At 39.9% G+C, this 57309-nt stretch carries 53 protein-coding genes (1 of these 53 running past the window's edge); 26 read left to right on the top strand and 27 right to left on the bottom strand.

The window, feature by feature from the left end; genetic code table 11:
- The 12 genes from BLR27_RS07085 to BLR27_RS07145 form a co-directional block, all read right to left on the bottom strand.
- Positions 1-72, bottom strand: partial view of a pseudouridylate synthase gene (locus BLR27_RS07085; RefSeq protein WP_090702697.1) — the beginning only. 714 nt of this gene lie to the left of the window's left edge; only the first 72 of its 786 coding nucleotides appear in the window; the start codon lies at positions 70-72; its stop codon lies beyond the left edge, outside the window.
- Positions 73-176: 104 nt separating this feature from the next.
- Complete coding sequence (locus BLR27_RS07090) at positions 177-710, bottom strand: peroxiredoxin family protein (protein ID WP_090702699.1); 534 nt, start codon at positions 708-710, stop codon at positions 177-179.
- A 73-nt stretch (positions 711-783) separates the two neighbouring features.
- A complete protein-coding gene (locus BLR27_RS07095; RefSeq protein WP_090702703.1) occupies positions 784-1689 on the bottom strand; it encodes a prohibitin family protein in 906 nt (301 codons plus the stop codon).
- 543 nt (positions 1690-2232) lie between these two features.
- Complete coding sequence (locus BLR27_RS07105) at positions 2233-2571, bottom strand: DoxX family protein (protein WP_090702708.1); 339 nt, start codon at positions 2569-2571, stop codon at positions 2233-2235.
- A complete protein-coding gene (locus BLR27_RS07110) occupies positions 2571-2918 on the bottom strand; it encodes a DoxX family protein (RefSeq protein WP_090702712.1) in 348 nt (115 codons plus the stop codon). Before BLR27_RS07110 ends, BLR27_RS07105 begins: the two co-directional genes overlap by 1 nt.
- Before the next feature lie 185 nt (positions 2919-3103).
- Positions 3104-3577, bottom strand: a complete 474-nt coding sequence (locus BLR27_RS07115) for a nuclear transport factor 2 family protein (RefSeq protein WP_090702715.1) — start codon at positions 3575-3577, stop codon at positions 3104-3106.
- 236 nt (positions 3578-3813) lie between these two features.
- Positions 3814-4308, bottom strand: coding sequence for a YybH family protein (locus tag BLR27_RS07120; protein WP_090702717.1), 495 nt, complete (start codon positions 4306-4308; stop codon positions 3814-3816).
- Between the two features lie 176 nt (positions 4309-4484).
- Entirely contained in the window at positions 4485-5543 is a 1059-nt protein-coding gene (locus tag BLR27_RS07125; protein ID WP_090702898.1) for a porin, read from the bottom strand.
- A gap of 90 nt (positions 5544-5633) precedes the next feature.
- The gene (locus BLR27_RS07130; RefSeq protein ID WP_090702720.1) at positions 5634-6923 is read right to left on the bottom strand and encodes an amidohydrolase family protein; all 1290 of its coding nucleotides are present in this window, start codon (positions 6921-6923) and stop codon (positions 5634-5636) included.
- Between the two features lie 368 nt (positions 6924-7291).
- The gene (locus BLR27_RS18720; RefSeq protein WP_090702722.1) at positions 7292-8263 is read right to left on the bottom strand and encodes an SRPBCC domain-containing protein; all 972 of its coding nucleotides are present in this window, start codon (positions 8261-8263) and stop codon (positions 7292-7294) included.
- Positions 8253-8579 carry an ArsR/SmtB family transcription factor gene (locus BLR27_RS07140; RefSeq protein ID WP_090702725.1) on the bottom strand — a complete coding sequence of 109 codons (327 nt, stop codon included), beginning with the start codon at positions 8577-8579 and terminating at the stop codon, positions 8253-8255. Before BLR27_RS07140 ends, BLR27_RS18720 begins: the two co-directional genes overlap by 11 nt.
- A 68-nt stretch (positions 8580-8647) precedes the next feature.
- The gene (locus BLR27_RS07145) at positions 8648-10048 is read right to left on the bottom strand and encodes an APC family permease (protein WP_090702729.1); all 1401 of its coding nucleotides are present in this window, start codon (positions 10046-10048) and stop codon (positions 8648-8650) included.
- 223 nt (positions 10049-10271) lie between these two features.
- Between BLR27_RS07145 and BLR27_RS07150 the strand changes: the two genes are divergently transcribed.
- Positions 10272-10901 carry a hypothetical protein gene (locus BLR27_RS07150; protein ID WP_143007714.1) on the top strand — a complete coding sequence of 210 codons (630 nt, stop codon included), beginning with the start codon at positions 10272-10274 and terminating at the stop codon, positions 10899-10901.
- Positions 10902-11345: 444 nt separating this feature from the next.
- Positions 11346-11831, top strand: coding sequence for a hypothetical protein (locus BLR27_RS07155; protein ID WP_090702735.1), 486 nt, complete (start codon positions 11346-11348; stop codon positions 11829-11831).
- A gap of 296 nt (positions 11832-12127) precedes the next feature.
- Here the strand turns inward: BLR27_RS07155 and BLR27_RS07165 are convergent, their stop codons facing one another.
- The gene (locus tag BLR27_RS07165; protein ID WP_090702743.1) at positions 12128-13273 is read right to left on the bottom strand and encodes a retroviral-like aspartic protease family protein; all 1146 of its coding nucleotides are present in this window, start codon (positions 13271-13273) and stop codon (positions 12128-12130) included.
- 598 nt (positions 13274-13871) lie between these two features.
- On the opposite strand from BLR27_RS07165, the gene BLR27_RS07170 reads away from it, so the two are divergent.
- The 12 genes from BLR27_RS07170 to BLR27_RS07225 all read left to right on the top strand — a co-directional run bounded on the left by BLR27_RS07170 (position 13872) and on the right by BLR27_RS07225 (position 25443).
- The gene (locus tag BLR27_RS07170; protein ID WP_090702746.1) at positions 13872-14597 is read left to right on the top strand and encodes a GNAT family N-acetyltransferase; all 726 of its coding nucleotides are present in this window, start codon (positions 13872-13874) and stop codon (positions 14595-14597) included.
- Between the two features lie 3 nt (positions 14598-14600).
- On the top strand, positions 14601-15791 hold the full coding sequence (gene argG, locus BLR27_RS07175; RefSeq protein WP_176767632.1) for an argininosuccinate synthase: 1191 nt from the start codon (positions 14601-14603) through the stop codon (positions 15789-15791).
- A gap of 3 nt (positions 15792-15794) precedes the next feature.
- Positions 15795-16778 carry an N-acetyl-gamma-glutamyl-phosphate reductase gene (gene argC, locus BLR27_RS07180; protein ID WP_090702754.1) on the top strand — a complete coding sequence of 328 codons (984 nt, stop codon included), beginning with the start codon at positions 15795-15797 and terminating at the stop codon, positions 16776-16778.
- A gap of 214 nt (positions 16779-16992) precedes the next feature.
- A complete protein-coding gene (locus BLR27_RS07185) occupies positions 16993-17349 on the top strand; it encodes a four helix bundle protein (protein WP_090702758.1) in 357 nt (118 codons plus the stop codon).
- Between the two features lie 43 nt (positions 17350-17392).
- Positions 17393-18523, top strand: coding sequence for an aspartate aminotransferase family protein (locus tag BLR27_RS07190; protein ID WP_090702762.1), 1131 nt, complete (start codon positions 17393-17395; stop codon positions 18521-18523).
- A gap of 28 nt (positions 18524-18551) precedes the next feature.
- Complete coding sequence (locus BLR27_RS07195; RefSeq protein ID WP_090702765.1) at positions 18552-19514, top strand: Rossmann-fold NAD(P)-binding domain-containing protein; 963 nt, start codon at positions 18552-18554, stop codon at positions 19512-19514.
- Positions 19511-20332, top strand: coding sequence for an acetylglutamate kinase (argB, locus tag BLR27_RS07200; RefSeq protein ID WP_090702768.1), 822 nt, complete (start codon positions 19511-19513; stop codon positions 20330-20332). The genes BLR27_RS07195 and argB overlap by 4 nt, the downstream gene beginning before the upstream one ends.
- A gap of 1 nt (position 20333) precedes the next feature.
- Positions 20334-21149: a pyrroline-5-carboxylate reductase gene (gene proC, locus BLR27_RS07205; RefSeq protein WP_090702771.1), complete on the top strand. Its 816-nt coding sequence runs from the start codon at positions 20334-20336 to the stop codon at positions 21147-21149.
- Positions 21150-21154: 5 nt separating this feature from the next.
- The gene (locus BLR27_RS07210) at positions 21155-22213 is read left to right on the top strand and encodes a M20 family metallo-hydrolase (protein ID WP_090702774.1); all 1059 of its coding nucleotides are present in this window, start codon (positions 21155-21157) and stop codon (positions 22211-22213) included.
- Positions 22213-22806: a GNAT family N-acetyltransferase gene (locus BLR27_RS07215; protein WP_090702776.1), complete on the top strand. Its 594-nt coding sequence runs from the start codon at positions 22213-22215 to the stop codon at positions 22804-22806. The genes BLR27_RS07210 and BLR27_RS07215 overlap by 1 nt, the downstream gene beginning before the upstream one ends.
- Positions 22803-24137: an argininosuccinate lyase gene (gene argH, locus BLR27_RS07220; protein ID WP_090702780.1), complete on the top strand. Its 1335-nt coding sequence runs from the start codon at positions 22803-22805 to the stop codon at positions 24135-24137. Before BLR27_RS07215 ends, argH begins: the two co-directional genes overlap by 4 nt.
- 49 nt (positions 24138-24186) lie before the next feature.
- A complete protein-coding gene (locus BLR27_RS07225) occupies positions 24187-25443 on the top strand; it encodes a pyridoxal phosphate-dependent aminotransferase (RefSeq protein WP_090702784.1) in 1257 nt (418 codons plus the stop codon).
- 88 nt (positions 25444-25531) lie between these two features.
- On the opposite strand, the gene BLR27_RS07230 is transcribed toward BLR27_RS07225, so the two are convergent.
- Positions 25532-26863, bottom strand: a complete 1332-nt coding sequence (locus BLR27_RS07230; protein ID WP_090702788.1) for a DUF6600 domain-containing protein — start codon at positions 26861-26863, stop codon at positions 25532-25534.
- 187 nt (positions 26864-27050) lie between these two features.
- On the opposite strand from BLR27_RS07230, the gene BLR27_RS07235 reads away from it, so the two are divergent.
- Entirely contained in the window at positions 27051-27761 is a 711-nt protein-coding gene (locus tag BLR27_RS07235; RefSeq protein ID WP_090702791.1) for an SAM-dependent methyltransferase, read from the top strand.
- A 340-nt stretch (positions 27762-28101) separates the two neighbouring features.
- On the opposite strand, the gene miaE is transcribed toward BLR27_RS07235, so the two are convergent.
- The 4 genes from miaE to BLR27_RS07255 form a co-directional block, all read right to left on the bottom strand.
- The gene (miaE, locus tag BLR27_RS07240; protein ID WP_317040454.1) at positions 28102-28704 is read right to left on the bottom strand and encodes a tRNA-(ms[2]io[6]A)-hydroxylase; all 603 of its coding nucleotides are present in this window, start codon (positions 28702-28704) and stop codon (positions 28102-28104) included.
- Between the two features lie 51 nt (positions 28705-28755).
- A complete protein-coding gene (gene nadD, locus BLR27_RS07245) occupies positions 28756-29328 on the bottom strand; it encodes a nicotinate (nicotinamide) nucleotide adenylyltransferase (RefSeq protein ID WP_090702794.1) in 573 nt (190 codons plus the stop codon).
- Between the two features lie 63 nt (positions 29329-29391).
- Positions 29392-29961, bottom strand: coding sequence for a guanylate kinase (gene gmk / locus BLR27_RS07250; RefSeq protein WP_090702798.1), 570 nt, complete (start codon positions 29959-29961; stop codon positions 29392-29394).
- Between the two features lie 103 nt (positions 29962-30064).
- A complete protein-coding gene (locus tag BLR27_RS07255; RefSeq protein ID WP_245704464.1) occupies positions 30065-30940 on the bottom strand; it encodes a YicC/YloC family endoribonuclease in 876 nt (291 codons plus the stop codon).
- Between the two features lie 105 nt (positions 30941-31045).
- On the opposite strand from BLR27_RS07255, the gene BLR27_RS07260 reads away from it, so the two are divergent.
- Positions 31046-31819 (top strand): hypothetical protein, encoded by a 774-nt coding sequence (locus BLR27_RS07260; protein WP_090702801.1) that lies wholly within the window; start codon positions 31046-31048, stop codon positions 31817-31819.
- Here BLR27_RS07260 and BLR27_RS07265 read toward each other — a convergent pair.
- From BLR27_RS07265 to BLR27_RS07285, 5 genes are all read right to left on the bottom strand, one after another.
- Positions 31816-32565, bottom strand: coding sequence for a lysophospholipid acyltransferase family protein (locus BLR27_RS07265; RefSeq protein WP_090702805.1), 750 nt, complete (start codon positions 32563-32565; stop codon positions 31816-31818). The two genes, BLR27_RS07260 and BLR27_RS07265, sit on opposite strands and share 4 nt — an antisense overlap.
- A complete protein-coding gene (locus BLR27_RS07270; protein ID WP_090702809.1) occupies positions 32558-34309 on the bottom strand; it encodes an ArnT family glycosyltransferase in 1752 nt (583 codons plus the stop codon). The genes BLR27_RS07265 and BLR27_RS07270 overlap by 8 nt, the downstream gene beginning before the upstream one ends.
- Before the next feature lies 1 nt (position 34310).
- The gene (rnc, locus tag BLR27_RS07275; protein WP_176767629.1) at positions 34311-35039 is read right to left on the bottom strand and encodes a ribonuclease III; all 729 of its coding nucleotides are present in this window, start codon (positions 35037-35039) and stop codon (positions 34311-34313) included.
- An 81-nt stretch (positions 35040-35120) separates the two neighbouring features.
- Positions 35121-36374, bottom strand: coding sequence for a beta-ketoacyl-ACP synthase II (gene fabF, locus BLR27_RS07280; RefSeq protein ID WP_090702813.1), 1254 nt, complete (start codon positions 36372-36374; stop codon positions 35121-35123).
- Between the two features lie 20 nt (positions 36375-36394).
- Positions 36395-36631, bottom strand: coding sequence for an acyl carrier protein (locus BLR27_RS07285; protein ID WP_008508386.1), 237 nt, complete (start codon positions 36629-36631; stop codon positions 36395-36397).
- Between the two features lie 149 nt (positions 36632-36780).
- Here BLR27_RS07285 and BLR27_RS07290 point away from each other — a divergent pair, with 149 nt between their 5' ends.
- The 6 genes from BLR27_RS07290 to BLR27_RS07315 all read left to right on the top strand — a co-directional run bounded on the left by BLR27_RS07290 (position 36781) and on the right by BLR27_RS07315 (position 44380).
- On the top strand, positions 36781-37200 hold the full coding sequence (locus tag BLR27_RS07290) for an IPExxxVDY family protein (protein ID WP_090702816.1): 420 nt from the start codon (positions 36781-36783) through the stop codon (positions 37198-37200).
- 66 nt (positions 37201-37266) lie between these two features.
- The gene (gene pyk / locus BLR27_RS07295) at positions 37267-38697 is read left to right on the top strand and encodes a pyruvate kinase (protein WP_090702821.1); all 1431 of its coding nucleotides are present in this window, start codon (positions 37267-37269) and stop codon (positions 38695-38697) included.
- Between the two features lie 311 nt (positions 38698-39008).
- The gene (locus tag BLR27_RS07300; protein ID WP_090702825.1) at positions 39009-42326 is read left to right on the top strand and encodes a vitamin B12-dependent ribonucleotide reductase; all 3318 of its coding nucleotides are present in this window, start codon (positions 39009-39011) and stop codon (positions 42324-42326) included.
- A 389-nt stretch (positions 42327-42715) separates the two neighbouring features.
- Positions 42716-43297, top strand: coding sequence for a DUF4256 domain-containing protein (locus BLR27_RS07305; protein ID WP_090702830.1), 582 nt, complete (start codon positions 42716-42718; stop codon positions 43295-43297).
- Between the two features lie 115 nt (positions 43298-43412).
- Positions 43413-43922: a glutathione peroxidase gene (locus tag BLR27_RS07310; RefSeq protein ID WP_090702835.1), complete on the top strand. Its 510-nt coding sequence runs from the start codon at positions 43413-43415 to the stop codon at positions 43920-43922.
- A gap of 11 nt (positions 43923-43933) precedes the next feature.
- On the top strand, positions 43934-44380 hold the full coding sequence (locus BLR27_RS07315; RefSeq protein WP_090702839.1) for a DUF4440 domain-containing protein: 447 nt from the start codon (positions 43934-43936) through the stop codon (positions 44378-44380).
- Between the two features lie 81 nt (positions 44381-44461).
- Here BLR27_RS07315 and BLR27_RS07320 read toward each other — a convergent pair whose 3' ends face one another.
- Positions 44462-45064, bottom strand: a complete 603-nt coding sequence (locus BLR27_RS07320; protein ID WP_176767630.1) for a porin family protein — start codon at positions 45062-45064, stop codon at positions 44462-44464.
- A gap of 439 nt (positions 45065-45503) precedes the next feature.
- Entirely contained in the window at positions 45504-46115 is a 612-nt protein-coding gene (locus BLR27_RS07325; protein WP_090702848.1) for a porin family protein, read from the bottom strand.
- A gap of 372 nt (positions 46116-46487) precedes the next feature.
- Here BLR27_RS07325 and BLR27_RS07335 point away from each other — a divergent pair, with 372 nt between their 5' ends.
- From BLR27_RS07335 to BLR27_RS07345, 3 genes are all read left to right on the top strand, one after another.
- Complete coding sequence (locus tag BLR27_RS07335) at positions 46488-48203, top strand: glycoside hydrolase family 3 protein (RefSeq protein WP_090702855.1); 1716 nt, start codon at positions 46488-46490, stop codon at positions 48201-48203.
- Positions 48204-48392: 189 nt separating this feature from the next.
- On the top strand, positions 48393-51713 hold the full coding sequence (locus BLR27_RS07340; protein WP_090702859.1) for a UvrD-helicase domain-containing protein: 3321 nt from the start codon (positions 48393-48395) through the stop codon (positions 51711-51713).
- Between the two features lie 2 nt (positions 51714-51715).
- Positions 51716-54607: a PD-(D/E)XK nuclease family protein gene (locus tag BLR27_RS07345; protein ID WP_176767631.1), complete on the top strand. Its 2892-nt coding sequence runs from the start codon at positions 51716-51718 to the stop codon at positions 54605-54607.
- Between the two features lie 41 nt (positions 54608-54648).
- Here BLR27_RS07345 and BLR27_RS07350 read toward each other — a convergent pair whose 3' ends face one another.
- Positions 54649-54978: a four helix bundle protein gene (locus BLR27_RS07350; RefSeq protein ID WP_221406306.1), complete on the bottom strand. Its 330-nt coding sequence runs from the start codon at positions 54976-54978 to the stop codon at positions 54649-54651.
- Positions 54979-55142: 164 nt separating this feature from the next.
- Here BLR27_RS07350 and BLR27_RS07355 point away from each other — a divergent pair, with 164 nt between their 5' ends.
- Positions 55143-56129, top strand: coding sequence for a pyruvate dehydrogenase complex E1 component subunit beta (locus tag BLR27_RS07355; protein ID WP_090702867.1), 987 nt, complete (start codon positions 55143-55145; stop codon positions 56127-56129).
- A gap of 57 nt (positions 56130-56186) precedes the next feature.
- Here BLR27_RS07355 and BLR27_RS07360 read toward each other — a convergent pair whose 3' ends face one another.
- A complete protein-coding gene (locus BLR27_RS07360) occupies positions 56187-56657 on the bottom strand; it encodes an Lrp/AsnC ligand binding domain-containing protein (RefSeq protein WP_090702870.1) in 471 nt (156 codons plus the stop codon).
- Positions 56658-57309: the final 652 nt, after the last annotated feature.

A 57309-nucleotide genomic window follows, 5' to 3' on the forward strand; every position in this document is an offset into this window, starting at 1 on the left:
CCGCTCAGGCACTTCTGTTGAACTGCTAAATGGTGTGAAGAATGGATCCTGAGAATCTGTTGTTGGAGACAAATTTTATGGTTGATGGCTTTATTATTCCAGCGGGACAAATATATTAAACCTGATCCGCCAGATAAATTTTACTTATTGAATGATTTACATTTCAGGACAATCATTTATTTTTTACTTAAGTCATTTACCCTGGCAGCTAATTGCTCAAATGATAAGCGGTCACTGTTATTCTTTCCTACATAACGATAAACTTCTTTGCCATTTGGCCCGAAAAGGATGGTTGCCGGATAATGTACCAGCTGATTATGAAATTTATAGCCATCAGGAATGTTCAGCTGTTTAGCCAGCTGGGCATCCGGATCACGGTAGATTGGAAAGTTTTTCAGGTCTTCAGAGGCCAGCTTTCCCGACCAGGATCTGATCTCCAGCTCACTGTCAGGCTTAATAAATACCTGTACTACATTTTTAAGAGTTTTTGCTTTGCTGAAATAGTCCTGAGTATGGCGAATACAATATGGACATTCTGTTTTAAGCAGGAAATGGAGGGCAACGAATTTGCCTTTTTCTTTGCTTAATACAAACTGACGGTCATCTGTTGCTGAACTAAGTCTGATGATTGCCGGCACCTGAGCTTGCACTATTGAACTAATAACAGATATTAAAAAGAGTATGGTTAAAATGCTGTATTTCACTTTCATAAAACAATTTTTATTTTGAAAATCGATGTTTGACAAGGTCAATTTCAAATCTGCCAACTCAGAAGCACTTAAATTAATTTCCTCCTAATATGATTGGTGCATTTTTACCGCTTCCCATGATGATTACCTTAGTGTTTGGCGAAAGTGCAATTTCCTTCTGAGCCTTAATCGTTTCATATTGGAGCTGTTTATCGCTTAAACCTGTAGACAAGATCCGTTGGTAATCTGCGATACCCTGAGCTTCAACTCTTTTTCGTTCTGCTTCCTGTCTTTCTTTTTGGAGCACAAAGGTCATTTTCTGGGCATCCTGCTCTGCATTGATTTTTGACTCAATCGTCGTTTTTACCGATGCGGGTAAAGTAATATTTCTGACCAGCAGCTGCTCAAGTTCAAGTCCGCGTTTTGAAAAGCTTTTATTTATCGTATTAAATATTTTATTCTGAAATTCATCTCGTTTGCTTGAATAAAGTGCAACAGCATCATAAGAAACCGCATTATCTCTGATGGCGGTACGTGCAATTGGTCTAACGATTTTATCCAGATAGTCTGTTCCGATTGTGCGGAGAATTTCAGGTGCAGAAGAAGGATTGACTTTAAATAACACGGAAAGATCGATGATCACTTCCAGTCCGTCAGCAGAAAGAACCCTGATAGCATCATCAGCAGCAGATCCTTCTGAATCATTCACACCCGACATGGTATAATTTTGAGTCTTAACGTCAAAGGTGGTAACCTTCATCATAGGGTTTACAATATTCAAACCACTATACAAGACATCACTATTAACTTTTCCGAAAAGTGTTTTAACTCCAACTTCACCTGATTCGACCACTTTAAACATCGAAAAAGATGCGCCGATTATTACTAATATGATTGCTCCAATACGGGTTATAGTGCTGAATCTTGCTGCAGGGCCGTCCTGTGAGGCCATAAAAAAACTGGCAATAATGGCGAAAATTCCAATGATAATTAAAAACATGATTGCTGGTTTTAGGTTTTTACTAATTTAAGCTAAATGATTAGCTAATTGAAAAGTTAATATCATTTGAGGAATCAGTTCTGTGAAAATTACTCACCGGAGACAAACAACATAAAAAAGAAAAATCACGATCATGCGAAAGTTTTTGTGCCATTAAAGAGGATTTTATACTCCCTCAAAATCCTCTTCCTGGCAAATAAGAGATACATAAGTCCTGCTATGTAGTTCAATACAATTAAACTTATTGTCCACATGATCTTCTCGAACATATTTATTCTGTTTGAATGGTATATTTCCTTAAGAGCCATAATGATGTATGTCAGGGTTAATGGAAGTATGACTATAATTAATAGGTTTCGGCCTGGTAAGTTCATAAAACCCATTATGATTTGTGCAAATAGCAATGTCAGGCTAAGGAGAAATGCTGTTTTAAACATGGTATGGATTGTTCATATTAATACACCTGATTAATAAATATATCCTTTTTATATGTTTTATTTCTACCCAGCGCTGAAGATCCCTTGTAGCTGAAAATTATTCTGATTACAGCCCTGAATAGAACAGGTAACTGTTTAACATGAAATAGGATAGAGCCGGTAACGATTGCCAGAAGCCATCTTTGATCTTCAGCCTGACACTAAAGCCAAATAACATTAAGATTGATAATCCTGCAGATGAAATTAATAGAATTGGATGAACCAGAAGTCCGACAATTAGTCCAATTCCTCCCAGCATCTGTAAAATACTCGTTAGTAAAGCAAATTTCTCCAGTCCATAGCGTTTGAATTCATCCTTCATATGACCGGAAGTGTAAAAGCTTAAACCATAGAATAGAAAAGAGAGTGCTGAAAACCAGGTAAGGATTAGATCTATCACATTCATTAAGTGATGATCTCAGCATGAAATCCGGCAATAAATAGAGAGATTATGAGAAGGATAAATGAGGGGATATGTTTCGAAATTGGATTTTTAATTTTGAAATGTGCAAGCTGTGCACAAATCATTAAAAATGCCATTAAAAGTGCAGAATAAAGCACCAGGTCCGGATACCAGATTCCAGCAATTAATAAGGTAGCCAGTGCTATTTTAGAAGCACCAACGATGTTTCTGATCAGATCTGGCAGACCATATTGCTTAAATTCCAGAACAATGTTATCGAATCTGAAGATCCAGACATAGGCTACAGATAAAGCAAGCAAGAGCTGGGCAATAATTACTAAATTTTCCATGTTATTGTATTTGATGTTCTCAGGTCTATTGGCTTTCAGGTTTATGCCCTTCTGAGCCAGAATAAATTAGTCTATATTTTTTCGTCAGGATTGATTCCTTTTTGGAATTAATTTAAAGCAGAGTGAAGGTATATATAGTATATGAATAATTTACCTGCTGATGATTTATTAAAATGTCATGTAAATCAATGGTCGTAGCTCACTACTCTGGAGATCTTCCATAGTCCGTCTTTTTTCTGCCAGATCATCAGAAATTTGAAGGTTCCGACCTCCTCTTTGCCGTTTTCAAAATGACGAAATTGATGTGACCCGATCTGAATTGCACCATAGCCTTTTATTGGATGGACTTCCAGGCTTCCTTTTACTAATTCCCTGCTGAGCTTATTTTCATTCCGGAAGGTATTCCCGAAATTTTCAAATACAGTTTTGTAGGATATAAGTCCGCCGTTATCCTGAAACCATTCCAGATCCTCAGTGAACATTGCCTTGAATGTAACCATATCCTGCTTATTGAAGGCATTGAACATAATACTATCGGCACGTTCAATTTCTTTATATAATTCCTGAGATGTGACAGCAACTTTCTTTTCCTGTGCAGCGACAGACATCGTCATTAAAACTGCTAATAATATAGTGTGGAATATAACTTTCAATTTCATGGGAATTATTTTTGTTATGATGAACAAAGGTTTGCATTTGTTACGCAGCTAATCCCTTAATTGTTGAATCTTTAGCATCCATGGTTATTGCCATACTCATAGTCATTTATTAAGAATTCAATAGGATGCCAGCAGAGATAAATTTTGACCCGCAAAAAAGATGGAGCCGGCGCTAAAGACTCCATCTAAATTTCTTAATGTTGGAAGGCACTGAAACTTCCAAAGCATTATCTCAATTACATAGCTGGTTTTGCCGGCATGGAGCTTACGCTCATATCACGAATACATATATATTTACCATCACGCTTTTCGAAAACTGACATAAAATGTCCCTTATCTACTTCTTTACCGGCTGTATCTGTTTTTGTCCAGGTCCCAACTTCAACTGCCTGCATTCCTTCTGCAAAAACATCAACTATGGAGTACGAATAAACATCGCCTGAAGTGTCATTAGCAATACGCGAAGCGATTTTTTCCTTGATTGCTGCTTTACCTACAGTTGGTTCTTCATTAGAACTATAATTTATTGCGTCATCGCTGTAATAGGCGGCGATTGCATCCGCATCTTTGGCTTTTTCTCCAGCTGCGTAGCCATCTTCTAATTTCTGAATTTCAACTTTAACTGAATCCAGATTTAATGCAGTTTCCGGAGCTTTTGTAGTGTTCGTGCAGGATGCAAAAAGGAAGGCCGAAATTGCAAAAAATGCGGTTAATTGTGTTTTGATTTTCATAATATTTCGTTTAGGTTAATTAAAATATTATAGAAGGTAATAATAAAATTATTGATAATCAGCTGTTTATAAAATAATTAAAATATTTTATAGGTCAAAATATAAATACAGTATAGGTTTTAGTTAAAACTATTTCAATCATATTTTCTGCATACTGTCTTGCTATTTATTCTGCATCAGAATTTAAGTACTATATTCGAAGTAAGTGAATAGTTCTTGCTAGAATTGTTACTGAACTCCCTTTCTCCTGCATGGTAGACCTTGCCTTCGATCCTGAATTGAAGTTTTTTGCTTATTTGATAGTCGAAATTGCCCGAAATGCCTGATACTCTTAGCCCATAAAGAGTATTTGTTGCAATGATGATGCGGTTCTTATCGTTGTAATATTCTCCCCGTATGGCCAGTTTAATCTGCTTACTGGCCGAATATCTCATAATCAATACCGGCGAATACCAGATTCCGTAATCGCTGCTGTTGTATTTGTCGTTGCCTATATCAAAACCGGCAATCATGCCAAGTTTTTTGCTCATATCAAATTGCATATATAGATTATGAAATGTTCTTATTGCACTATAATTATTTTGAATGTCTGTACCCGTGAAGTTGCTATAGTTCAGAAGTAATTTTTCGGAAGGCTTATAGTTTACCTGGATACCAAATGAAGGCTTTTGAACTAAATTAAGTTTCTTAACTCTTTGCCATCCGTTTAAAACCAAAAATGCCAGATTGAGATTTCCTTTTTTTGTTGAATAGCTTAGTTTGATCCCTGTTTCGTAATAGGGAGAATTTTCAGCCAGAATACTTCTGGTTAGAGTCCAGCAGTCGGCACTGATTGCACTTTCAAATCCAATATGGGAAGGCAGGATGCCTGCATCTAACCATAAGTTATTTTCCTTTGATAATTTAACCCCAATATTGGCTTCATACAGATGTCGGGCCCAGGCTGGCTCTGCACTAAGATTGTATCTTGAATAATTACCTGCCATTAAACCCAGATTTGCCCTGATATTTGTGGCCGAATAATTTGTTTTAAACAGAATGAGGTTTGCATTAATCTCATTATGCCTTTTGTGATTATAAATAAAATTCGGTTTTTCATGATTTGCAGGTTTCGCAAAATCATAGCTGTAGTATAATTCAGCATAGGCACTAAATGTCAGATTTTTCAGCGAGTCATTCTGGGCAAATATGCTGGCCGACTGAAGAATAAAAACGATCAATAATATTATTTTCATTTGACCTGGTTTCATCTTCATCTGGATTCAGGCTTTCCTATACTTTATTTACGGTTTTTGAATGATTTTTTCAAAACAGACGACATGGATTTATCGGACAAATACACCGTTTATCATCACTTTCTCAATATTTCTCATCACTTTGATATCTTCCAGTGGATTTCCTTTCACCAGGATCAGATCAGCGAGCTTTCCTTTTTCGATGCTACCTAAGTAATTATCAATCCTGAAGAAACGTGCATTTTCCATGGTGGCGGCATGAATGACCGCTGCGTTTGATATTCCGCTTTCCACAAAAAGCTCCATCTCCCGCTGATAAGCCCAACCTTTTTCGGCATATGGGACCATTGAATGTGAACCAACTACAATATTTACCCCCTCTTTTTGAAGTTTTGCCGTTAGTTTCATCATCTTATCGAATCCTTTCAGCTTGATGCTGTCAATGGTGCCCGGTCCGGACTGGTATTCAAAAACTGCCAGGGTCGGACTTACAAATGTGCCTTTTCTGACGAGAAAGCGGGTTAGGCTGTCTGCCGCCGGAGAGTTTAAATCAATTGCTGCCCAGGATTCATAGCGGCCTTGTTTCCGGTAATTATTATCGGCAAGCATACCCTGACGATATTTTTCGGCCTCGCGTTTTGGTGTGAGTGACAATCCGAATGAAGTAATGTGTTCAATTCCATCCAGGCCAGCTTCAATGGCATGTTTCGCTTCAGTAATTTCCAAATGTCCGGTAACCGGAATCCCGCGTTTATGCGCCGCATCGGTGATCGCTTTTATCATTCCTGGTGGCGTTCTGAAATAGATCTTAATAACTGTAGAGCCCTGATCCGCAACTTCGTTCACTTGTCTGACTGCTTCTGCTTCATCACGAACAACATAGGCATCATTAGGGTATGCAGGTGGCGAACCATCCAGATGCGGACCGCTTAAAAAAAGTCTTGGATTGTACTTGCCGGATTTTCGTACCTGATCATACACTTCGATCCATAGTCCGGGATCACGAATTGAAGTAATGCCATTTTGCAGAAATATTGAGGGAAGGTCTTCTGCACCATCGATGTGGAAATGTGAATCTATAAGGCCAGGTAAAAGTGACATGCCTTTTCCCTGAATGATTTTAGCTCCCTCAGGGATCTGAATACTTTTTGATGGTCCTGCTGCAATAATTTTATCCCCTTTAACCAGCACTGAAGCATTTGGAATCGCTTTTCCACCATTCCCGTCAATCAGATTAACATCGACTATGGCTATGGTCCCGGTTCCCCGGGGTAACTCAGCCTCATTAAGTGGTTTGATAGTTTTTTGTACTGGTTTTTGTGCGAAAAGTGCGGTTGCCAGAAATATAAGTACAAGAAGCAGGATGAGTAAGCGTTTCATGCAGCGTTGGTTTTAGGTTTTATGTTTTGGAAAAATAAAGATAATCCGGAGTATAATTATGGGTTGACCAATATTTTTGCGGGTTTATTTTTCTTCAGTCTTTGTAATTTTTTTAAAACCATAATTGTAGTTAAGATGTACAAAATGACCCGAATCTTAGAATACCATTCCGTTTTGTCTTTACCTGCTTTAATTGAGAATTTATAATCTATTTTTAATCAAATAGTTGCAGTGATACTGAATAGCTAAATTTAGAATCTAATTCTTTTATATTTCTTATAAGTAAGATCCAAAAATAATTTGGATACTGAAATCCTTAATTATTTCATAGGGATTATCTTCCTATGAAATAATTGATTCACGTTGAATTAGCCGTTTTTGGTGTTATAGTTTACCATCCAATTGATGCCATATCTATCTGAGAAACTTCCAAAGTAAGCTCCCCAGAACATGTCCTGCAATGGCATAGTAATATTTCCACCAGCTGATAGTTCTTCGAAAATCCGCTTCGTTTCTTCCTTCGTTTCTGGCTCTAATGATATATGCATATTATTCCCCTGAATTACGGTAAATCCCATTTCTTTTGGAGCATCAGTCCCCATAAGGATATGATTGCCTGTTATTGGTAATTCAATGTGAATCACCATGTTTTTTACAGCATCAGCTATAGGCGGATGATCTGCATCGGCTGGCAAATCCCCAAATCGCTGGATACCATTTCCGCTAAATTCTGTTTTAAATACTGATTTGTAAAATAAGAATGCTTCTTCTGTATTTCCGGCAAAGTTCAGGTAAGTACAGACTCTTTCTTTGTTGTTGGTACGTAACTCGTTCCTGAGTTTGAACTGTGTTTCAAGATATTGATCAAGATTACTCAATGCCGCAGTGAAGCCTTCTTTGAATCCTAACTGGATGATCTTTTCCAGATCAGTAAGCTCCTTATATTCTACTACAATATCTACGGTGGTCTTATCCGCATTTTCGCTGAATGAACTCGTCCAGAGAGAACGCGGGAATTCTATATTGATATTCCCGTCCTCATCGCAAAAAGCGTCTAATCCCGAAAAACTTTTCAGGATATCTATATTTTTATAATCAGCCCTGCACCAGTGTACTGTACCTTCAGGCCCTATCATCGAATAAAACCAGGAACCGCCTTCCCTGAAGTCCATCGATTTCGTTTTTGTCTTATAAGGTTTAGGCGCCCACCACAGGTCGAGTAGTTCGGGTTTTGTCCAGCAATCCCAGACTAATCCAATGTTCGCTGCAAATTCTCTCTTAATTTCAACGGTTTTGTTTTCCTTATTTATGGAAAAATTGAATAATAGATTATTGTTCATTTTCTCTATTTTTTAATGTTAACAATACATTATCAAGTTCGATGAAACGGTTTTCCCAGATCTTTCTGAACTTTTCAAGCCATTCATCAATTTCTTTCATTTTGCTGATTTCAAGTTGATAGTAAATTTCTCTGCCCTGTACTTCCTGTTTTACAAGCTGGCACTCATTCAGAATCCGTAAATGTTTGGAAATAGCTTGCCGGCTGGTGTCAAAGTGTTCTGCAAGTGCATTGGGTGTCATTGCCTGCAGGGCAATAAGTCCGATAATAGCCCTTCTGGTAGGGTCGGCAATAGCCTGAAAAACATCTCTTCTCATTTATTAAACTATTTTATGAAATCAATCGGTTGCAAATATACGCAACTATTCGGTTTCGCAAAATATTTTTAAGCAGTTTTTTGTTTTTTGAAATAATAATAAACCGGAACACCGCTGAAAATAAACAACAATCCTACTAAGGACTGTTCGGGCTGGACCCATATTGTATTGATGCTTAGCACAATAGAAAAAAATAACAAAGCGAGGGGAATAAAGGGATACCCGACAACTCTTGTTTTGATTGTTCCGTTTCTTTTTAGTTTAAGTACTGCAAATGCCAGCAGTCCGTAAAAAATGAAGTTCAGAAAAATCACCATGTTGGTGAGGATCTCAAATGAACCCGAAATGAGCAATACAATACTAAAGATCATCATGTAGATCAGGGATATATGTGGTGTCCTGAATTTTGGATGCACCTTTTGCAAATGACTGAAAAGAAAACCTTCCTGGGCCATGCGATAGAATTTTCGCGGGGCGGTGACAACATTACTATTCAGTGCACCGAAAACACAGATGACAAGCAGGATCACAAGCATTACCTTCCCATAGGTTCCGAGTAAGGTTTCAGCTACAACTAATGCTCCGATCTGATTCTCGTCAACAGCTCTGAGCTGATCAAGAGAGAGCACATTCATGTAAGAATAATTAAGTAAGGTATACATCAAGGCAACCAGTGATAAGCCGATCATCAGCGCCAGGGGTAGATTACGTTTGGGATTAATGATCTCGCCTGAGATATTGGTGGCTGTTTCCCACCCATTATATGCCCAGAATGCACTTAACATGGCCGCAAAGAATGCACTGAAAAATAACATCCCGGATGGTTCCTGAACGGTATCGATCAGACTGCTTTCATTCAGCACTTCGGGACCTGTATAACTAATGCCCACAACGATAAGCACAAGAATCCCTCCAATTTTTGCGCTTGTTATGATGGAGTTGAACACCCCGCTTTCACGGGATCCTAAAGAATTGATCCCTGTAAGAACCATAATGGCCGCAATTCCGGCCAGCTTCACTCCTGAATTGGCGAAGGGGAAAATAAAACCTAAAATAGAAAAGTCTTTCCAGGCATCTAAGGGATTTGCTAATAGGAAAAAGGAATTTATAATTTCTCCGAAGAGAAAGGCGAGTGCAGCAATGGCAGCGGGACTAATAATAATAAAATCGGCCCATCCTGAAACAAAAGCAAGAAAATTACCAAATGATAACCTGAAATATTCATAAAAGCCTCCGGATTCTTCGGTCAGTGAAGCTAAAGCACTCACGGTGAATGCACCAAACAAGCTGATCACACCCGCCAAAGCCCAGGCCATTAAGATCGAACTTTCATCCAATCCAGTTTGCGACATGGGTACGATCTTCTTAAATACCCCGCTCCCAATTACTATCCCGACTACCATTAATGTGCTCGCGAAAAGTCCTAATGTTCTCCTTAGTGATGCTTCAGGTTTTGTTTTTTCATTCATGGTATTTCCTTGATATTTTAAGATCTATTTCCTGGGTTTGATATAGTTCATAGCAACAAGATAATCAGGTATATACAAGCAATTTAGAAAATATGTTGGTGAAAATACCAACATAGGAGTAGAGATCACGCTTTGACCTGTCCATCAAATTGATTTTATACTAATTAAAGCTTACATTACATATGAGAAAAAGTATAATAGAATAACTAAACAATAAAATCATATGAAAACAATTTTTAAAGCCATCCGAATGCCTGTGATTTTTGCTTTTCTTTTTATACTTAGTGCATTCTCAACCAAAGAACAATATTATAAAGCGGAAGATACGGTAGATGTTATTTCGGCCGGTGCCTGGAATCCTTCAACGGTGCTGGAAGAAAAGTTGGAATTTTATAAGATCTACTATAAAAACCAGAACAGCAGTTTGGTCACATGGGTTGCAAACGACCAAATAAGCCCCAGCGAAGTAAGCACAAACCAAAATATCATTGAGAAGGAAGCTGCCATTTCAAAAAATACAGAGGAGATGATTGGGGATCTTCCTGAAATAATTGGAACGAGCTGGAGTCTTCTTAGTATTTATGAGAAAGGAGCCCAGCCAAAATATTTGCGCATCTTTCCCGAATATCTTTTCTGTAAAAATGGCCGTTGGGAATTACATTCAGATTCTAATTCTATGGGCCAGATGGGAACATATACTATTAAGGGGAATCAACTGATAACCATTCACGATGGGGCCGATAAATTAACCGGGAAGTATTCCATCACCTGGAATGCCACCGAAAAATATCTTGAACTGAATGATGGGAAACTGATTTTCAGATTGCGTTACCGGACAAAAACAAAGTGCTGATGCTTTCCTGTAAATGCTTACTATTTATTCATATTCCTTAAACGGTTAAACAATCAGTTATCAATACTTAAAGTATTTACTTCAAGGATAAGTCCTGCCCAATATTCACAATTCCAATGATTTCATTGTCTGCAAATAGTTTTGAGGGAATTTTCCCTAAACAGATATTTTTGCGTTAATCAATATTTTCAATATTCATTTTTAGTTTCCAATTTAAAAGTCTTTCAGTTTCTCCAATTTTCACAAACATATTTTTTTCTAGCACTTTGAAAGATGCACTATTAGTTTTGTCTGTTGAAGCAGTTATTGTTTTTGCTTTTCAACCCTTTCGATAATTATTTTTACAATTGCCCTTCTAGCTTTACCCTCAAAACTGATACAAATCTTCAAACCTTTCCCCTTCTGGCAGGGTTTCTGCTTTCATTAATTAAAATATAAAATAGTATGAAAAAGCTCATTAATAGTACCCTAATTTTTGCGTTTGCAGCAATTTTGTTAACTGCCTGTTCAGCTAGCAAGACAGCGGTAAATACACAGCAGGTATCCCGTTCGGATGTTTCGGGCAAATGGACTGTTAATAACGTCAGCCTGGATGGTTTTCCGGCAGGCTATTCAGTAAGGAATGTATTTGATATGGCTGCTTACGGAGATTTCCAGGGAAGTACCTGGGACCTGAACGGAAACGGAACAGGATCGATCAGTTTAACCAACGGAGCGGTACAGCCTATTTACTGGTCGGTTAATAAATCCGGCGCAGTGCATACCTTCCAGTTCAAGAAACTGGCCGATGGTCAGAAGCCGAAAGAGGTAACCACCGGTTATTCACTGCAATTTGGAGATGTTTCAGGCGGTACAGCGGTATTCAAAACGCCGGTTAGTTTACCCGGGGGACAAACCGCTTATATCAATTTCAGTTTCGCCAAGCAGTAATTGCGGATCATGTCCGCAATGAATGAAGCAGGATCAGGCTGGGGCGGACAATTATGGAAGTTATGTCTTTATTGAGGGTGTCATTGCGGGCTTGACCCGCAATCCCCTTAATCCGGCAAAGTTTGAAACCTGGTGGGTACTTCATGGCAGCCATTATCAGGTTCGGGCTATGTCCCTGATGCTATTAAATTGTAATATTTAATCCCCTGCTATTATTAACCCCTGGGTAACCGGAGCCATCCTGCCGGCAGGTCAATCAATTAAATTATAAAAAAAGCCAGCTTTGATTTAACTTATTAAAGCAGAAGGTCTCCTCTTTTGATTAAAATTTCTATCCCATCTATTTTTTTGATAGTCAGTTCAGAGTTTTTATACTGGTACATCCAGAGCAGAAAATCACAATCATCTTTAAAGTCTGCAGGAATCTTGCCGTTAACTGACAAGATCACATCGCCTATCTGCAATGGGCTTGCTGAAGAATTGATGCCGGTATATATATCCGAAACAGTGAATTTTCCATTTTTCATGCTCAGCCGTGCATCCAATGCAGGAATATATGGTTCATGAGTTTCACGGGGCAACAGGTAATATTTGCTTTCGCTATGGTTCAGGATCGCGATCCTGGAAAAATTTCTGAAGAATTTGATGCCTAGTTTTGTTTCTGCTGCTTCACTTATGGAGGCCAGGACCTGATGATAAGCCACATTAGTAAATCGGACACTATCCAGAAGAAAATTGCTTTTCTCAGCCGCTTTATTCAGTCCATGCAATCCCATACTTGCCGTGATGTAAGGGTTTACCTTGTTCAGTTTCTTTTTCTCTGCAAGTATAAGTTGCCCATCGGGATTAGCGATATGGATATCAAATACACCATTAAAACCCATATCAATAAGGCAGTCGGTGTAATTAGTATTGTTCAACTTAAAATTCACATAAGGCCTGTTTCCACGATAGAAAATTGGCCAGGTCTGCATTTTATCTGTTGAGACAAAAGGCGCTTCAGAGAGAAAGATCAAATTCTGATCAAAATCTATTTTCCAATTGAATTTTTTAATGAAATCCTGCCCCAAAAGTACCAGATTGGCGCAATATAGATAGGGCATATCGGCAGAGACTCCCTTAACTTTAGTGATGTGATGACTGCCAACTCCCAGATCATCAAAAACGATATTCTGTAATTTAGTTACATTCTGATTGGCATCTGTTATCCCTTTTTTACCTCCTTTTTCACGAATAGAAAATGCCATATCTGACTTAGAATTTGATACCGTGATAGCAGCGCCTGTATCAAATGCGAAATCAGCTTCAACACCGTTTACCGTGCCTTTAAATACAAGCAGAAGTTTATCAAGGGTAAAAGGGATGGTGTCGATCCGCTTGCTTTGTGCGCTGGAATCAAGAGACAGTAAAAAAAAGAAAAGGGCGAATAGGTATTTCTGCATGGATGCGTTATTATATGGATCGGGTCAGCAACGAAACTAAGCAAATTCCTAAATCCAACCCTCTCTTTTTTGTTAAATATATTAACTGTTGATTAATAGCATGATGTGTATTGTCAACTATTATTGTCCTGGATTGAAGGGGCAATTAGGCAACCTTAAAATTGGATCCAATTAGTATTGGAACTTGCTATGCTACGCCTGCTTACTGTGGGGGAGGTGGATTGCAATGACAAAACAGTATTAAAAAATTGTAATATTATCCCCTCACTATTGCAGATTTCAGTATTTTTTTTGTTTTTTTGTAAAAAATTTCAATAACACTTATACTATTAACAATGAATAGTTTAAACTACCAGGCCAATACAGGATCATTAACCCAAACGGGTTATATGAGGGGTATTGTTTGTAGTAATTTCAGGCCTGAGAAGTTAGTGTTGCGTTTCCGACGACCCTTTATGCCGCGGACTTGAATCTTGGCATTAATCCCTAGGTAACCGGAGCCTTCCTGCCGGCAGATCAATCAATTAGATTATTCACAAAAGGAAAGAAAAAACGTTTCTTTTTTCCGATTCAAAACCGGATTTTTTTCTTTAAATCAATGAAAGAAAACGAGTTTGTTGTCATCCCGGCAACAGAAGACCATATTAAATACGCAGAGCAGATATGTGATGAGATGGCAGAATCTGCCAAAGCCAGGGGTACGGGCATAGCCAGAAGAACTCCTGATTATATCACTCAAAAAATGCTGGAAGGCAAGGCGGTCATCGCCCTGCACCTCGATGGAACCTGGGCTGGCTTTTGCTATATCGAAACCTGGAGTCATGGAACTTTCGTTGCCAATTCAGGGCTGATCGTTAACCCGCAATTTCGTAACAGAGGTCTTGCCAAAATGATCAAGAAGACCGTCTTTGAACTCTCCAGACAGAAATACCCTGTAGCAAAGATCTTCGGACTAACTACCGGACTAGCAGTAATGAAGATCAATTCGGAGCTTGGATATGAGCCTGTCACCTATTCAGAGCTTACCCAGGATGAAGATTTCTGGAAAGGCTGCCAGAGCTGTGTTAACTATGATATCCTCATGAGTAAGGATCGCAAGAACTGTATGTGTACTGCCATGCTTTGGGATCCTGAAGAAAAGGCCAGAGAGATCGAGCAGAAAATGAAGGAGGCAGAAGAGTTGAAAAACAAAGCTGCTGAAGAACATTTGAGCAAAGTGGCTCGCAAGCAAACGCTTTTTGAGCGCATAGAAGAGAAATTACGCAACTCATTGAAAATGGTTGTAACTATAGGTGCATTATTCGTTAAACTTTTACAAAATTAAATGATGAAGAAGAAGGTGGTTTTAGCTTTCAGCGGAGGTTTAGATACTTCCTTTTGCTGTATTTACTTATCCAGAGATCGTGACATGGAAGTACATTCTGTGATCGTGAATACCGGTGGTTTTTCTGAAGAAGAGCTTAAGCAGATTGAGCAGCGTGCTTATGCCCTGGGTGTTACTTCTCATGCAGTAGTTGACGAAACGCTGAACTATTACGAAAGCTGTATCAAATATCTGATCTATGGCAATGTGCTCAAGAATGCAACTTATCCGCTTTCAGTGAGTGCTGAGCGTGTGAGTCAGGCTACTGCAATTGCTAAATATGTGAATATGATCGGCGCTGATTATGTGGCTCATGGTAGTACCGGAGCTGGAAATGATCAGGTACGTTTTGATATGATCTTTAATATCATGATCCCCGGTGTGGAGATCATCACTCCGATTCGCGACCTTAAATTAAGCCGTGAAGCGGAGATCGAATACCTGAACAAACACGGTGTTGAATATACCGCCGAAAAGGCCAGATACTCGATCAATAAGGGAATCTGGGGAACATCCGTTGGAGGTAAAGAAACTCTTACGTCAAATCAAACTCTACCAGAGGAAGCATGGCCTACACAAGTGACCGAAACAGAAGAGTGTGATATTGAATTAACGTTCGAAAAGGGTGAATTGGTAGGTATCGATGGTCAGAATTTATCACCAGTGAAGGCTATCCAGAAATTACAGGAAATTGCTCAGCCTTATGGTGTCGGTCGTGATATCCACGTAGGTGATACCATTATCGGTATCAAGGGTCGTGTAGGTTTTGAGGCGGCTGCGCCTATGATCATTATCAAAGCGCATCATACTCTGGAGAAACATACCCTAACCAAATGGCAGCTGAGCTGGAAGGATCAGCTGGCAGCATTTTATGGCAACTGGCTGCATGAGGGACAGTTTCATGACCCTATCATGCGTAATATCGAAGCATTCCTTTCGGATACCCAGGATACCGTTTCAGGAAAAGTATTTGTTAAATTAAATCCTTATCGTTTCCAGATCATTGGTATTGAGTCTAAGCATGACCTGATGTCGAATAAATTCGGAAGCTACGGTGAAATGAATAATTCATGGTCGGGCGAGGATGTGAAAGGGTTTTCAAAGATCTTCGGTAACCAGACGATGATCTGGCATCGGGTAAACGATAATAAATAAGGAATGGAAGCTATCAGGATTGGAATTGCAGGTGGTGCCGGATATACCGGCGGAGAATTGCTCAGAATATTGATCAATCATCCTCATGCGGAAATAGTTTTTGTGCATAGCAACAGCAATGCAGGGAAGTTTGTTTCTGATGTGCATACCGACTTGTTTGGTGATACTGATCTTAAATTTACGAATAGCCTTTCGCAGGATATTGATGTTTTATTTCTCTGCGTGGGACATGGCGATGCAAGGAAATTCCTTGATGCCAACCATATCGTTGAACGTATTAAGGTTATTGACCTTTCTCAGGATTTCAGACTAAGTCAGAATTCAGTACATGGCAAGCGGGAATTTGTTTACGGTTTGCCGGAATTGAATAGAGAAGCAATCAAAAGTGCCAATAATATTGCCAATCCAGGTTGTTTTGCAACCTGCATCCAGATTGGATTGCTGCCATTGGCAGCATCCGGAAACCTGAATGCTGAGGTGCATATCAATGCTACAACGGGCTCAACCGGCGCAGGACAAAGTCCAGGTGCCACCACCCATTTTAGCTGGAGGAACAATAATCTTTCCATCTACAAGGCATTTGAGCATCAGCATTTGAATGAGATTGGCGAAAGTTTAATACAGTTACAAAAAGGCTTTGACAAGGAACTCTCTTTCATACCGCAAAGGGGTAATTTTACAAGAGGTATTCTGGCTGCAATTTATCTGGAAAGCGACCTGTCCCTGGAAGAAGCACAAAAGATCTATACCAACTATTATGCTTCTCATCCGTTTACGCACCTGAGCAAGAAGAACATTGACCTGAAGCAGGTGGTGAATACCAATAAAGCATTGGTTTACCTGGAAAAACATGGCGGTAAACTATTTATTATCAGCATTATAGATAATTTACTTAAAGGTGCCAGCGGGCATGCGGTACAGAATATGAATTTGATGTTTGGGTTGGATGAGATGGAAGGGTTGAGGTTGAAGGGGGCAGGTTTTTAAGGTAAAAGCTAAAAGCTGAAGGGTGAAAGGAGTTAGACAAATGCATTCCATTAAAAATTTTGGCCTTAGATAGATTACCGTACAATAAATGATTTAGATATTCTCAGACGGCGACTATAAATTTACTTAAGTAAATTTTATGAAACCTGATTCAGGAAATGGAACTCAAAATTGTTTCATTGCCTAGGTTTCAAAAGTCCAAAATCAGGGGAAAATGAGAGATTTTAAAAAATTGGCGGTTTGGAGAAAATCGCATGAATTAACATTATTGATTTATCATGATATACTTCCAAAGTTTCCAAAGCATGAGGTTTTTCATCTTGCATCTCACACAAAGAGGGCTGCATACTCTATTCCGATGAATATCGCAGAAGGAACCGGAAAGAATACCGATAAGGATTTTACTGGTTTTTTAGATATAAGCTTAGGTTCTGCACACGAACTGGAATATTGCTGTTTACTGGCAAAGGACCTGGGTTATTTGACGGACGAACAATTTAGTATCGTAAACAGTGAAACCAATCAGGTAAAAGCAATGCTGATTGGTTTAATTAAATCAATAAGGAAATAGTCCGGGCTTTCAGCTTTCGACTTTCCACTTTTAGCTTAAAAAAATGAAATTATTCGACGTATACCCACTTAACCCAATTGAAATTATAAAAGCCAGCGGTAGCAGCGTATGGGATGCTGATGGTAATGAATATTTAGACCTGTATGGAGGTCATGCCGTTATCTCAATCGGACATACGCATCCACATTATGTTAGCAGACTTACGGACCAGCTGAATAAGGTTGCTTTTTATTCCAATTCGGTGATAATTTCTTTGCAGCAGGAGCTTGCAGAGAAGTTGGGTAAATTATCCGGTAAGACTGATTTTCAGCTGTTTTTATGTAATTCAGGTGCTGAAGCGAATGAGAATGCTCTCAAACTTGCTTCTTTTTATAATAACAGAAAGAAGATCATCGCTTTTAAAGGGGCTTTCCACGGTAGAACTTCACTGGCTGTTTCGGTTACGGATAATCCGAAGATCATTGCACCGGTCAACCAAACTGAAAATGTAACTTTTCTTCCTTTGAATGATGAGCAGGCATTGGAAAATGCTTTCAAGGAATTCGGTAATGAGATCTCTTCGGTGATTATTGAAGGTATTCAGGGTGTTGGTGGGATCAGGGAGGCTTCACAAAGCTTCCTTCAGAAGATCAGGACACTTTGTGATCAGTATAATGCAGTTTATATAGCTGATTCTGTGCAATGCGGGTATGGCCGTACCGGTAATTTCTACGCTCATGATTATGCCGGTGTTGAAGCAGATATCTACTCCATGGCAAAAGGAATGGGTAATGGTTTCCCGATAGGGGCAATATCTATCTCTCCGAAGTTCAAACCATGGCATGGAGAGCTGGGAACAACTTTCGGCGGAAATCACCTGGCCTGCGCAGCTGCACTCGCGGTACTTGAAGTTATGGAGCAGGATGATCTGATGAAAAATGCCGAAGAAGTTGGAGCTTATCTGATCTCTGAGCTGAAAAAGTTTGAAAAGATCATCGAAGTTCGTGGCAGGGGATTAATGATCGGTATCGATCTTCCCGAAGAGTATAGCCACGTGAAAAAAGATTTGCTTTTCAAACATCGTATCTTTACGGGAGAGGCAAAACCAAACGTTATCAGGCTCTTGCCGGCATTAAACATAACAAAAGCACATGCTGATCAATTCTTAGAGGCATTAAGGATCGAATTAAACTAATTATTGCCTGCATTTTTGATTTAATATTATGAAATTATTTTCTTCGGTAAACGATATCTCTGACCTGAAAGGTTCTGTTGAACAGGCACTGATCCAGAAGGCAGATCCTTTTGCAAATCAGAGTCTGGGTAAGAATAAAACCCTTGGACTGGTATTTTTGAATCCAAGTTTGCGTACCCGTTTAAGCACGCAAAAGGCAGCTTTGAACCTGGGAATGAATGTCATGGTGATGAATCTTGATAAAGAAGGATGGGCATTGGAGACTGAGGACGGTGTAGTGATGAATGGCACAACGGTAGAACATATCCGGGAAGCAGCAGCCGTAATGGGTCAGTATTGTGATATTCTGGGTTTCCGTTCATTTCCTAAATTGCAGGATCGTGAGGAAGATTATAGCGAAGGTCTGTTCAATAAGTTCGTTAAGTTTAGTGGTGTTCCTGTGATCTCTCTGGAGAGCGCAACCCTGCACCCTTTACAGAGCTTTGCCGATCTGATCACCATCGAAGAAAATAAAAGGACTGCGAAGCCTAAAGTGGTATTAACCTGGGCGCCTCATGTGAAATCTTTGCCCCAGGCTGTTCCTAATTCTTTTTCGGAGTGGATGTGCAGAGCACAGGCTGAGGGAATGCTCGATTTTGTGATCACCCATCCTGAAGGACTTGAACTCGCTGAAAAATTCACTCCCGGAGCTAAAATTGAATATGATCAGGATTCTGCTCTGCAGGGTGCTGACTTTGTTTATGCTAAGAACTGGTCTTCCTACCGTGATTATGGTAAAACTGTTCAGGGTGCAGAATCATGGATGATCACACATAAAAAGCTGGAGCAAACCAAAGTAGCTAAAGTAATGCATTGTCTGCCTGTGCGTCGTGATTTCGAGCTTTCTGCCGAAGTGCTGGATGGTCCGCATTCGCTTGTGATCAAAGAAGCAGCGAACCGGGTATGGTCGGCACAAACGATACTTAAAAATATGCTTGAGGGACTGAAATGAAACCTTTATATGTTATAAAAATTGGCGGAAACGTTATTGATGATCCGGAAAATCTTAAGAGTTTTTTGTCGGACTTCTCTGCATTGAAAGGCGATAAGATTCTGATACATGGTGGTGGTAAAATTGCCACTAAGCTTTCGAGGGACCTGGGTATCAAAGCAAAATTGATCGAAGGGCGCCGGGTAACTGATGGAGAGACCCTGAAGGTTGTAACAATGGTTTATGGCGGATTGATCAATAAAAATATTATTGCAGCACTCCAGAATGATCAATGTAACGCAATCGGACTGACGGGGGCGGATGGAAACTTTATACGTGCAAAAAAGCGTCCCCTGGTAGAGGTTTATTCAGAAGAAAAGGGTGCCAAAATAAATATTGATTATGGTTTTGTAGGTGATCTGGATGATACTTCGGTAGATTCAGAAGCACTCTATAAACTGCTGGAAGCGGGTTTTACCCCTGTTTTTTCTGCGATCACTCATGATGGTAAAGGGCAGCTTCTTAATACCAATGCTGATACAATTGCTTCTGTATTAGCGGTTTCCATGGCAAAGTTCTATGAAACATCACTTATCTATTGTTTCGAAAAGGCAGGTGTGCTTATGGATGTGGAAGATGAAAGCTCCCTGATCAGATCGATAGATCCGCCATACTATCATGAATTGAAGAGGCAGGGAATCATAAACGAAGGCATGATACCCAAGCTGGATAATGCTTTTGAAGCTATTAAACAGGGATTGAAAGAGGTTTGTATTGGAAAATCAGACTCCCTATCCTTATTGAATGAACATAATTTTGGTACCAGGTTAACTAAGTAATATGAGCACATCGAAGAAAACAGCAATTTTAGGAAGCGGTAATATTGGTATGTCACTGGCTAAAGGCCTGGTGAAATCTGATTATTGCCTCCCCGGAGATATTACACTCACACGTCGTAATGTTCAGCATTTAGCGGCACAGGAACAGCAGGGTTTCAAGGTGAGCGATGATAATTTTGCAGCTGTTGCTGATTCCACAGTAGTTATTCTTGCTGTATTACCTCAGCAACTCAATATTTTGCTGGATAAGATCGCAGGGGCTATTGATCCTGCCAGGCATCTGGTGATCTCAGTGATCTCCGGAGTTAGCTGTGCGGATATCCGTGCAAAACTGGGAAACGATGTTCAGGTGGTTCGGGCAATGCCTAATACAGCCATTGCAATCGGTGAGTCAATGACCTGTATCGCATCAGATAATGCAGAGGCTGAAAATATTGCAGAGGTTACAAAAATGTTCAAAACAGTAGGTGAAGTGATCAAGATCAATGAAGACCTGATGACTTCTGCGACTGCTTTATGTGCATGTGGAGTGGCTTTCTTTTTGAGAGCTGTTCGTGCTGCATCGCAGGGAGGTGTGGAAATCGGTTTTCATGCTGATGAAGCACTCAGAATGGCGGCTCAGACTGCCAAAGGAGCAGCTTCTCTGTTGTTGGAGTTGAATAGTCATCCTGAGCAGGAGATCGATAAGGTTACGTCTCCAAAAGGTTGTACCATCGCCGGATTGAACGAAATGGAACACCAGGGCTTTAGTTCATCGATGATTAAAGGAATTAAATTATCGGCACAGAAGGCCGGTGAATTATATACAAAGGAATAATTACCATGCAGAACAAGCTCTTTGATGATAGCCTGGATCTTTTGCAAAATTTGATTAGCCTGCCTTCTATAAGCAAGGAAGAGGCTTTGACGGCTGAGGCAATTGATGTTTTTTTGCAGGACCGGGGAGTTAAAACCCATCGTAAGGAGAATAATATATGGGCATTTAATAAATATTATGACGCCTCAAAGCCAACAATTCTGCTCAATTCGCATCATGATACAGTAAAACCAAATCCAGGTTATACCCGCGACCCTTTTGCTGCGGATATCGAGGATGGAAAACTATTTGGCCTGGGCAGTAATGATGCGGGAGGATGCCTGGTTTCATTGATCGCTGCTTTTCTGCATTTTCATGAGCAGGAAAATTTAAAGTACAACCTATGCCTGGCAGCAACAGCTGAAGAAGAAATTTCTGGCAAGAATGGGATTGAACTGGTCGTTCCTGAACTTGGTCTGTTGGAATTCGCCATTGTTGGCGAGCCTACATTGATGGATCTGGCCATTGCTGAGCGTGGATTGATGGTACTTGACTGTGTTTCTCATGGAAAAGCTGGTCATGCTGCACGCGAAGAAGGCGACAATGCTATTTATAAAGCAATCAAGGACATTGAGTGGTTCAGAACCTATGAGTTTTCTAAAAAATCAAGCTTATTTGGGCCGATAAAAATGAGTGTCACAGTTATTGAAGCAGGCTCACAACATAATGTTGTACCAGCTGTCTGCAAATTTACTGTTGATGTGAGGGTTACCGATGCCTATCGGAATGAAGAGGTGCTGAAAATCATTCGTCAGAATGTGAGCTGTGATGTTAATCCGCGTTCTACCCGCTTAAAATCATCTTCCATTAGTGAAGATCACCCGATCATAAAAGCCGGAATTGCCCTCGGAAGAAAAACCTATGGTTCACCTACCACCAGTGATCAGGCATTACTGGATATCCCATCGCTGAAGATCGGTCCGGGTGATTCGGCAAGGTCGCATATGGCTGATGAGTTCATTTATGTGGATGAAATTGAACAAGGTATTGATCTGTATATCCAATTAATTAGTAAGATTGTGTGATGGCAAAAGATCTGAATGTAAGTTTGGAAAGTGAAAGAGCATTATTGCGACCTCTTACCCTGGAAGATGAACATGCTTTGCAGCAGGTTGCTGCTGACGATTCTCTGTGGATATTTGGGCTTCAGGATCTTTCACAGCCGGGAGAGCTGAATAAATATATCCATGAGGCTATTGCTGATCGTGAGAACGGCACTTCTGCGGTATGGGTCATCATTGATAAAAAGACAAATAAGGTGGCAGGATGTACACGACTGGCAGAGATCTCCTGGAAAGACGAGCGGGGACAGATCGGCTGGACCTGGATAGGCCGTGATTTTCAGGGCAGTGGCCTTAACAAAGAAATGAAGTTCCTGATCCTGACCTACGGTTTCGAAGTTCTGGGACTTAACCGCATAGAATTTAAGGCAGATGAACGTAATCACCAGTCGAGGCAGGCTTTGCTTGGGATTGGTGCAACCCGCGAAGGTGTATTACGGCAGCACATGAAAATTCATAACGGATATATCAGAAACACTGTTTTTTACAGTATTTTGAAGCCCGAATGGGACACCATTAAAGAACAATATTTTACAAATTTCAAAGCGATACTATGAGCAAACTCTGGCAAAAGGAAACAGAAACTGAACGGTCAGTAGAAAAGTTTACAGTTGGTAATGACAGAGAACTGGATAATCAGCTTGCAGCTTTTGATGTTCTGGGATCTTTGGCGCATACCCGTATGCTTGAAAGTATAGGTCTCCTGGATAAGAATGATCTGGATCAGGTTCAGGCTGGCTTAAAGGTTATTTTTAAAGAGATTCAGGAAGGCAAATTCAGCATTGAAGCGGATGTGGAAGATGTGCATTCTCAGGTTGAGCTTTTGCTTACCCGCAGGGTTGGCGATGCAGGAAAAAAGATCCATAGCGGAAGATCACGTAATGATCAGGTTCTTGTAGACCTTAAATTATTTTTCAGGAGTGAGATTCAGGAGATCGTAAAAAATACAGAATCACTTTTTGATCAGCTGATTGATCAGAGTGAAGAACATAAGAACAAGTTGCTTCCTGGTTATACGCATTTGCAGATCGCAATGCCTTCTTCTTTCGGATTATGGTTCGGTGCTTATGCAGAAAGCCTTGCCGATGATATGGAGATGATGCTTGCTGCCTGGAAGGTGTGTAATAAAAATCCATTGGGTTCTGCTGCCGGATATGGGTCATCATTCCCATTGAACCGTACCATGACCACCGAATTATTAGGCTTTGATTCGCTGAATTATAATGTAGTTTATGCGCAAATGGGTCGTGGTAAAACCGAACGGATTCTGGCGCAGGCAATGTCATCAGTGGCAGCTACACTTGCAAAACTGGCAATGGATGCCTGCCTGTTTATCAATCAGAATTTTGCATTTATCAGTTTCCCTGATGAACTGACCACCGGATCGAGCATAATGCCTCACAAGAAAAATCCCGATGTTTTTGAACTGATCCGTGCGAGATGCAACAAGATTCAGGCTTTACCAAATGAGATCGCTCTGATGACCACCAACCTTCCATCTGGTTATCACCGCGACCTGCAATTGCTGAAGGAAAATCTCTTCCCGGCATTCAAGTCATTGAATGAATGTCTGGAAATGACAGCTTTCATGCTTCAGTCAATTCGTATAAAAGAGGATATCCTGAAGGATGAGAAATATGCTTATTTGTTTAGTGTGGATGCGGTGAACGAGGAAGTTCTGAACGGAGTGCCTTTCCGTGAAGCTTACAAAAATGTTGGTGCAGCCATTGCGAAGGGAGAATTTAAAGCACCGGCAAGTGTAAAACACACCCATGAAGGAAGCATTGGGAATTTGTGTAATGAGCAGATCAGCGCCTCTTTTAAAGCTGTGATGACGGGTTTTAATTTTGAAAAAGTTGATAAAGCTGTCAGTGCTTTAATTGCCTGACCATAAAAGAAGAATTTAATTAAAGATCCTAAGAAGATCAAAAGCAGAAATGAATATATCCAGATTAGCCAATACCCTTGAGGGTTCAGAAATTATAAAAATTGCCGGCGAGATCAATGAGCTGAAGCGTAAAGGTGAGCAGATAGCTAACCTCACTATCGGTGATTTTGACTCCAATATTTATCCGATACCTGATGAGTTGAAGGCAGGAATTGTGGAAGCTTATAAAGATAATCAGACTAATTATCCACCTGCAGAAGGAGTAGCTGTGTTACGTGATAATGTTTCGGCATTTTTGAAAGAGCGCTTCGGTCTGGATTATAACAGTAAACAAATTCTGGTTGCCGGTGGTTCTCGTCCACTGATCTATGGCACTTTTATGGCATTAATTGATCCGGGAGATAAAGTGATTTACCCTACTCCATCATGGAATAATAATCATTACTGTCGTTTTACCGGTGCGAAAGAGGTTCCTGTGATTACATCTGCAGGAAATAATTTTATGCCTACGGCTGATGATATTAAGCCGCATTTAAAAGCCGCAACACTGCTTGCATTATGCTCTCCCTTAAATCCAACCGGAACCATGTTTGCAAAGAAGGATCTGGAAGAGATCTGTGACCTGGTAATTGAAGAGAATAAGAGTCGTGCTGCTGATGAAAAACCTTTGTATATTATGTATGATCAGATCTACTCTCTTCTGACCTTTGGAGAGCATTTTCATTATGATCCGGTAAGCCTCAGACCTGAGTTAAAAGACCATGTTATTTATATTGATGGTATTTCTAAATGTCTTGCTGCAACAGGAGTACGTGTTGGATGGGCTTTTGGTCCCGAGCATGTAATAGACAAAATGAAAACTATTGTAGGTCATGTTGGAGCCTGGGCACCAAAGCCAGAACAGGTTGCAACAGCTAAATTTCTGACCCAGCCAGTTGAATTAAACGTCTACCTGACAAATTTCAAAGCAAAGGTTCAAATGAGTTTAGACGCTCTTTATCAGGGAATGATTCAGATGAAGGCTGATGGTTTCGCTGTGGATGCCATTAACCCTATGGGGGCCATTTATCTAACAGTGAAGGTTGATTATATCGGAAAAACTACACCTGAAGGAGAGGTTTTAAAAAATAGTGCGGAAGTGAACTTCTATCTTATCAAAGAGGCCAAAATGGGCATAGTTCCATTTTCAGCATTCGGTACAGACAATAGCGTGAATTGGTTCAGAGCATCTGTTGGTGGTTGTTCTCTTGATGATATCCAGCAAATGATCCCAAGAATGAGATTGGCGCTTAGCAAGTTGAAATAAGGCTAACACAATAATTTCACCCCTTCAGGGTTCTGGTTTTAGCTCTGAAAAGACTGAGCATAAACCCCGAAGGGGTGAAATTATTGTGTTATTGAACTCTTCCTGGTCTGCCTTCGTTTCTGCTGCTTCGTTCACCATTGGAAGGTGAATTTCCCCGACTTGGCTCATCTCTTTGTACTCTGTTATTTTGAGAAGGTGCCTGACGGGATTCCTGACCAGACGACCTTTGTTCTCTCGATGCAGGTGAAGCCTGTGACTCACGCGGAACATTGTTTCTGCTTGGTTCATCCCTTTGCGCTCGGCTATTTTGAGAAGGTGCCTGACGGGATTCCTGACCTGATGACCTTTGTTGTCTTTCAGGAGCCTGAACCTGACGTGGAGCCTGAGCTTGCCCTGTCCTTTCCGGCCTCGATGCAGGTGACGCCTGTGACTCACGCGGAGCTTGTTGCTGACGCTCAGTTATAGATCCGGATTGTCCTCCCTGACGAGTTTGGTTGCCGCGAATATCCTGATTATCATAGGTTCTGTCAGATCGTTGTGAAGATGCCGGAATCTGCCTTGCAGTTGGCCTGACAGCACCCTGATCGTTTGGCCTTTCATTGATTGAACCTCCATCTCTGCCAGCGGTTGCTCCTCTGCCTGCTCCATTATCGGATGGACGCTGGGGCCTCGGACTATTCACTGTGCTTCCGCTACGATCCGGGTTTCTGTTCACTTCCGGCCTGTTATTGCCATTTGCATATCCCTGAGGCCTGTTATTTCTTACCTCATTGATTCTCACCGGCTGGTGCGTTACTCTTCTGATCTCTTCAGCCCTTGGTCCGGTATAATACCTGTTTCTGTTGTAAACATAGGTGTTATTAATGATGACCGTATTATTGTAGATATTTATGTTCCTGCGTCTGTCATAGCTTGGATACCTTGAATAATAAATAGAACGCTGAGGCACGAATACCCAGTAATAATCAGGGATTCTCGGACCAATGTTGATATTAATATTTATTCCGGGTCCCAGTGGTGCCCATCCATAATGGCCTCCTCCACTTCTCCAGCTAACCCATGCAGGCCCCCATTTTGTGTCAGGAATCCATATCCAGCCTCTGCGACTGCTATGGTGCCAGCGTCCATAATGAAATGGTGCCCAGCCCCAATCGTAATCAGATACCCAGGTATTTCCATATCTGGTCATCTCCCAATGTCCATTACTATAATAAGGTCTGAAATCATCCTGATCCACATCCGGTCGCCAAACATATCCATATTGTGGGTCATTGATCCAAACACCATAAGGAGAAAGCTCATCGTAAAAGGTTTCGAGAGAAACATCTTCATACTGAGCTTTAACTTGTGAAGGGAGCATCATGGTCAGTACCAGTAATAAACTGAACAAATATTCCGGGAATTTAATTATCGTTTTCATAGCTCCTAAAATTTAATTTGTGTATTGATATAGGGTAGAGTATAAAATTTTGCCAAAGGTTGTATTGTAATTAATTTATTACGTAATAAAAGATCAAACGGAATGAATGATTGTCTAGTATCCAGTATTTGTAAAGATATAGCACCGTTTTGCATTGATTTTGATTAATTTGTACGAAAAACTATCCATGCTTTCAGGCACTCTATATCTTATTCCCGTTCCATTGGCAGAAAATGCATCTGCAAAATCATTTACGCCATACCTTGTCGATACCATTAATCACATTAATGAGTATATCGTTGAGAACAGTAAAACTGCACGCAGATTCCTCAAGGAGGCTGGTTTAAAAACCCCACAGAGTGAGCTAATTATACATGATTATGGCAAACATAACAGGGATGGTAATATAAACGAATTCTTTCAAGGCTTATTATCGGGTAAAGATGTTGGCCTGATGAGTGAAGCCGGTTGTCCGGGAGTTGCCGATCCGGGAGCAGAAATTGTAGCCTTAGCACATGCAAAAGGGATAAAAGTAGTTCCATTGGTCGGCCCAAGTTCGATATTGCTGGCTTTGATGGCTTCCGGTTTTAGCGGACAGAGTTTTACGTTTCATGGTTATCTGCCTATTGATAAGCTGCAGCGGGCAAATAAAGTGAAGGAATTGGAAGCTGTGGCAGAACGCCATAGCCAGACACAGATGTTCATTGAAACACCATTCCGTAATGATTCGATGCTGGAAGAGGTCTTGAAGAGTTGTAAGCCCGAAACAAGATTATGTATTGCCTGCGATCTGACATCAGAAGATGAATTCATTCAGACAAAAAGTATTAAGGAATGGAAACTGAAGGTCCCGCAATTACATAAACGGCCTGCTATATTTCTATTGTTTAAGAAATAGTTAAGAAGAGTAATTCGTGCTTAGTTGTTTGATTGTTCGATTTGATGACAACATTAACGTCATCTCGAACACGTTAAAAGTATGTTTCCCTTTAAAAAACTTTGAATCGTGGAGAGATCTGCTGATGAAATCTCTGTTTTACTCAACAGATTCCTTTTCGTTCCTCATTCGGAATGACGTCCATTTTAACGTCTTTTCAATCACCTGCGCTAAGTTTTAATTTAACGGTACTGTTGAGAGGTGGAGAAATCTGTTGGTCATAAACTGCTTTTATTGAACAGATATCTCTTCGTACCTCATCGAGATGACGAGTTGGTTATGAGTAGATTATACCCAATTATCAACCATGTATCGTCTCCGATTTTCCGTAATTCTGTATCACCTTTGCTTCATACTCCAGAAATTCTTTCCAGCGTTTTTCTACATCGATGCCATCTGCATATTTACGTGCCAGTCCGATGAACATCGTATAATGCCCCGCTTCACTAACCATCAGCTCATAATAGAACTTCGAAAGCTCTTCATCATTGATATGTTCAGACATAACTTTGAATCGTTCGCAGCTTCGTGCTTCGATCATGGCAGAGAATAAGAGCCGGTCGATCAATTGTTCATGCCTGCTTCCGCCTTTGATCACAAATTGCAGGAGTTCATTCACATAATGGTCCTTACGTTCCCTGCCGAGCACGAAGCCCCTGGCCAGGATCAAATCATGTACCCTTTTAAAATGATCCATTTCTTCCTGCACCAGCATAGCCATTTCCTGTACCAGGTCAGAAAGATTTGGATTTTGAACGATCAGAGTAATGGCATTGCTTGCGGCCTTCTGCTCGCAGAATGCATGATCTGTCAGGATCTCCTCAATATTGCTTTCAACTACATTCTTAACCCAAAGCGGGTCGGTGGGAAGTTTTAGCTTAAGTATGGTTTTTTCGTTACTCACAATGATATTTTTAACTTTTCAACGTATTAATTGCTGGGATAATTTAGATTATTACCGGTATAAATTTTTGCCATCAATGAATTTAAGCACCTTATCAGGTACAAAATATTGCACATTATTCCCTTCCTTAACTGCTTTCCGTATAAATGTGGCCGACAATTCCATGAGAGGAGTTTCAGTGATAGTTATTGACTGATGGTCTTTGAATTCTTGTATTTCAAACCCGGGCCTTGGATAAATATGAATATGATAATCGCGGAGTATCAGTTCATAATTTTTCCATTTTTTTAGCGAAGCCAGATTGTCTGATCCCATGATCAGGCTGAACTCATGCTCCGGATATTTTTCGTGCAGATAGGTCAGGGTATCAATGGTATAGGAGGGCTGCGGAAGTTTTAGCTCCACATCGCTTACTCTAATATTTATCGCATCCTCTGTCGCAAGTTTTGCCATTTCCAGACGATCATACATATTGATCAGGTCACTCTTCTCTTTCAGTGGATTATGAGGTGAAACGACCAGCCAAACTTGCTGAAGATCGGTGTAATTGGCCATATAATTGGCTATGATCAGATGACCAATATGAATGGGGTTAAACGAGCCGAAGAATAATCCTATTTTCATACACCTGAAGATATGAGATGGGAGATATGAGATTTGAGATAGGGTAATCTTGACATTCTATTTTTATTTTTGAAAAAGAAATTCTGTAACCAGCTTTTCGGCCTCTTTGCAGGCTGTTTCCAGCTCGTAATTTTTCAATATCACATCAAACTGATCAGAATATTTAAGTTCTTTATCAGCTTTTTTAATTCGTTCAGCCAATTTCTCAGGAAGATCAGTACCGCGCCCGGTGAGCCTTTCAATTAAAACTTCCAGTGATGGTGGTTGAACAAATACAGCAAGTGCACTTTCACCATATTTTTTCTTAAGATGAAGTCCGCCGATCACGTCAATATCAAATATCACATGTTTTCCTTCAGCCCAGATCCGCTCTATCTCAGCACGCAGTGTTCCATAAAAAGTGCCTGTATATACCTCTTCAAACTCAACAAATTCTTTCTGTGCGATCTTATGAAGGAAACTTTCCTGGCTGATGAAATAATAGTCCTTCCCATTAACCTCATCTCCCCGCTGCTCCCTTGTTGTAGCCGATATCGAAAAAGAAAGAGCAGGTATTTTCTTTAATAAATGATGTACAATCGTGGTTTTACCTGCACCGGAAGGTGCTGAAAATATGATGAGTTTACCGTTCACTTGAGTTTTAAGTAATAAGTTTTAAGTAATAAGTAGTAAGTTTTAAGTTATAGGTTTTAAGTTGAGGCTATGGGTAGAAACTTAAAACCTATAACTTACAACTCTACAATACGTTTAACAATTGTTCTTTGATCTTTTCCAGTTCTTCTTTCATTCCCACTACGATCTGCTGCATTTTAGCATCATTCGCTTTTGAGCCCATCGTATTGATCTCCCGACCTATTTCCTGTGATATAAATCCTAGTTTTTTGCCGTTTGCATCTTTGTCCTGCAGCGCAGCAATAAAGTAATCGCAATGGCTTTTTAAACGGGTTTTTTCTTCAGTGATATCCAGCTTATCGATAAAATAGATCAATTCCTGCTCAAAGCGGTTATGATCAATATTTTCTTTGCCAACAGCATCTTCCAGAAACTGGTTTAAACGATCTTTAATCGAAGGAATACGTAGCGGTTCCTGTTCCGAAACCAGCCTCATCCCTTCTATTATATTTGTTATCCGCAGGATCAGGTCCAGTTTTAGAACTCCCCCTTCATCCTGACGAAAATTCTGAAAATTTGCCAGTGCCTGCTCAAAAGTTTTATAAACTATCTTCCATTCGTCTTCGCTGACCTCATCAACCGAATACTGAACAACTTCCGGGAAGTTCAGGGCCATTTGAAAGAGGTTACTACCCGTATCACCTAAAGCATCTGCTGATTCCTTAAGTTGAGCATAATAATGTCTGAGTAATGACTGATTGATGCTGGAGGTCTTTAGTGTAGTTTCAGCATATTCGATGTTGATACTAATATTTACCTTTCCGCGTTCGATCTGCCGGGTACATTCATTTCTTAATAAAAATTCTTTATCAGAGAATGTCTTTGGAATTTTTAAAGAAAGTTCCAGGAACTTACTGTTTAATGATTTGATCTCAACCGTATATTTTGCATGGGCAAAATCATTAGTAGCCAAACCATATCCTGTCATGGATTTAATCATTTTGCAAAGATAAGATTTAATTGGAAAGGCTTAGAGCCTTATTAATTACGTCATTTAACATTATTTAAGATAATCCCAGCCTATGTTTTGCTAATTTTGACGAAGATGAAACATGTTCTGATCTTATTTCTGATTGCTATTCAGCTTATTTGTTCTGTTGACAGCTCATTGTATGCTCAGGAACCTGCTGTCAGGGGACTTATCATGGAAAAGTCCGGGGTATCAAAACTTGCCAATGTTTACATCCTTAATAAAAGAACAAAACGTGTTTCACAAAGTGACGATTATGGATTGTTCAGAATACCAGCCTCCAGGGGCGATACTCTTAGTTTTTCAAAATCAGGTTATACAGAACTAATTCTGGTTTTACCTGACCTTTCTGATCTCGTTTTGAGACTTCAGCCTGTTATAAGGCTTTCAGAAGTGATGGTTCAGGGTCAGAGTAAAAAGCAGGAACTGGATGAAATAAAAGATCAGTATCGTAGAAAAGGTTCTTATTACGCTGGGAAGCCTCCTGTACTTGCTTATATCTTTCAGCCTCTTACTGCATTGTATGAGCTTGTTGGGAAAACTCCGGGTCAGGCACGCAGATTTAACGCTTATTATACAAATGAACTCCAGCAGTCGGAGGTCGATCGAAGGTTTAACTCCTATACAGTGCGGAAAATTACTGGATTGGATAGTCTTGATCTGAAAAATTTCATGGCTGTTTATCGCCCTGATTATAATTCTTTGTCTACCTGGGATGAATACGCTCTGATCAATTATCTCAAAAGATCACTTCAAACATTCAATAATTCCGGGCGTCCAAAGGGACTTAGAAGTTTGCCACCATTGCCCAAAGCTAAGGACCTAACTGAGAGAACACTAAAATATTAAACCGGGTTTTTCATTAAATCTCCCATTCGTTTACGAACCTTTGCCTTCAGATCTTCCAGATCTTTTGCTTCCAGGCCGGCTACTTCAACGGGTTCATCAAAAACGCAGGTGATCACTCCTGGCCTAACGCTGATGGGATTAGCTCTTGGAAGAAGTTTCCTTGCTTTTAGTATGACCATAGGCACTATATCAGTTTGTGTTTCAATGGCAAGCCTGAAAGCACCATCATAAAAGTCGGCAAGGTCAGCTTCAGTTTTGTTCATTGTGCCTTCAGGGAATATCAGGATGGATTGTCCCCTCGATAAGTCGATCTTAAGTTCTTCCACACTGCGGGCGCGACTTTCCTTATTTTTTCGGTCTATCAATACTACCACTCTCCTGTAGATCATTCCAAAAAGCGGAGTTTTAACCATTTCAATCTTCCCCAAAGGCTTTACGGACCCTGAAATACCAATAACAACTGCGATTGCGTCTAAATATGAATTATGATTACAAACGTATATATATGCTTTTTTCGGATTTTGGTATTTGTATCCACGAGTCCTGACAGGAAAGAAACATAAAATTGAAAATATCCATGCCCACAGTTTGAGGAATAGGAAAAGGATATCCTGTGCCTGCTTATGTTTAAATAATACTGAACTGATCAGAATAAATGGAAAGACCAGAATCATGGCAGAAATAAACACCAGTAAACTATAGGTCAGGAATAATACTGCCAGTCCTCTTTTTAAAATTCTAATCATTTTCTAAATATTTAAAAAGAATGTACCATTGATCTTCCTTGTTGAGGCGGTTGTTAAAACGGTAGTAGATTCGGATCGAGTCTGGATTGACACGCTTTTCAACCCGGATCGGGTCCGGGTTGACAGAATTAGTAGTCCGGACTTGATCCGAAATAGCCCTGTCAGTCCGGACTTGATCCCTGTCAGTCCGGACCTGATCCGGACCAATATAAAACCCCTCCTTCTCCCTACCCTGTGTATATTTCAAGATTTTTCCTGTATACCTGGACAGATAAAATGATGTTTGAAATGCCATATAGGTTGGCTCATTGCGTGAATAGCTTGTAAAGTGAATGCCTGCAAATTGCACATTATCAGTCTTTGGCTCTGGAGGGCCGATCAGATAAACATCTTCATTTCCAATTATTTCTGACATTTTCAGTGCATCTGCCCGGTAAGGATCATTTTCTTTTTTGGTAGGAAGTATGATCAGGTCGAACCCGATTCTTGCTATCAGCACAATAAGTATCCCGGCAAGGATCCATTCGCCTGGTTTTTTGAATTTTATAAAATATACCCCTGCAGCAAGGATCAATCCTAAAATAACACAAGCTATTGTAACTACCCATTCCTGTCTGATCATCCCGAAAATTGCTAGTCCGAATAGACCTGCAGTAACGCTTATCCCAAGAAAGTAATAAAAGCCTTTGATCCATTTCTGCTTGTCAATGGCCGGTTTTTCTAATAAACTGTAAGTCAGTAAGGAATAAATAAATGGAAAGAACATGTAAAGATATCTTTCTCTGGTACCCGGAGAAAGCAGGTAAATCAGACCGTTTGCCAGGCAGAACCAGAGACAATAAGTGAGAAATGGATTTTCTTTAAGTATTTTTTTCCATGGATTGCCTATTGTAATAAAAAAAAGAAGGAACCAGGGTGCTGAGATCTTGATTAGCTGCACAGGAAAGTTCAGAAAATGCTTAAAATTATCCAGAAGGCTTGACTCCATGCCAGTTCTTGAAAAGGTTTCGGTGAACAAACGTGCGAGATAGGGGCCGGCATCGTGTTGAAGCGAATACAAATAAAAATATCCCCCTGCGCTTAAAGCGAGAATAGCAATTCCTGCAAAGTGCCAAATGGAGAATAATCGCTTATAATCTTTATTGATAATGAAGATGGCGAGCAAAGTTATTGCCTGAAAAAATAAGGATGGAATACCTTTGGTAAGTACCCCTGCGGCTGTTAAAAGATATGAACAAATAAATAGCCAATGCCATTTCTTTTGCTGATAGAAGTGAAAAATCAGTAAACACTGTACATACACAATGAGAGCATAGAAAATGTCAATCTCACCCAATAGTGAAAAATAGAACAGGATATCAGCGCTCGTCAGGTAGAAAAGTGCTGAAAGCAATGCGGCATTTTTGCCAATATACTGCCTGCTGATCCGGTAATGAATGAAGGCCGTAAGGAAAAGTGAAAGGATGGAGGGCAGTCTAACAACCCATTCTGCCTTGCCCAGCAGACTAAAAAACCCGATCAATACCCAGTTATAGAGGGGAGGTTTATTATAATACAACTCTCCGTTGGTTGTTGGAACCATCCAGTTATTCGCCAGGAGCATTTCAAGGGCTACTAATGCGCGTCGTGGTTCCTCAAAAATGAGTTGATAGGAGTTTAATCGAAGAAAATAGGCAATGGGGATCAGGATTAACAGGGCAATCAGCAGTTTTTTCTGGTAAGGATTTGCTGAACTCTGTTCCATTTTAAATATTCAGGAACTCACAGGCCTTTTCTGCCGCCAGTTTCTCTGCGTTCTTCTTATTATAGTCACGGCCAATTGCACAACTCTCTCCATCCACATTTACACTGATAGTGAAGAGCTTGGTATTTTCTCCCTCTTCATTAGGAATAATTTCAAAAATTACATCTTTTCCATGGCGCTGGCACCATTCAATCAGCTTGCTTTTGAAATTTGTTTCAGTAAGTTCTAGGGTATGGATGTCAACATGAGGTTTAATAATGCGGTTAAGAAGGAAGTTTCTTGTGAAATTATAATCCTTATCCATATAAACAGCTCCGATCATCGCTTCAAAAGTGTCTCCTAAAAGAGAGCCTTGTTTGTTGTTATGACCCAGGGCCCTGTTATCAAATTCAATATGTTCGTCGAGCCCAAGACGTTTGGCGAGTTGATTCAGGTTTGAGCGACTCACTATTTTCGAGCGCATTTCGGTTAAAAATCCCTCGTCTTTATAGGGGTACATTTTAAATAGCAGTTCAGCTACTACCGAACCTAATATAGCGTCTCCTAAAAATTCAAGGCGTTCGTTACTGTTTTTAGCTCCGTTCTTAACTTCCACAGCCACAGAACGGTGTCTGAAAGCCATGCGATAAAGTCGTAAATTTCCTGGAACATAACCTAATAGGTTCTCTAAAGATCTTATGTACTTGCGATTTGGCGAAAAGTAGAGCTTATAGATTCTTGAAAATGGCATTAATGACCTTAAATCAAATTGATAGGAACTAATATACAGGTTTAAACAGATACCGAAAGGAAAAATTAATGGCTAAGATGATCAGGCCTTGTATTTTTTAAAGATCACAGAAGCATTATGACCTCCAAATCCGAAAGTATTGCTCAAAGCAGCATTTACGGTACGTTTTTGAGCCTTATTAAATGTGAAATTTAATCTTGGATCAAAACTAGGGTCGTCTGTAAAATGGTTTATTGTCGGCGGAACAATATCATTCTGAACGGAAAGAATTGCTGCGATTGCTTCAACGGCTCCGGCAGCACCAAGAAGGTGGCCTGTCATTGATTTGGTGGAGCTAATATTCAGTCTGAAAGCATCTTCTTCGAACATATGAAGGATAGCTTTTACTTCACTAATATCTCCCAGAGGAGTAGAAGTTCCATGAACATTGATGTAATCAATATCAGCAGGGGTCATATGTGCATCTCTCAATGCATTGGTCATTACCAGTTTGGCACCGAGGCCTTCCGGATGTGGAGCAGTAATGTGATTTGCATCAGCACTCATACCACCACCTACCATTTCGGCATAGATTTTAGCGCCTCTTGCTAAAGCATGCTCTAATTCTTCCAGAATGATACTTCCTGCACCCTCGCCTGCAACAAAACCATCACGGTCTTTATCAAAGGGACGGGAAGCGGTTGTTGGATCATCATTTCGTGTAGAAAGTGCATGCATGGCATTGAAACCACCCATACCTGCCTCGTTTATAATTGCTTCCGAACCTCCTGAAACGATTATATCAGCCATATCCAGACGGATATAATTGAATGCATCGATCAGCGCATTGGTAGAAGAAGCACAGGCAGAAACAGTAGAGAAATTCGGACCGCGCAACCCATGTCTTATAGAAATATGGCCCGGTGCAATGTCCAGAATCATTTTGGGAATGAAAAACGGATTGAACCGCGGAGTCCCATCTCCATTTGCGAAGTTCATCACTTCATCGGTAAAGGTTTTTAAGCCACCAATACCTGAACCCCAGATCACCCCAATTCTATTCGTGTCGAGATTTGGGAAGTCTAAGCCTGCATCTTTAATAGCCTCATCAGATGCAGCGATTGCATAATGAACAAATGGATCTAATTTACGAGCCTCTTTCTTTTCCAAAAAATCCTCCGGATTGAAGTTTTTTACTTCACAGGCGAACTTCGTTCGAAATTTTTCAGGATCATAATGTGTTATAGGAGCGGCACCGCTTACCCCATTGATCAAACTGTTCCAGTATTCCGGAACAGTATTTCCAATTGGAGTAAGCGCACCTAGTCCTGTAACAACAACTCTTTTAAGCTCCATTTATATGAGGGTATCGTAAATTACTTTACGTTCTTTTCTAAATAAGCGATAGCTTGACCAACAGTACCGATAGTTTCAGCCTGGTCATCAGGGATAGCTACATTAAATTCTTTCTCAAACTCCATGATTAACTCCACGGTGTCCAATGAATCGGCACCAAGATCATTGGTGAAAGATGCCTCTGGTGTAACTTCACTTTCGTCAACACCTAATTTTTCAACGATAATTGCTTTAACTCTTGAAGCGATATCAGACATGGTTTTATAATTTAATTGTTAAATAATTCTGTGCAAAGAAAAATAAATTCTATCAATTTTCAAACCTTTTTGTTTTTAGCAATTTTATATGTCAAACAATTTAAATGTTTAAGCTGATTACATTTGTAATTTAGCATAAAAAATAAACGTTGAATAGAACTACTTTAAAATTTGAACTTGACCTTGACTTCGTGTTGCTGGCTGTTACTTCGCAACTAAAAGACTATATGTTTTGTTTTAAAATTAATAAGCAACTTGGAACTGATTTTTGCAAGGTTACTGATTTAGAGCTTCCCTTCAATGCCAGCGACGAAATATTTTATTTTAGCAGATATTTTTTTCTGATGCCTGAAACGGAAACAGAGCTGTATATCATCGCCAATAAAGGTACGGAAGGTTTTCTGGTGCCCGAAATGAAAAAGGCAGATTTCTTTTTATTAATCAGGAATTACATTGATGAGGACGACCTGAAGCTGATAATTAGTAAGTTAAATAAGATTCCGGAGGTGCTGGTTGCAGTGGAAGTTGACCCTAAAAAATTGAAATCCAAAGAAAATCTCATATTTTAGCCCTTTGGTATTGGTGTATTTAGTACACAGTTACTTAAAAAAATAATTCAAATAAATAAATTGCTGATGAAAACGGTTCATAACAGAACTAAAATTGTAGCCACATTAGGCCCTGCTTCTTCAACGAAAGAAGTCTTGTTAAACATGATTAAGGCTGGTGTTGATGTTTGCAGATTAAATTTTTCCCATGGTAGCCAGGAAGATCACCAAAAAGTGATCGATGTTATCCGGGATATAAATAAAAAATATAAAACCAATGTTGGGATACTTGCCGATTTGCAGGGACCAAAGATCCGGATTGGTTTAGTGAAGGATGGGGGTGTTAATCTGGCGAGTGGCCATAAGATCGAGATCACGACCAAAGAAATGATCGGTGATGAAAAACAGATCTATATCACGTATCAGAGTTTCCCGAGTGATGTTCGTTCGGGCGAGATCATTCTGCTTGACGATGGTAAGATCCAGATGAGGGTGCTTAGCACCAACAACAAGGATACTGTTCAGTGTGAAGTGGTTTATGGCGGTGTACTTACATCCCGTAAAGGGGTGAACCTTCCCAATACTAAAGTTTCAATTCCAAGTTTAACGGAAGAGGATCTGGCTAACCTCGAGTTTGCTTTGAAAAATGATGTGGAGTGGATCGGATTGTCATTTGTACGTTCTGCTGAAGATATCATTGAGCTAAAGAGAATAATTGCAAGAAGTGGTAATGCCGCCCGTGTAATTGCCAAGATCGAGAAGCCGGAAGCCATTGATAATATTGATGAGATCATCGAAGTGACTGATGGTGTGATGGTTGCACGTGGTGATCTGGGTGTTGAAATGCCTATGGAGCAGGTTCCATTGCTGCAGAAAATGATCGCCAGAAAATGCCGTGCTGCTTCAAAGCCGGTTATTGTAGCAACTCAAATGCTTGAAAGCATGATCACTTCTCCGCGTCCTACACGTGCTGAAGTGAATGATGTAGCCAATTCTGTTCTGGATGGCGCTGATGCAGTGATGCTGAGCGGTGAGACATCTGTGGGCGAATATCCATTGATCGTGATCGAAACAATGCATAAGATCGTCAGGAATGTGGAGGAGAATGATTATCCATTCAGTACTGCTAAAGTTTTGAATGAAAAATCTCCGACCTATATGGGTGATGCAGTATGCGGATCGGCTGTGTTTCTTGCAGAAAAAACCAATGCTGTGGGTATAATTTCAATGACTTCTTCCGGCTATACAGCCTTTGAAATATCTAGTTATCGCCCTAAGGCGGCTACGTTTATCTTCACCAGTAACTTAAAACTTTTGAATACCCTGAGTTTACTTTGGGGTGTACGTGGATTTTACTATGATAAGTTTGAAAGTACCGATAAAACTATCCGCGAAGTGAACCAGATTTTAAAATCAGAGAAGCTGGTAGAGCCCGGAAATGTGGTGATCAATACTGCGGCTATTCCGATCGAGAAAAAAGGGAAGACCAATATGATCAAAGTAACGATCATTGAATAGATCCTGATCTTTACAGAGTATTTGTACGGGTTTAAAGCCTGTTAAAAAAGCCGGTGAGAACCGGCTTTTTTTTTGTAAATTCAAGTGTAATAAAAATCAGCTAAAAGCTCACTTTTTTCGAGTTTTCCACATAGTTAAGTTCCTTTAAACCATTGCGTTAATATCTAATTGAGTGCTGGAGTATTGATACACTAACAATCTGTGGAAAACTCTGATTACATATAAATGTCGCCAACATATAGATTTGATTAAAAACCCCCAAACATTTTTTTTAGGGTAACTAACTCAATTCCAACATTAATCAATTCAAGATGGGTAAATCTTCTACAAAACCAGCTGCAAAAGGAACCGGAAAAGGTCTCGGATTCCAAAGATATTTCACCAAAGAGGGTGTAAACGTTTATGATCTCTTCAATTATGAGAAACGTACCTCGGTGATTCGTAACCCAGCAGGAGATGCCGTGTTCGAAATGAAAAATGTAGAAGTACCCGATAGCTGGAGTCAGGTTGCTACTGATATTCTGGCCCAAAAATATTTCCGTAAAGCTGGAGTGCCTCAGCCAGATGGAACAACTTCATCAGAAAACAGTATCAAGCAGGTAGCACATCGTATGGCTCATTGCTGGCAATCATGGGGTGAACGTTACAATTATTTTGCAAGCAAAGAAGATGCTTCCATATTTTATGATGAGTTGGTTTACACGATTGTAGGCCAGCTGGCCGCACCAAATTCACCACAATGGTTCAATACAGGTTTACACAGCTCCTATGGCATCACAGGAAAGCCACAGGGACATTACTTTGTAAATCCTGACACTGATCAGCTTGAGAAATCAACCTCTGCCTATGAACGTCCTCAGCCTCATGCCTGTTTCATCCTTTCTGTAAGTGATGATCTGGTTAATGATGGCGGTATCATGGATCTATGGGTTAGAGAAGCAAGAATATTTAAATACGGATCCGGTGTAGGTACAAACTTCTCAGCTATCCGCGGAGAAAGTGAAAAACTTTCAGGCGGTGGCTACTCCTCAGGATTAATGTCATTCCTGAAAATAGGTGACCGCGCTGCAGGAGCGATCAAATCTGGTGGTACCACACGTCGCGCTGCGAAAATGGTATGTCTGGATCTTGAACATCCTGAAATTGAAAACTTTGTTAACTGGAAAGTTGAAGAAGAGAAAAAAGTTGCAGCCTTAATTGCAGCAGGTTACTCATCAGATTACGAAGGCGAAGCATACCGCACAGTTTCAGGACAGAACTCAAATAATTCTGTTCGAGTTCCTAACACTTTCTTCAAAGCACTTGAGGAAGGGGGAAACTGGGATCTGATCGGCCGCATCAGCGGAAAACCGGTTAAATCGATCTCAGCAGAAAAATTATGGCAGGATATTTCTTTTGCTGCCTGGGCATGTGCTGACCCTGGTATACAATACGATACAACCATTAACGAATGGCATACCTGCCCTGAAGGCGGTCGTATCAATGCATCAAATCCTTGTTCAGAATATATGTTCCTGGACAATACTGCATGTAACCTGGCTTCAATCAACCTGGCGCATTTCTTTGATCCTCAAACATTAGTATTTGATGTGAAAGGTTTTGAGCATGCATGCCGTGTATGGACCGTTGTATTAGAGATCTCAGTTTTAATGGCACAATTCCCTTCCAAAGAGGTTGCGCAATTATCATACGATTATCGCACACTTGGTTTAGGTTATGCTAACCTTGGATCTATGCTGATGGTTGCTGGTATTCCTTATGACAGTGATAAAGCCCGCGCAATTGGTGGTGCGATCACAGCGATCATGACAGGAACAGCTTATTCAACTTCAGCAGAAATGGCCAAAGAGCTGGGAACATTCAAGAAATTTGAAGAGAATAAAAAGCATATGTTACGTGTGATGCGTAATCACCGTTATGCTGCCTACAATAACGATGCATACGAAGGACTTGAGATCGCGCCTCCGGGAATCGATCCTAAATACTGCCCTGATTATTTATTATCAGCTGCATGTAATTCATGGGATAAAGCAGTAGAACTAGGTGAGAAATACGGATACCGCAATGCGCAAACTACTGTAATTGCACCAACCGGAACAATCGGTCTGGTCATGGATTGTGATACAACCGGTATCGAGCCTGATTTTGCATTGGTAAAATTCAAAAAATTATCAGGTGGTGGTTATTTCAAGATCATCAACCAGGGTGTTCCTGCAGCTTTGCGTAATCAGGGTTATAAGGAGCATGAAATTGAGGCGATCGTTAATTATGCGAAAGGTGCTGCAACACTTGAAGGTGCCCCTCATATCAATTTCGATAGCCTTGCTGCCAAAGGATTCACTCAGGATGAACTGGAGAAAATTGACAAATCATTGCTTGCAGCATTCGAAATTGGTTTTGTATTCAACCAGTGGAGCCTTGGCGAAGAGTGCTTAAACCGTTTAGGCTTCAAGTCTGAGCAGTATTCTTCTCCTGATTTCAATCTGTTACGTTCAATCGGATTCAACCGTCAGCAGATCGCTGAGGCGAATGAGTTCATTTGCGGAACAATGACAGTTGAAGGTGCTCCATATTTAAAAGAAGAACACTATCAGATATTTGATTGTGCTAATAAATGCGGTCAGAAAGGTGAGCGCTATATTCATGCTCACGGACACATTAAAATGATGGCCGCAGCACAACCGTTCCTGTCAGGTGCAATCTCTAAAACAGTTAACCTGCCAAATGAGGCTACTGTTGAAGAGATCAAGGATTGCTATGAATTATCATGGAAATTAGCTCTTAAAGCAAATGCATTGTATCGTGATGGTTGTAAATTATCTCAGCCATTATCTACTAAATCATCTGACAGTAAAGAGGATAAGTTAGATACTGTTGAAGAAGTATTGGGTCAGGCTGCCAATGTTAAATTGAGCGATCTTACCGCTGACCAGGTATTGGAGGCTGCAAGAGCAATTCTGGAGCGTTCTACCGATACCAAGTTCAAGCGTCAGTTATCTTCTGTTGTGGAACGTAAGAACCTGCCTGGCAAACGTGGCGGATTCACGCAGAAAGCGGCAGTTGGCGGACAAACAGTATTCGTTCGTACAGGACAATACGAAGATGGTACATTAGGAGAGATCTTTGTGGACATGCACAAGGAAGGTGCAACTTTCCGCTCATTGATGAACTGTTTCTCAATTGCTGTATCTGTGGGTCTTCAGTATGGAGTTCCATTGGAAGAGTTCGTCGATAAGTTTACGTTCACCCGTTTTGAGCCATCTGGCATGGTTAGCGGTCACGATAACATCAAAAGCGCAACTTCAATTGTAGATTATATCTTCAGAATGCTTGGATATGAATACCTGAACCGTACTGATCTGGTACATGTACTGACTGAGCAGAAAGTTATTTTAGGCAATCCTCAAATGACTGATGAAGATGTGAATACAGATACTACCAACACATTTGCAGAAAAGCCGGTGAGTGTTTCAACTTCTACTTCCGGTTTAAAGCTGAAGCCTGTACTTGATATTTCAGGTGGCGGCCAGTCGGATGCACCTGCATGCGGTAATTGCGGTCATATTATGGTTAGATCCGGTACTTGTTATAAATGTTTGAACTGCGGTACGCAGGGAGGATGTAGTTAAGATTAAAGTTTAAAGGCGAAAGCTAAAAGCTTAAAGCCCTGCCTGAAATGGTGGGGCTTTTTTGGTTGAAGAGATTTAATGTAAAATTTTATGTTTGGATAATTTGTGTTTAAACGTGTAGATTCCTTTATAAACTGATGTGGTTCAAGCAGGTTAATAGTTAGCTGAAAGTCTTGAAAATATTTCAAATATCTTCCGAAAGCATGAAGGATAAAAGCAGCCTGAAATGAGGGTTTGATTGCTGAAGAAAAATTTAAGGAAATCTTCGTATTATATTTGAAATTGTAAATTACACTTTATATAAGGTTTTCGGAATGCTAAATGACAGATTAGCCAGATATGTTGCCTAATCATTTATAAGACATAATAATCATTCAAAATTGCATATCATGACAATGGGAAATAAAAAGGAATTGTCGCCGGGACATTTTGAAGAATTGCTCAGAGTAATGAAAAGCCGTTTTGAGAAGAACATGAACCGCCATAATGGTCTTGAATGGTCTGATGTTCAGACAAAACTTGAAGCCTGTCTGATGACTGGCCGTGAAAAACTATGGTCGCTCAATGAAATGGAAAGAACAGGTGGTGAACCGGACGTGGTTGGCTATGATAAAAAGACGGACGAATACATTTTTTATGATTGTTCAGCTGAAAGCCCTAAAGACCGCAGAAGTATTTGTTACGACCATGAGGCTCTGGAGTCAAGGAAAGAACATAAGCCCCAAAATAGCGCTATTGATATGGCCGCTGCCATGGGCATTGAACTTTTAACAGAAGAGCAATATCGGGAATTGCAGAAACTTGGAAATTTCGATACGAAAACATCGAGCTGGGTTCAAACACCTCCAGAAATCAGAGAGCTCGGTGGGGCTCTCTTTTGTGATCGCCGTTACAATCATGTCTTTGTGTATCATAACGGTGCGGAATCTTACTATACCGCCAGGGCATTCCGGGGCTTGCTAAGGGTCTGAATTGTCCGGACAACTAAACTCTGATCTTATATCCTCATTGTCAGATAATTGTTAGTTTTAAGGGATAGCTTGGTTCTTTTATATATATTCAGTTTTTAAATTCTAAATTTATCTCATGAAAACACTTCTCTTAGTACTTGCAATGTTCATTACCGCGCCGCCATCGATCCATACCTTTAAGGTTCAGGACATTGACGGAAAAAATCTTGATCTTAAGAAATACAAAGGCAAAAAGATTCTGATCGTTAATACTGCTTCAAAATGCGGTTATACCAAACAATATGCAGATCTTCAAAAGCTTGCGGATGCATATAAAGATAAATTGGTGGTTATCGGCTTCCCGGCAAATAATTTTGGCGGACAGGAACCTGGTGAGAATTTAAATATTAAAGAATTCTGTCAGAAGAATTTCGGTGTGACCTTTGCACTTGCTGAAAAAAGCAGCGTGAAGGGAGCTGATATTTCTCCGCTGTTCAAGCATCTGACCACTGCAGAAAATCCTGATTTTACAGGTGACATCAAATGGAATTTCGAGAAATTCTTGATTGATGAAAATGGACAGCTGATCCACAGATTCCGTTCTGCCGTTACACCAATGTCTTCTGAGATCACTAAACACTTATAATCAGGAAACTTGTGAAAAAACTCTTAATTCTATTATTCGTTGCTTTCTCTTTTACAGAAGCACGTTCGGCCCAATTCACATCAGGTGATGAGGATCAATTGAGCAGCCTGATCGATAGCTTCTCTGTTGCTATTGTTAAAAAGGATAAAGCATGGATGTTATCGCACCTGAGCGATGCCTGTAAAATGTATGAACCTACAGGCAATACACTGAACCGGGCAGGTATCATCATGACCTTTACTGAAGGAGTTTATAATATCAGTAAGTCGGATGCTGTAAACAGGACCTTTAAAATTGATGGGGCAGATGCAGATGCCTCAGCTGATTTTAATGTGGAGGGTATTGGTAAAGTAAATGGTGGTGAAATGGATATTACAGGCAGCTATCGCTTTAACCTCAAGTTTAAAAAATCAGATATCGGTTGGCAGATCTCTGAGATCGTTATTAACCAGAGCTAATATCATTTCTGAAATCGCAAATTTCAAATCAATAAAAAAAGCCATCCGAATACGGATGGCTTTTTTTATTAAACAGCTTTATTATTTAAAGCTGTAGGCAAGGCCAAGATTAATGACCTGATTCTTTAGATCACGATTGTTAGTATTCTCTTTGTAAAGATTCTGCAGATCAGCAGCATAACTCGCATTAAATAATACAGAACCAAAGTTATAGCTCAGTCCGGCTTTTGCTCCAGCTAATGATTTGCTGTAATTGCTATTATCGCCTTCAAAAGTTGTAGTTGAACCATTGGCATTCACAATTTTAGTCTCCTGATCAACAAAGAATGCTACCTGCGGACCAGCATAAATTCCAAATGCAGGTGTTACATTGTATTTAGCCATTAATGGCAGGTCGATATAAGAGATCTTCGTCTTAACTTCGGCATTTCCAAAGGTTGTAAATTGAGATCCTTTCTGTGAAAATTCAACAGAAGGCTCGAATGAAAAGCCTGAAGCAACCGGAATATTACTAAATAAACCTGCTGAAAATCCAGCGGTAAAATCACTGTTTGGATCAGGGCTGCCTGAAAACTTAGCGATGTTTAGTCCGCCTTTTACACCTAATGTAGGTGATGTACTTGTCTGTGCCTGAGCAAAGCCTGCAAATAGCAGACCTGCACCCAAAATCATTATTTTTTTCATAGTCTTATGTTCTAATTTAATTACAGGACAGTATGAAACAATCATGCCAAAGAGCTAATATTATTAATAAAAAAATATTAAACTATTGATAAATAGATGGTTAAATATTTTTTTATTTAGTATGATAGTTTAGAATTTTGATCTCTGTTGTCCGGATAAAATTGCTGGATGTCTTTTTTAGCAAAGGTTAATTTGATTTGCGCTCATCGCAATCGGGTTCTGATAATTTTTCATTGATGAAAATTGAATCAGGTCCTGGCGGGTATGGGTAGGTAAAGGGTTTTAATTAATTGAATTGCTTGTTAAAGAACTAATGACTAAAAAATTTAACTATTGAGGTAATTAAGAATAATGCGCACACGAGCGCATACGTGGATACCATCAACTAAAGGTAAAATATCGGTTGGTGTACCGAAGGCAACACCAACCGAAGGATGATTTAGAATTTAAACCCTAAACTAACCTGATAAACCTGATTTTTATAAACAGGTGTTTCATTCGTTCCGTCTCCATTGTTTTTCTGGAAATCAAGAGCATAACGACCATGAAGACTTACTTTATCAGTTAGACCTAATCCAACGCCAACTACGCCTCCAAAAAGACTTTTCTTTAAGTTATCGTTCTCAGCTCTGATGGTATTTTGGTAAGAATCAGATCCTTGCGTAAAGCTTTCCTTGGTAGAAGTAAGGAATGAAACCTGTGGACCAACAACTATACTGAACTTATCAGTTGCATTGATCTTTGCCAGGATTGGTAGTTCAATAAAATTGGTAGTTACTGTATACTCATTTGGTCCTCCCAATAAGCTGTTTCCGGAGGTTTTATAACCTTTTTGGGAGAACATCAATTCTGGAGCGAAGTCAAGGCTCTTAACGATAGGGATCACAGTAAAGATACCTGCATTAAATCCGGTCTTAATTTCTGTATTGAAATCAGAATCACCGGTCTTTATAATATTTGAGAAATTCAAACCACCTTTAACGCCAATTGATTGTGCATTTGCAGCTCCTGCAAATAATACACCTATAGCCAAAATCATTACTTTTTTCATAATCGTATGTTTATATTTTTATCCTGATTAAGAAATAATGGTGCCAATTAGTTTATTTATTGCATTAAATCGACTTTAAGCTCCTTTATGATTTTCGTTTAGTAATTTTGCCGCAAAGAAATTGTATTTAATATTATACATTCAAAACGTGTTTTATGATTTGGCTGATTTTGGCTTTCACTTATTTGACAATGAATGTTATAGGTATATACCTCTTCTACAAGTACTTAATGAATCGCCTTCATGATAAACTTTCTATATGGCTATTCAGTATATCTTTGAGCCTTGGTATCAATTTTTTATTGGTACTGGCTGGGCTTATTCTGCTTGTTAATTTTAATTTCACAAAAAATTTATTGATCCCATCTTCACATGTTTAAAAAGTTAAAACAAATAGTATTCTTGCTGGCATTCCTAAGCCCCTTCATCGGCCTTGCCCAAACTCAAAATACCTTCATTGGAGGTTTGAATGAGCCAAATGCCTGGGTTGATTCAGTATTTAAAAAATTAAGTAAACGTGACCGCATAGCCCAAATGTTCATGGTCAGAGCACATACAGATAAAGGGAAAGCTTTCGAAGATTCGATAGCGGGTGTGATAAAAAAAGAGCGTATTGGCGGTTTGGTGTTCTTTCAGGGAGGCCCGGCCAGGCAGGCAATTCTGACTAACCGTTACCAATCTATCAGTAAGGTGCCATTGCTTATCTCCATGGATGCTGAATGGGGTTTAGGTATGCGTTTAGACAGTACGACCTCCTTCCCTTATCAGTTAACACTGGGGGCAATTCAGGACAATAAGCTTATCTATGAGATGGGCAGGCAGGTTGCTTTAGATTTTAAGCGTATAGGAATGCATGTTAATTTCGCTCCCGTGGCTGATATTAACAATAATCCGAAAAATCCTGTGATTGGCTTCCGTTCATTTGGTGATAATAAATTTAAGGTTGCCGAAAAGGTGACAGCCTACATGAAAGGCCTGCAGGATAATCAGGTAATTGTCAGTGTAAAGCACTTCCCGGGACATGGTGATACGGAGGTTGACTCACATCAGGACCTTCCGCAATTGCCATTTTCCAAAGCAAGGCTTGATTCACTTGAGTTATATCCCTTTAAGGAATTAATCAAAGAGGGTGCATCAGGAATGATGGTTGCCCACATGAATATACCTTCTTTAGATAATACGCCTAATCTTCCCTCAACTTTGTCTAAACCTATTGTTACCACACTATTAAAAGAGGAACTGGGCTTCAAAGGTCTGATCTTTTCTGATGCAATGGAAATGAAAGGAGTGGCCAAATTCTATCCGAATGGAGAGGGAGATGTGATCGGTATCATTGCCGGACTTGATGTGATCGAGCTTTCAGGTAATTCTAAAAGAGCAGTAAAACTGGTTCGCCAGGCAATCAGAAAAAAGCGTTTAAGCTGGGAACAGGTAAATGCCAGTGTTAAAAAGATCCTTTATGGAAAATATTGGTCAGGTCTAAATACAAGGCAAATTGTTCAGGCGGATAACATCGTTGCCGACCTGAATCGTCCGGAGGCTCAGGAACTTAATCAAAGACTGGCAGATGCCGCAGTAACTATATTAAACAGTGATATTCAGCTTAAGAACTTCGACAGAAGGAAGAAAACAGCAATTGTGAGTCTTGGGACAAATGAACTGAGCATGCTGCAAAAGAGTTTAAGGCCAACTTTGCCGAACTCAATGAGTTATATTTTGCCTAAGAATATTTCTGATGCTGAACTGGAAAATGTGAGGAAAGAACTGCAAACATATGATCAGATAATTGTGAGTATCCATGATATGCGCAAGCGCCCTGCTCCGGTTCTGGATTATAACAAAAGTTTGAAGTTGTTCATTGCTGAACTGGCAGGAATGAATAGCATGTTCGCCATTTTCGCCAATCCATATTCTCTTGCCGGTTTACCAGGCATCGAGGAAGCTAAAACGATCATTTTGAATTATCAGAACACAAACGAAGCTCAGAATGCAACACTCCGTGTGATCAATGGTGGTTTGAAGGCAAATGGCAAGCTGCCGGTTACAATAAATGCCAGTTTTAAAAACGGTGATGGCTTGAATCAATAAGAATTATTTTTTTACCAAATAAATAGAGCCGGCAAAATCCTGATTTTGCCGGCTTTTCTATCTTCTAACCTCAGGAAAAAAACGAAATTACTGAATGAAGCAGAAAATCGATATTTTTATGATTCTCTGAATTCTCCGGGGAAATCACTAATGTGCTTAAGATCTTAAAATTATAAACCGGAATTCCGTATGCCTCAGCAAAAAGCTTTAAAATTAGTTCGCGCATCCGCCGGTTCCGGAAAGACCTTCGCCTTAACAGCACATTATCTCACCCTGCTTTTTAGTGGAAAGGGTAAGTACCGGGAAATTCTGGCCGTTACGTTTACCAATAAGGCGACAGCCGAAATGAAAGAACGTATTTTGGGTGCATTGGAGGAACTTGCCTTGTCGGGATTTGAGAAATCAAAGTTCAGCTCAATTCTTCAGGATAATTTTCCCGGGATCAGCGATCTGGAAATGCGGGCAAAAGCATCTGAAATATACAGTAGTATCCTCCATGATTACAGCCGTTTCTCTGTCAGTACCATCGATGGTTTTGTTCAGCAACTGATCCGGAGTTTTGCATTTGAGCTCAACCTCGATAGCGGTTACAAACTGGAAATGAATCAGGATAAGGTAAAGGAAGAGCTTGTAGCCGCTTTGAATCTCCGTCTTGAAAAGGATCCTGACTTATTGGAGTGGGTTACAAGTCTGGCCATTGAACGCATCAGTGATGGTAAGGATTGGGATTATCAGAAATCTCTGAAGGACCTTGCCAATGAGATTTTCAAGGAGCGTTATTATCCGTTTCAGGAAGCCATGCTGGCTATGGGTGATGATCAGGGCAAGGAGTTCAATGCTTTACGTGCAGAGGTTAATAAAGGAATAACGAGTTTTAAGAAAGATATAATTGAGAAGGCAGCCATAATTAAGGAGCTATTTGATGCTTCAGGTGTTGAAAAAGGCATGCTCGATCAGCAAAGCAGGAATCCTCTGTTCAAGCTGGATAAAATAGTAGCAGAAGATTTTGCTCAGATCAACTCCTTCGAAAAATACCTGGATAATTTTGATCAATGGCCGCATAAATCGCTGAAGGATGCTTCAGCCGTCATGCATTTATTTATTGCGATCAATCCACTGCTGAAAACGCTGTTCGATGCATACAATAATGGTGCAGCTATGTTTGAGACCTATCGGGCAATCGCAAAGAATAGTGCTTACCTGCGCCTTATGCAGGGCATGGCTGACCTGCTGAAAAATTACCGTTCAGAGAACAAAACGCTCCTCATTTCTGATGCACAACAATTGCTCCGGGGTATTACTGGATCTGATGTAGATAACCCTTCCTTTATTTGGGAAAAGACCGGAAATAAGTTTAAGCACTTTCTCTTTGATGAGTTTCAGGATACCAGCTCCTTTCAGTGGATGAATTTTTTGCCCCTGGTAAAAAATGCCATTGCCGAAGGATCACCGGGTGTTCAAGCATCGCACCTGGTAGTGGGTGATGTAAAACAGTCTATTTACCGATGGAGGAATGGCGATTGGCGTATCCTTCATAGTAACCTAAAGCATGACCTGCTGACTGATAATGTAAAAGAGGAGGAACTGTCATTCAACCGCAGGAGCTCAGAAAATGTGATCCGTTTTAATAATTTCCTTTATCAAAAGCTTCCTTCAATCCTGCAGAACCAGCTCAATGGTATTTTTGCAGACTCCGGTCTTAGCTATTTGCAGGAATTTTGGGACAAGCGTAATAGCGATTTGATTGTAAAGGCCTATGAAGGAAGTAGTCAGAAGATCACCGAAAGCACATTGCCGGGTGGTAAGATAGAGATCAAATTTTTTTACAAAGGCGAAGAGCCTGAAGAGGATGATGTTAATCCTCTGGCCGCTACCTATGCAATAGAAAGGATCATAGAATTATTGAATCAGGGTTTTTTCATGAAGGATATTGGAATCCTGGTAAGGAAAAATTCGGAAGCTGTACAGATCCTGGATTGTATCTTTCAGAAAAGTAATTATGATAAATTAACAGCCGCCGCAGGAAAAACTTTTCAGGTAATTTCCGGAGAAGCACTGAAGATCATGAATAACCCGGCAGTTCAATTATTGCTGAGCACGTTCAGACTGCTTTCGGTTCATGAGCCTGAATCCGGAATTTATAAGGCTGAATGTGCCCGTCTATGGTATCAGGTTCGGAATCCCGGACAGGAGCAGGTGCGAATAAATAGTGAAGACTGGATCGGCTTTTCATTTAAGCCTGTTTCAGCGCTGACAGATGTTTTGCCGGCTGAATTTTGTGCCGGGTTCAATTCATATCGACAGTTGCCGGTCAATGAGCTTGCAGAAAAATTGATCAGGATCTATCAGCTTGGCACTGTACAATCAGAAAATCATATTCCATTCCTTCTTGCTTTCCGTGATCAGCTGGCGGTATTTTCATCAGCAGGAGATCAGGGGATAGCCGCATTTATTGATTGGTGGGATAATGAAGGTTCGGCCAAAGCACTTCCCTCCTCAGAGAATCAGGATGCCGTACAGGTAATGACCGTTCATAAATCCAAAGGATTGGAATTCAGAGCGGTGATCGTTCCTTTTATGGATTGGAAGTTAAATCAATCATCGACTGGTGCCATAAAAAAGTTGTTATGGGTTAACGCAGAGGCTGCAGGTTTTGGAAATTTCAAGTCTTTCCCTGTGGATTACAGTAAAAATCTGGCATCCACCGTGTTTGCAGGCGATTATTTTGAAGAAATGCTGCTTAACTATATGGATGAGCTAAACGCCCTGTATGTGGCCAGCACAAGGGCGAAGGACTATCTCTGCATCATTTGTCCTAAAACACCCGTGAGGAAAACAGATAGTAAGGGTCCTCCAAATGAGATCCAGGTTATTCTTTCTGAATTGTTTCAGTCACATGAAACTGCTGATCCCGAACTGGTTTTTGAGGATAATCAATACAGTTTTGGTGAAATTCCAGTTCATGCTGTTGAAAAAGATCCGCTGGCAGACCATGGTCAATTGATCATTCATGATTATCATGTCAATGAGCAATTGACGGAGCGTTTTAAGCGAAATAGTATGAATGAAGATACCTGGTTCAATGCAAAGCAAAGAAAGGGGATAGTACTTCATAAAGTTCTTGAAACCCTGACAGGCACAGGTGATCTTGATAAACTTATTGCAGAAAAAGTGCAGGATGGACTTATTCGTGAGGCTGAAAAGGAAGAGATCAGGCAGGCGGTTTCAGATGTGTTGATGCAGGATGAAATAAAAGAGTGGTTTGATAAAGCAAAATCAATTATTAGTGAGAAGGATATGATCATTGATTCGGGAGTGGTGAAAAGACCTGATAAATTATTCATTCTTGACGACCGGGCGATCTTACTTGATTTTAAATTCGGGGAACAGAACAATAAATACATAGCTGATATCAGTCTGTATCGTGATAATTTGATAAAAATGGGTGAATTTGAGCAGGTGGATGCCTATTTATGGTATGCGCAGGATCGTAAATTGCAAAAGGTATGATCATGAAAAATAACTCATCTGATAAATTCCTGCATCGTGTGGCCACAGATCTTCTGGATCGTTTTGGCAATGACCTTCAACATGTTGCAATTGTATTCAATAATAAAAGGCCGCAGTTATTTCTAAAGAAGTACCTGGCTGAGATCAGTGGAAAACCCATCTGGAGTCCCCATTTTTTTACGATCCAGCAATTCTTTTCTGAATCCGCCTCACCTGTTTGTGCCTCCCAGTTGAAGCAGTTCTTTGTGCTTCTTTCTGAATACAACACTTTATTAGCTGAAGAAGGTAAGGAGCCTGTAAGTGCCGATGTTTTTTATCCGCTTGCTGAGATCATTGTTTCCGATTTCTCGCAGATCGATTATTATATGGCTGATCCGGTTAAGGTTTTTAATCTGATCGGTAGTATCGCGGAATTGGAGCAGCAATTTCCCAACTTTGATAAAGATCAGCTCGAGTTCATGGAAAGCTTTTGGTCTTCCTTTTCTCAGGTAAAGCAAAGCAATATTCAGGAAAAGTTCATTGAAATGTGGCATAGAATGCCCCGTCTTTATATGAATTTTCATAAAAGACTGGCAGAACAGAATCTGATCAGTAGTGCCAGAATGTATCGCAATCTGGCAGAAGGCAGGGATTGTGATCCGGATTTTCTGAAAAAGTATAGCCATGTTGTCTTTGCAGGATTTAATGCCCTTTCAAAAGCTGAAGAAATTCTGTTTAAGTCATGGCAGGATCAGGGTTTATGTTCCTTTTATTTTGATGCGGATGAGCATTATTTTTCTGATCCGATTCAGGAAGCAGGGCATTTTATCAGGAGGAATATAAAAACGATTGGCCTTGACAATCAGTTTAAAGTGCAGGAGAACCGTATTGATGTGCCTGAAAAGGAATTTACAATTATCCAGGCACTGGGAAAAGTGGCTCAGGGAAAAATCCTGAATCAGGTTCTGACAGGGAAAGAGGATAAAAACGGGCCTGATTCAAAAGCGATCATTCTTGCTGATGAGAGTTTGTTGCTGCCAGTACTTCAGACTGTTGATGACGAAAGTCTGAATGTTACCATGGGTTACCCCTTTGAGCAGTCGGCGGTTTTTGGCCTATGCGATCTCTGGCTTGGAATACAGGAAGAAATTGCATCCGGCGACCACTCTACGATAGCATATGCCCGGGTTCTTACCTTTATCTTTAATCCTTTAGTTGGGATCACTGATGAAGAGCGAAACAGGATACACACAGAGATCATCGATGAAAAGAAAGCCAGGTTTAGTTTATTGGAACTCAGGAAATCAGGAAAGATCTCTGAGATGGCATTCAGCCCCTTTGAAAGCCCTGCCCAAATCATACGAAATCTTGGCAGCTTACTTTTATTCGTTTCTGAGCAGATAGCAGATCTGCGTAAGCTGGAAAGTCTGCTGATCGCTGAGGCTGTAAAAACGTTGAATATACTCTCAGATAGCTTTGAGGATCTTGCAAAGAATTCTTCCATGCCTGATATTGATGCCGGATTTGTGCTGAAAATGATCAGGCGTGCCCTGGCCGGACTTTCTGTTCCTTTTGATGGAGAACCATTATTGGGATTGCAGGTTATGGGTCTTTTGGAAAGCCGATGCCTTGATTTTGATGAACTGGTTGTTCTTGGGATGAATGAGGGAGTATTACCAAGGGTCAGCATTACTCCGTCGTTTATCCCTGACAATGTCAGAAGAGCATTTGGCTTGCCTGTACTTGAAAATCAGAATTCCATTTTCGCCTATTTCTTTTATCGCCTGCTTCATTGTTCAAAAAAAGTCACCCTGGTTTACAATGGCATCACAGATGAAAAAAGCACTGGTGAAGAGAGCAGGTTTATAAAGCAACTTGAATTTGAAACATCCTGTAAATTTAAACATGTTCTGCAGCAGAATCAGCCGGTTGAAAATGCCTTCCCGCAGGAAATCATAGTTGAAAAAAATGGTCAGGTACTTGAAAGGCTTCAAAAATATCTGAAGAGGAATTCAGTTGCAAAGTATGATAAAAAGATCTCGGCTTCAGGATATACAGATTATATCAGTTGTCCGCTGAAGTTCTTTTATGGCAAGATCGCCGGATTGAAAGAACCGAATGATCTCCCTGATCAGATCGGACCGCATACTGTGGGTACCATGCTGCACGCTGTAATGGAGCATTTTTATCGTGACTCTATTGGGATGGAAGTAAGTGCCGAATACATCAGGCAGCGTGAAAAACTATTGCCTGCGATGTGTCAGCATGCTATGGTAGCTATGTTAAATCTGGACCCAAAGTCTGAACTTCAGCAGCAAAGCGCTTTACAGCAGATCATCATTAAGGTAATAGAACAATATGCATTGAAGGTATTAGACCATGATGTATCTATTGCTCCTTTTGTGATCAATGAGCTGGAAGAAAAGGATGCCTACACTCCTTTGTTTACGGTTGAAGTTGATGGTAAGGAGGAACAAGTAAGGTTATTGGGCATAATTGACAGGGTTGATACACTGGAAGGGAAGATCAGGATCGTTGATTATAAAACAGGTAAGGATCAGCTAAAGTTTAAGGATTTTGATGGTTTGTTCATGGAGGATGGTAAAGATCAGAACAAAGCACTCTTGCAAACGCTTTTCTATACTATTGTCTATGAAAGGGCAAAAAATGTACAACAAGTAGAGCCGCATCTTTATACTGTTAAGAATTTTTCAGGAGGGACGGTATTTGTTAAGAAAAACAAAGCAGAAAACTTTGAGCTGAGGGATGAGAATCTGGCTGACTATAAAGATCAGTTTGAACTCAAGCTAAAGGAAAAGTTGAATGAGTTGTTTGATCCGGCTATCCCTTTCCGGCAGACTACCAATACGGATGCCTGTACGTATTGTTCTTTTAAAGGAATTTGTCAGAGGTAGGATGATTAATTATGAATTATTAATTACGGGTGATGTGTCTGTCATGTTCTTTTAGAGGTTATTTGAATTTTCCCAATTATTCGACATATCTCTTCCGCATCATAAATTAAACTATCACTCATTTCTTTTGATAAGTAGTCTGTAGCACATAGCAAACGAAGCCAGTAGGATGTTTCTCTGGCTTCCTTATATGCTATAGAAAATTTTGAAATAAAATCAGCTTTCGATTGGGCTCCTATTCCTTCCTCAACATTTGCCCCTATCGAGGTTCCGCTTCTAAGCATTTGTTTTGAAAGAATAAATTCATGCTTCTCATTTTTCAAAAATTTACTTGTATTTACAATGCGAATTGCAAATGTTTTTGTTTGTATTAAGTTTTCATTCTATAATTTATTCATTTCCGAAATTTCGCGATTCATATTTGGAAATAACTTTTTATCTATTTAACGGTATCTGTAATTCGTAATTCGTAATTAATAATTCGTAATTAATAATTGATAGCCTTATATTTGCGTTCCAAAAATTGATTTTACAAATGAGAGAAATACAGTTCAGAGAAGCACTTCGTGAAGCATTAAATGAAGAGATGCGTAAAAACGAGAAGATCTTTTTGATGGGTGAGGAAGTTGCTGAGTATAATGGAGCTTATAAAGTAAGTCAGGGTATGCTTGACGAATTTGGCGCTAAAAGGGTTATCGATACTCCTATAGCGGAATTAGGTTTCACAGGAATAGGTATTGGTGCAGCGATGAACGGATTGAATCCGATCATTGAGTTCATGACCTTCAATTTCTCTCTGGTAGCGATAGATCAGGTAATTAATGCGGCGTCAAAAGTGCTTAGTATGAGTGGTGGTCAGTTTTCTTGTCCGATTGTTTTCAGAGGTCCTACAGGTAATGCCGGTCAGTTAGGTGCTCAGCACTCTCAGAATTTTGAGAACTGGTATGCCAATTGTCCCGGATTAAAAGTGGTAGTTCCTTCTACCCCATATGAGGCAAAGGGTTTGTTAAAACAAGCTATCATTGATCCGGATCCTGTGATCTTCATGGAGTCTGAAGTAATGTATGGTGATAAAGGTGAGGTTCCTGAAGAAGAATATTATATTCCAATTGGTAAAGCCAACATTGTAAAAGAAGGTACAGATGTTACCATAGTAACATTTGGTAAAATGCTTACAAGAGTTGTAATGCCTGCTGTTGAGGAATTAACTAAAGAAGGTATAAATGCAGAAGTGATCGATCTACGTACTGTACGTCCGATTGATTATGAAACAGTGATCAATTCTGTTAAGAAAACAAACCGGATGGTATTTGTTGAGGAAGCATGGCCATTAGGATCTATTGCGACGGAAGTTGCATTCAAGGTTCAGAAAGATGCTTTTGATTTTCTTGATGCCCCGGTTCTGCGCGTAGCATGTGCCGATGTTCCATTGCCATACGCTCCGACTTTGATCAAGGAAGCACTTCCAAATGCAGAGAAGGTAATTAAAGCTGTAAAAAGCGTCCTGTACAAGGAAGCATAAACTAAAGATATCTCTTAAAAAGCATCCTGGATTTCAGGATGCTTTTTTTTTGACTTATTACAAAGTGATCTGTCTTTTGATACTTTCTTCAAGAGATATGAGGGTCTCTGTCCGCTGAATACCCTTAACCCCCTGAATATCTTCATTGAGAACCTGCCTTAAATGGTTGGTGTCTCTGCAAATTATCTTTGCAAACATGCTGTACGAGCCTGTTGTATAGTGAAGTTCAACCACTTCTTTTATCTTTTTCAGGTTTTCCACGGCGTCTTTATACTGGGACCCCTTTTCAAGGTAGATACCTAAAAATGCACATATGTCATATCCAATTCTCTGAGGATCAATTATTAAGTGTGAACCTTTGATAATGTTCATATCCTGCATTTTTTTCATTCTGACATGTATCGTTCCGCCGGAAACGATCAGTTTTTTCGCAATTTCTGTGTAAGGAATAGTTGCATCTTCCATAAGTATGGATAAAATCTGTGTGTCCAGATTGTCAAGTTCGAAATTTTGGCTGCGGTTTTCCATTTTGAATTAATGAATTATTAATAATTGCACAATATAATTATTGTTTATGTAAAAATTAAAATAGTTTATTAAAATATTTGTAAAAAAATACCTATTGGTTTACATTTGTGTCAAGCAATCAGAAAATAATTGCTTACACACTGTAGGGTGGTGAAATTTGGCAGACACACCTCCTCGTCTCGGTGGCGAAGATTTGGGAAATACTGTAACAGGGAAATAACTGCTTCGTGAAGGTTCGACTCCTTCCCCTACAGCAAACCTTATTCAACAGGTTTATAATTGGTTAGTTTAGATAAGCTCCTGCCCATCAGGAGCTTATTTATTTAATAGCAATTTGGTCTCTGGCCGCCGACTTAAAAAATTTATTATAAATTTTCTTGAATAAATAAATCCAAACTCAAGCAGAATGTTGTACAAGGGGCAAGAGGAGGATTATTAACATGTTTGAAATTTGGACTTAAAATATTCATATTAAATTAATAATAGTTTAATAAAATTGAATAAAATATGATAAATTAATAAAAATTAAAATAAATCGTTAATAAATTTGTAAGAAATGGGATCATGACGAAAAGTTGGGGGGATAGAAAATTCAGGCATAGATTTTAGATAGCCGGAATAGAAAAAATGTGGTATCTCTAACGCCTCTTGA

The sequence above is a fragment of the Daejeonella rubra genome (genome assembly GCF_900103545.1).
In the GTDB taxonomy this organism is placed as follows: domain Bacteria; phylum Bacteroidota; class Bacteroidia; order Sphingobacteriales; family Sphingobacteriaceae; genus Daejeonella; species Daejeonella rubra.

Coding starts and splice junctions, on each gene's coding strand:
- BLR27_RS07090 (WP_090702699.1), bottom strand. CDS start 710: ATGAAAGTGAAATACAGCATTTTAACCATACTCTTTTTAATATCTGTT.
- BLR27_RS07095 (WP_090702703.1), bottom strand. CDS start 1,689: ATGTTTTTAATTATCATTGGAATTTTCGCCATTATTGCCAGTTTTTTT.
- BLR27_RS07105 (WP_090702708.1), bottom strand. CDS start 2,571: ATGAATGTGATAGATCTAATCCTTACCTGGTTTTCAGCACTCTCTTTT.
- BLR27_RS07110 (WP_090702712.1), bottom strand. CDS start 2,918: ATGGAAAATTTAGTAATTATTGCCCAGCTCTTGCTTGCTTTATCTGTA.
- BLR27_RS07115 (WP_090702715.1), bottom strand. CDS start 3,577: ATGAAATTGAAAGTTATATTCCACACTATATTATTAGCAGTTTTAATG.
- BLR27_RS07120 (WP_090702717.1), bottom strand. CDS start 4,308: ATGAAAATCAAAACACAATTAACCGCATTTTTTGCAATTTCGGCCTTC.
- BLR27_RS07125 (WP_090702898.1), bottom strand. CDS start 5,543: ATGAAAATAATATTATTGATCGTTTTTATTCTTCAGTCGGCCAGCATA.
- BLR27_RS07130 (WP_090702720.1), bottom strand. CDS start 6,923: ATGAAACGCTTACTCATCCTGCTTCTTGTACTTATATTTCTGGCAACC.
- BLR27_RS18720 (WP_090702722.1), bottom strand. CDS start 8,263: ATGAACAATAATCTATTATTCAATTTTTCCATAAATAAGGAAAACAAA.
- BLR27_RS07140 (WP_090702725.1), bottom strand. CDS start 8,579: ATGAGAAGAGATGTTTTTCAGGCTATTGCCGACCCTACCAGAAGGGCT.
- BLR27_RS07145 (WP_090702729.1), bottom strand. CDS start 10,048: ATGAATGAAAAAACAAAACCTGAAGCATCACTAAGGAGAACATTAGGA.
- BLR27_RS07150 (WP_143007714.1), top strand. CDS start 10,272: ATGAAAACAATTTTTAAAGCCATCCGAATGCCTGTGATTTTTGCTTTT.
- BLR27_RS07155 (WP_090702735.1), top strand. CDS start 11,346: ATGAAAAAGCTCATTAATAGTACCCTAATTTTTGCGTTTGCAGCAATT.
- BLR27_RS07165 (WP_090702743.1), bottom strand. CDS start 13,273: ATGCAGAAATACCTATTCGCCCTTTTCTTTTTTTTACTGTCTCTTGAT.
- BLR27_RS07170 (WP_090702746.1), top strand. CDS start 13,872: ATGAAAGAAAACGAGTTTGTTGTCATCCCGGCAACAGAAGACCATATT.
- argG (WP_176767632.1), top strand. CDS start 14,601: ATGAAGAAGAAGGTGGTTTTAGCTTTCAGCGGAGGTTTAGATACTTCC.
- argC (WP_090702754.1), top strand. CDS start 15,795: ATGGAAGCTATCAGGATTGGAATTGCAGGTGGTGCCGGATATACCGGC.
- BLR27_RS07185 (WP_090702758.1), top strand. CDS start 16,993: ATGAGAGATTTTAAAAAATTGGCGGTTTGGAGAAAATCGCATGAATTA.
- BLR27_RS07190 (WP_090702762.1), top strand. CDS start 17,393: ATGAAATTATTCGACGTATACCCACTTAACCCAATTGAAATTATAAAA.
- BLR27_RS07195 (WP_090702765.1), top strand. CDS start 18,552: ATGAAATTATTTTCTTCGGTAAACGATATCTCTGACCTGAAAGGTTCT.
- argB (WP_090702768.1), top strand. CDS start 19,511: ATGAAACCTTTATATGTTATAAAAATTGGCGGAAACGTTATTGATGAT.
- proC (WP_090702771.1), top strand. CDS start 20,334: ATGAGCACATCGAAGAAAACAGCAATTTTAGGAAGCGGTAATATTGGT.
- BLR27_RS07210 (WP_090702774.1), top strand. CDS start 21,155: ATGCAGAACAAGCTCTTTGATGATAGCCTGGATCTTTTGCAAAATTTG.
- BLR27_RS07215 (WP_090702776.1), top strand. CDS start 22,213: ATGGCAAAAGATCTGAATGTAAGTTTGGAAAGTGAAAGAGCATTATTG.
- argH (WP_090702780.1), top strand. CDS start 22,803: ATGAGCAAACTCTGGCAAAAGGAAACAGAAACTGAACGGTCAGTAGAA.
- BLR27_RS07225 (WP_090702784.1), top strand. CDS start 24,187: ATGAATATATCCAGATTAGCCAATACCCTTGAGGGTTCAGAAATTATA.
- BLR27_RS07230 (WP_090702788.1), bottom strand. CDS start 26,863: ATGAAAACGATAATTAAATTCCCGGAATATTTGTTCAGTTTATTACTG.
- BLR27_RS07235 (WP_090702791.1), top strand. CDS start 27,051: ATGCTTTCAGGCACTCTATATCTTATTCCCGTTCCATTGGCAGAAAAT.
- nadD (WP_090702794.1), bottom strand. CDS start 29,328: ATGAAAATAGGATTATTCTTCGGCTCGTTTAACCCCATTCATATTGGT.
- BLR27_RS07255 (WP_245704464.1), bottom strand. CDS start 30,940: ATGATTAAATCCATGACAGGATATGGTTTGGCTACTAATGATTTTGCC.
- BLR27_RS07260 (WP_090702801.1), top strand. CDS start 31,046: ATGAAACATGTTCTGATCTTATTTCTGATTGCTATTCAGCTTATTTGT.
- BLR27_RS07265 (WP_090702805.1), bottom strand. CDS start 32,565: ATGATTAGAATTTTAAAAAGAGGACTGGCAGTATTATTCCTGACCTAT.
- BLR27_RS07270 (WP_090702809.1), bottom strand. CDS start 34,309: ATGGAACAGAGTTCAGCAAATCCTTACCAGAAAAAACTGCTGATTGCC.
- rnc (WP_176767629.1), bottom strand. CDS start 35,039: ATGCCATTTTCAAGAATCTATAAGCTCTACTTTTCGCCAAATCGCAAG.
- fabF (WP_090702813.1), bottom strand. CDS start 36,374: ATGGAGCTTAAAAGAGTTGTTGTTACAGGACTAGGTGCGCTTACTCCA.
- BLR27_RS07285 (WP_008508386.1), bottom strand. CDS start 36,631: ATGTCTGATATCGCTTCAAGAGTTAAAGCAATTATCGTTGAAAAATTA.
- pyk (WP_090702821.1), top strand. CDS start 37,267: ATGAAAACGGTTCATAACAGAACTAAAATTGTAGCCACATTAGGCCCT.
- BLR27_RS07300 (WP_090702825.1), top strand. CDS start 39,009: ATGGGTAAATCTTCTACAAAACCAGCTGCAAAAGGAACCGGAAAAGGT.
- BLR27_RS07305 (WP_090702830.1), top strand. CDS start 42,716: ATGACAATGGGAAATAAAAAGGAATTGTCGCCGGGACATTTTGAAGAA.
- BLR27_RS07310 (WP_090702835.1), top strand. CDS start 43,413: ATGAAAACACTTCTCTTAGTACTTGCAATGTTCATTACCGCGCCGCCA.
- BLR27_RS07320 (WP_176767630.1), bottom strand. CDS start 45,064: ATGAAAAAAATAATGATTTTGGGTGCAGGTCTGCTATTTGCAGGCTTT.
- BLR27_RS07325 (WP_090702848.1), bottom strand. CDS start 46,115: ATGAAAAAAGTAATGATTTTGGCTATAGGTGTATTATTTGCAGGAGCT.
- BLR27_RS07335 (WP_090702855.1), top strand. CDS start 46,488: ATGTTTAAAAAGTTAAAACAAATAGTATTCTTGCTGGCATTCCTAAGC.
- BLR27_RS07340 (WP_090702859.1), top strand. CDS start 48,393: ATGCCTCAGCAAAAAGCTTTAAAATTAGTTCGCGCATCCGCCGGTTCC.
- BLR27_RS07345 (WP_176767631.1), top strand. CDS start 51,716: ATGAAAAATAACTCATCTGATAAATTCCTGCATCGTGTGGCCACAGAT.
- BLR27_RS07355 (WP_090702867.1), top strand. CDS start 55,143: ATGAGAGAAATACAGTTCAGAGAAGCACTTCGTGAAGCATTAAATGAA.
- BLR27_RS07360 (WP_090702870.1), bottom strand. CDS start 56,657: ATGGAAAACCGCAGCCAAAATTTCGAACTTGACAATCTGGACACACAG.